We start from the raw sequence: 57,671 nt of genomic DNA, 5'->3' as shown, positions 1-57,671 counted from the left end.
TCATCGCTTTCGAATTAGAAGTGATGAGTGTGGAAAGGCAAGTCGAAACTTTGTTTGGTGGGAGAAAAATGGGAAATAAAAATTTGGATCGTGGAAAGAATTCATCCACAGTCAGAAATCACTTGGGAGATACTGGGTTCGAACCAGTGACCTCTACCATGTCAAGGTAGCGCTCTAACCAACTGAGCTAATCCCCCCAAGGTAAAACCATCTCACCAGAGTCTAGTCCACCGTAAAGTACGATTTCGGATCTTGTTCCAAAGGGAAAAATCCTCACTGAGGACGTCGCAAAGCCTTGAGGGATCGGATACGTCGTTGATGAGGACAAACAAGTTGTCCTTTGCACGAGAGAGTGCCACATACAAAATCCTTCTTTCTTCTTCTAGGTCAACAGAAGAGAGCTCCTCACTCCAACCTAGGCAAAGGTCCACAACAACGGTCGTGAATTCTAAACCTTTTGCACTGTGAATGGTCATCACCTGTGTTTCGGGAACACCAGATTGAATCCATTCGTTTTTACGAAAATTGCTTCGAGAAAGGAGAATTGAATTTGGGTCTTTTGTTTGGATTTGACCCCAAAGAGACTCGAGTGTGGAGACTTCCTTTTTGCATCGTATCAGTGAAAAGGATCCTTTCTCCTTTCTCTTTGGGATTGTATTTTTAGGAATTTTCTCTCGGTTTTGTTTGATTGGTAACAAACTTTTTTGGATGATGGATTGAGTAGAACGGTAGTTAGTGGAGAGTTTGAATTGGACTGCCTTTGGAAAATGTTTGGTAAATTCTAAAAATGGTTTTGGTGTGGCACCGCGAAACCCATAAATTGCCTGCCAATCGTCCCCCACAACGGTAACCGTTTCAAACTCCATTTGTTTAATGATCTCCAGCTGAATTTTATCGGTGTCTTGGAATTCATCGATAATGAGTGACTTCCATCTGGCTTTGGGTTCATGAGCGAACTCAGATTGTAAAAAAAATAAAAAGGAATCGATGAGGTCATCAAATTCAAAGTATCGATTGGTTTCTTTCCAAGTTTGAAAGGAAGTTGTATATTCATGATAGAATGTTTCCGATAGGGAACGTAAAACTGTACCGTTATGTTTCCATAAAATCGAAAAAGGAATCCCTCCAATTTCCCACTGGTAAGGCTCTAATAATGTTTTGGTTATCTGATACTTCTTTGATTCTGATAATAACTTTAACTTCGACCAATCTTTCGTTCGATCATATTGTTTCAGTGCATGGTAACAAAACGAATGGAAGGTGGAAATGTGATACTTGTGAGAAAGATTCTTTTTTAAACACCGTTCTTTGAATTCGTTTGTGGCTTTTTTTGTAAAAGTGACAACTAATGTTTTTTCAGGAGGGATTTTGTTTTGTTTTTCCCTTTCTTCCAGTAAACCAATCATGGTTGCAGTTTTTCCAGAACCAGCTCCTGCAATCACTTGCATGATGGCGTCTTTCGATTGGATGATTTTGTTTTGTTCTTCACTCCACATACACTGTGGGGTTTCTTTTGAATGATTTGGGTCTTTATATTTCTAGCACAAAACGGAAAATAGAAATGGGGCTCATTTGTTTTTGTTCCAGTTCATTGGCGACACCCAGTCCAAAATGGAAGTTTGTTTTTTCCGTGATGTGGTACTTAATATTGGGTAGAATCAGAAATTCATTTTCCTTTTTAAAATTGGTTCGGAGATTGATTTCTAATCCATAAATCCAAGTTTCACTGTGATCATAAAAGAAATTAAAATTTCCTAAATACCGATCAGAACGTATTTTCTCTGGTGCCCAAATATTGATGGAAGCATCATGTGAACTATCGAAATTTCCTGTTTCTAAATATTTTACACCTACATACCTTTGGAATCCGTTCATGAGTAAAACTCCAAAGGATTGATTGAATCTAAAGGCAGATAAATATAATGCAGAAACTGTGTGACTTGAATCAGAGATTGATTGTTCTGAAATAAACTGAAGACCGTGTTTGTAAACTTCCAAATTAAGATCGGGTAGAGTGTATTGATATGCAAATTTTAGATCGGTGACTTTTCCTTCTGTCATAGGAAGTTCAAGTTCAAGAGCATGGTTATTTTCAAACGTATATTCTATTTCATGAGCATATTTTGTTTGCTTTTGATTTGGAAATTTAGCAAGAGAGTTCACTTCGAATTCTCCTTTTTTTGATCCTAAGTTTCGCACCAAATCAAAGTATAATGGCTCTGGAACAAAAAAATCTCTTTGATACGACTTAGCTACGAGATTTGTAGTGATGCTCAGAAAAACAATGCAGAAAACAAAATTACATCTTAAAAACAGCAGTATCCTCATCTTCCTCTTCTTTTAAGTCATAGTATCCATAAATGAAATGTTCACTGGCTCGCACTTCCATTCCATAAAAATGCTCAGAGATTCTACCTGATTTTACAACTTCTAGTTTGTATTCTTCTGCGAGGAATTTCATTTTATCCATGGAGATTTTTTCATTGATTTTCGGACCAAATCCAGACTCTGTCTTTGACCAATCTACTATGAAAAGTCGACCTCCTGACTTCATTGATCGAATGAGTCCATCCATCGCCAAACCAGGGTTTGGGAATGTTGAGAGCGATAGGGAAGCAAAAATAATCTCTGGAACAGGCACCCATTCTGGTAAAAGAGGATGGTCTGATTGGTCCATATAGAAGGGTGTGAGTTGTTCGATGCCTTCCATGAGTTTCCGACGCAAGATTCGATCGATGATTTCCTGTTGGCATTCCGCTGCCCAAATCCAAGCATTTGGAAACCATTTTCGAAAATCATGAAAATAGAATCCTAGTCCACTCCCAAAATCGACTAAATTCGTCAGTCCCTTCCAATTGAAAAAAGCATACACATCTTCGGGAGGACAGACCTCTCTTCTGTGATTCGATAGCAAATATTCTTGGTAGGTTTGAGAACGGTAGTATTCCGTTTCGGACATAATGACAATTCTTCCAGAAAAGAGACGAAAGTACAAACGAAAAATTCAATTCGGGGCAAAGTTCCACCGAAAATCTAAGTATGAAGTTCTCGATTCACCTCTGGACGGTTGTACTGCTATTCTCTCAATTCCCGGTATGGGCAGACTCCGGATTTGAGGAAAGTCGTTATCCCACGATTGCCAAAGCAATCCATGCGAGCATATTACCTGATAAAAAATCCATTCGCATTGATTGGGACTCTCCCAAACAAGAGGGAGAAATCATCGTGGCAAGATCGAATGTCATGATTGATAGTCCAGACAAACTCTACATCGCGGATTCCCTAGGAAGATACAAAGCGAGTGGCCCAAATGCAACACGTGTTTATTTTGATTATAATTTAAAACCCGGAACTTATTACTATTCGGTCGTGATGGTAACAGATGTTCGTAGACGTGAAGTAAAACTATTTCCCAATCAAAACTATACAACGATTCCTGTTACCATTGCGGAAGAAAATGGGACACCCATTGTCGGTCAAAACCCTGATTTCCCAGCTTTCCCTGAAGACACGAACATCCAATCCATGGTGGGTGGAGTTTCGGGTATCTCGGCTAACATTGAAAAACGTTTTATCCGTCTGAATTGGACTCCTCCCGCAGGTGCGATTGCTGGAAGAACCATTTACACAGTATATCGTTCGAGCTCTCCTATGACAAGTTTGCCCCTCATGCAAAAAGCGGAGAAATTAACAGAACTCACTCATCCAACAGTTACCTTTTTAGACCAAGACCTAAGTAAATCTCAAACTTTATATTATGGTGTGTCCGTAAAACAACTCGGAGGAGAAGAGTCACTTCCTTTAGAAGATAAAAAATCGACATTACGTGTTTTTTATATCAAACAGTCTGACAAGTCTAATGCGGAAGTCATCGTTGAAGAAACTCCGAAAAAACAAAACTTGGAAGTTGCTTCTAATGATCCTACTCCCAATTTGTCAGGTGCATTACATGTTCGAGGACTTGGTTATGAACGAGTGGGAAAGGGTGCAGTGATCAGTTGGCTTAGTCCAGAAGCTGCTGATGAAACAACAATTTATACCTTATACGCATCCATCAAACCGTTGAACCAAGGTGCTTCTTCCTTTAACCAAGGAACCGTTGTGAAAGTGGCAACAGTAGTCCATCCGAAAACGAACTTCTTTATCAAAGAACTAAAAGAAATTGATGAACTCTATTTTGGAGTGACTGCAAAATCAAGTGCTGTTCCAGAAGATTATAATTTAAAAGAAAATGTTTCTTATTTTAAATATGATTTCTCGAAAGACAATCTTCCTAAGGAAGAAACAGATATTGTCGCAGAATCAAAGCCAAAAAAAGAACCAGAAAAACCAGAAATTTATAAAAATGAACATGTGGTAACTCCAACAGAAATTGCCCCTCCAAAAGAAAACATTGAACCAGTGAATGATTTTAAAGAAGAACATTCTGCCACTGTAACTTATGATTTGGGACAAACTGAACTCAATCGTATCATTAGAGAAACGGTGATCCAAAAGAAATTCGAAACTGCCGTGTATCGATTGGAAGAATATTTGAAATTTGAAACGAGCTCGTACTTAAGAGGAAAGGCTTTGTTTTTTTTAGGAGTGAGTGCACTCAAAACAGGTGATACGAAAAAAGCCTTAAAATGTTTTTTGAAAAAGGAAACCAAATCCTATTCTCCTTCCAGAGTTGAATTTTGGACGAATCAAACCCTAAATCAAGTGGGTCGAGGTAATTTATGAGTCGAGTGATCGTATCGTTAGCTGGTTTGTTATTTATTGTAGCTGGTCTCTCCACTGCTTATTACCAAACCAATATTTCTGCAAAAGAAGACCAATCCCAATTGGTTTTAGAAAGAATTGCAGAAGGGGAAGAGTATTTAAAACAAACCAATCCACATAGCAAAGAAAAGGCAATTGCCATCTTTTCTGAGTTAGCTGGAAAACGTGGTTTAGAAAAATATGAATTTCAAATTAAATACAACCAAGCAAGAGCTCTTGAAAAAAATTCAGATTTTTACCCCGCACTTGATATTTACAAAGACTTAAAGAAAAATTCCAATTGGAAACCAGAGGAAAAAGACAAACTAGGTTATTCTCTCGGAAATTTGCTTCTAAAAATAGGAAATGAATCCGAAGGGAAGGCCCATTTAGAATCGGTATTACAGTCGAGTTCCGATAACAAACTTAGATCTAAGGCTTTTATGGCATTTGGTGATCATTTTTATAAAATTGGCCAATACGAAACAGCACGTAAAAACTACGTGTTAGCACTCCAAGAAGATCCAAATCATACAGAATCCAGAATTGGTTGGGGTAGGTCGTTACGCAAACTGGGGAAAGACTGGGCATCCTTTGATGTATTTGATGAATACATTGAAACCCAAGATGGACTTGCTGGTGCGGATGAAAAAGTAGTTGGTGAGTATAAAGATTCAGTCTTTAAAGATGCGAAAGAAAGTTATACGAAAAAACAATACTTTCGTTCAATAGAGCTTTTCCAAAAGTCTTTATCCGTGAATCCTTCTCCTAAAAAAGAAGAAGAAGCATTGTATTACATCGCATTGGCATATGATGCTTTAGGAAAACAAACAGAATCACTTACTTATATCAATAAAGTATTAAATAACAGTGATTATTCGCTCGATCAAGCGTCCCTTTATAAAAAAGGAACCATTTATTTCAGACAGGGTAAATTTGAAAAAGCAGCAGGTATCTTTCAAACAATAGTAGATAAATACCCTAAAAACCAGATTACCGACAAGGCGATTGCATGGAAAAAAGAATCTCTGGATCAGTTTACTGACCACAATGATTTAGAAGATTCGGATGTATCGTCAGATTCTAATGTCAATAAACCGAATTCATCTGGGAAACCAGATTCGGGGAATGATTTAGAGTTTTAGTTGGTTTCCATTAGAAACTCATTCGTGTGGGTATTGTAAAGAGCCTCCTCTAACCCAAAAGTTTTATAAATTTCGGGTACAATATCAGCTAACGAGTGTATATTTTCTGCGAAGCGGTCAGCATCCTTCCCATACAGGATGGTGGCCGCTGGGTTTTCCGTATGATTTTTTTGGCTTAAGTCTTCCATATTGCCATGATCACTCGAAACAATCAGTAAATCTTTGGTTGGATCCATTGCAGAGAGAAGTCCTTTGAAAAATAATTCTAAATTGTGAATCACTTTCTCCGCTTTTTCCCAATCCATGGCATGACCCACTTTATCTGTTAAAAAATATTCATACAAACCGAGTTTATAGTGTGAAAACTTTTGAAAACATTGGCTTCCCAGTAAGTAAGGATCCCTTTTTTCAAGTAGAGGATCTCCCGATTTTAACATATCAATTCCGAGGGTTCCCATGATTTCATGGGTGATATCCATATAAAGTCCCTGTTCTTTACGAAGGTCCTCAAAGTTTTTCAGTGGTCGACCACTTGCCAGTTGCACAAGAGTGGATGCAGAAACTAGTTTTGGTTTTTCTTCCACATGTTTTAAGTAAGGTGGGGAAAAACAGTTTAAAAAATCACTTTCATACCCGTTTTCATTTAACACTTTAATCATCGAATACTTGGCGATGATTTTGCGTAGGGTGATCGTGGGAAAACCACTCACATGGCGACCAAGAACTTTGGGACCAGGAATCCCTGTCCAAAGAGCTGTTTGGCCCGTGGCGGATTGAGGGAGGCCTGGCACACCCATATGGGCATCTGTTTTTAGGTAATGGATACTTGTGGCACTGATCGGTAAGTCCAAATCATTTTTGGAAATCCCACCTACAGGTGCTAAAAACCCTTTGGCAAATCGGCTGAACGGATTGATTTTGGGGTCATAATCTTTGATCCCAACCCCATCCAAAAATACATAAAAAATCATTCCTTTCCTTAGACCGATTGGTTTTTGCCTTACGGTTACCCGATAATAATTATGATGAAACGAAATTTCGGAAACCTGTCTATTCTTTTTGGTCTCTTTTTCGTTTCCTTACTTGTCACCTTTGTTTTGTTTAGTTATTTCCAGTGGATCCGCCCTGAAAAACGAAAATCCAATTTGATCACGGCCTTAGAACGTTATGATGAAAACAGAACCAAAGAGTATTTGAATACAATTGAATTTTATTTACGTAACTCTTCTTTGCCATTTCGAGCCAATCAAGTTTCTACCCAAATCCAAAAAACTCTCCAACTAGACTATGTAAGATTGTATGATGATTCCCTTCGACTCATCCATAGTACAAATGAGAAGGCTGAAGTCTTTCACGAAGAATTGAGGCAAGACCCTACGGGACTTCTCGCAGGTAAAATCAAAGTGTTGGCCAATGGAGATTTTGTGTACCGAGATCTCACTGGGAAATTCTTTGTGATTTTCCCAAAATACACAAATCAACTGAGTTCCATCCAAAATCCAAATTTAGAATACGGATATTTGTATTGGGTATTTAAACCTAGTATCCAGAAGATTTTATATACGAATGACGAATCGATTTTGTCGGGTGATCGGGAGAGTGGTGAGTTACTTGGATTTTTCCAAGGGAAAGAAGGAAAGGAACTCACTTGGCAATTGGATGGTGAGTTTTCCAAACTTCAGTTAGAAACAAGAGATGGTTTTTCGATTTATTTACTCAAACAAACGGATTCCGAAGTCGAGGAAATTCGATTTGGTTGTTTTTTGTTATTTCTTTTTACGTTTTCAGGACTTTTTTATATCCGATTTGTTTGGATGATCCTTCATCATGATGGATTCCATTTTAAAAGACGAATTGTATTTCCTATCATCGTTTATTTGTTATTACTTTTCTTTTATCAAAAAACATGGGATCTGTTTCCCGATTATCGTTATTACCAACCTTGGACCGAACATCGATTAAACCAAGTTGAAGCAAATTTGAATGTATTAGAGGGAAATCTGAAATTCTTTTACCGTGAAAATGGAAAAGAGATGGGAACAGATGAAAATTTGATCACCGAATTTTATGAGTGGAAACAAGGAAGTAATGATAAAACCATTCAGAATCGATTTGGTGCAGAGATACTCAATGTTCTGGAAAAATTAAAAGAAAATCCGAAATCGATTTTGATTGAATCGGAATTGGATTTGGTATATCTCTTACCCATTCAAAATTCTAACTTGGTTTTTGATACAATTCTACTGACTGTCATCAATCCAAATTTATTATATGCGAAAAAAGAAAAGGATAAGGATGAGTTCTATTTTCCTTATGTCGCAAAAAAACTTTCAGATAATAAAAGTAAAGAACAAGTATTGTTTAACCCACGCCATTGGAATGAATCTCATCTTACCAAATTACGCCACACCAACGCAAAAAAAGAATCTGTTGGGTTTTTGCATCACAAATTTCATTCCTATTATTTAGAAAAAGAAAAAGGAAAACCAGGAACACTTGCCGGTTTGACTGTGTATCGGTATTCTTCGTTTCCTCCATACCTATTCAGTTTTGGTCTTTGTTTTATTGGTCCTTGGGTATTCTTTGTGTTTTGGGTGAAACTCAAACGCAAATGGGCCACTACGCCTGTGTTAGGGGAATCCCTTTTCATCCACTCGGAGAAACACGAACCGGAAGTTGTGATAAAAAAATTAGAAAATACAAAAGAAGGAATTGAAACTAAATCGGAACCCGTTATAAAGATGCAGAGTCCAGTGAAAAAAACCAGTTTTAAAATTTTACCTCCTGCTGCTTGGAAACGTGTGGCCATTTTGGATGCTGTCCAGAAAAAACGAGAAACGATTTTTAATCCTGAATTGGAAAAATTAGTTTCTACTGTTACCAAACGTGGAGAATCTGTACCGACTAACAAACTTGCGGTGACAGAGAATGTATTCACATCTGTACCCGAAGAAAAGCGCTTTGAATACAGTTTGCTCGATAAAATTTATCGGGAAAATGAAATCTCCTATGATGGGATCGTTGGTTATACAAAAAACTTTATTTCTCGTTTGGGCTCTCCTCGGTTCTCCTATTTATTTTTAAATGACTCCCTTGGTTCTTTTCATAATCAAATCTCATCTGGTCTTGACTACAATACTCGTTCGAATCTAATTTTTTTACACCACGATCCGTATTTACAATTTGATGAATTTGGATTTGCTTCTTTGGAAGTGGATGAAACGGTTCGATTGGACCGTTTCATCGCAAAAAAATTCTCTTGGGAGATTTTATTACAAACAGAGACCATCATTGCCTTTCATATGGAAACACTTGGTTTCCCAGGTATATTTTTGGTTCTTTTGACTAAGGAAGAGAGAAGTAAATTTCTGGAATCCCACAAACGGATGATCCAAGAAAAATTAAAACAAGTGATACCCGCCTTGCACGTACTAGTTGATAAAGAAGAACGAAAACCTGAGTTTTTAAAGGATAGTTTGTCTTGGATGATTCGCTCGTTTATGCAAGCAACTTTTGGTGGTAAACGTTCCGCTTCTGTTTTACGGATCCATTGGCCAGAATACCACCCATCTCCAGAATGGGAACGCAGTAAAAAACATTTTGTAGATTCTATTCAAACCTATTTGGAAAGTAAAGATCGTCTGATTGAAACTTCGCCCAATTCGATGATGGTAGTTTCAGCAAAAGATTTATATCTGACAGTTGTACAAAAACTGCAAGAACTTCCTTTTTCGCATGAACTCAAATCCATGAAATTTCCAGAAGATGGACAAAATTATTATTTGTATTTCTAAATTTTTGATCCTCTTTCTTGTTTGCACCTTCTCGGTGTTTGCTGGTGGGAGTAAAAAAAAAGAAGAAACCACTGCGTTAAAAAAACAAATTTATGGTTTACATAAGGTAGATGATGAAACGAGTTCCATTCCCTATTTGGAACGTTATTTAGAACTAAGCCAAAACGAATTGTATTTTAAACTTTTGTATGCAAAATCTCTTTTGTATCGAAATGATTTATCGGTTCCAAAACCAGATGAACCCGCAGAAGATCGAATCAACAAAGCAAAAATCATCCAAAAAAATTATAATTTAGCATCCAAACTTTTCCAAGAAAATGTATTACACTTGGAAAAAGTAAGGCCAAGGGATCCCAATTTGGGTCGATGGTATTACCTTTGGGCATTTAGCGAATGGTTTTCGGATAATAAAGAAAAATCGATCAAACTCTTTTTAAAAGCAGTGAAACTAGATTATCGATTAACAGAGTCGTATTATAATGTAGCCTCTTTATATGAATCACTCGGTCAATGGAAGGATGCGAGTTTGTATTGGCGTAAATTCGAAAAAGCCGAAAAGGAATTGGAAGAAGAAGATTAATGGCAAAGATTGATAAACGATTTCAAATTTTACTCTCTGAAGAAGAACAAATTTTATTAAAAAATGAAGCGACTAGAAGAGGAATCTCGCAAGGAGAACTCATTCGATTGGCATTGAAAAATGAAATCATCCAAAAATCAGAACTTCTGCGAAGAAGAGCGGTGCAGAATCTAACGGAGATTCTGCATTGAAAGTTTTTTTATCGACTTCTTTTTTAGAAGCTCTCATTCAGTCGGATAAAAAAGAAATTCTAAAAGAAAATTTATTCACAGGCATTACTTCGCATATAAGGTATTTTAGTTCCGCGTATTCTTTACACATGTTATTTCTTTCACTTGGATCACTGAGTTTAGAGCAGAAACGAATGGTCCTACGAAACATAGAAGATCTTACTGATTCGATCTTTTCGGTTTCTATGGATGAAATTCGGTCAGAGTTATTGTTAGTGGAAGGCCTTGGTTTAGAACAGGTGATTGCTTTAAACCAAGGGATGGATGAATTTTATGAATTTTCGAAACTAGAAAAACCAACTCACCCCTTACTGAAGATGAGAAACTTCTTTGGGGAAACTAAATGAAATTGGTGCAGAAAGTGGACTTCTTTGGTCTTTGGAGTCCCATTCATTCAAATAACGGTTGTAAGCTGAAATTCTAAAGTAATAAGTGAGTCCAGGTTGGAACAAATGGCCTCGTTTCTCCTTTCTAGAAATATCCACTTGGTCACTGATGGATCTGAATTCGTCTGTTTCTAGTTGTCCCTCTGGAATATAAATATTGGATACTAACGTATCTTCATCGATACAAAATCGTTTGTTTCGAAATCCACTATTTTCTTCGTTCCCATCGATTTTGGATAGTTTGTCTCCCTTTTCTTTTTTGACAAAAACGGAACCAACCATCCTGTTCGGAACCAGGCCAAAATGAATGATATAACCACCACCGTTTTGAACTTCTTTTTCATGATTGGAATTCCATAAAAAACAGACGGCATTGTTTGGTAGTTTGGTTGGGTTTGGATCCAAACGGAAGAGGGTTGGTACATCAGGAGGAGACTGTTCCGTATAATCGAAGCTAAGTGATTGTAGGTTAGGAACTGTTTTACCCAGTGGATCTGGTCGAAACCAAATTTTCCATTGGTAATACTTGAATTTTTGTTTTGGCAAGTCCATTGTCAAAGAACGAATCCTTGTCCAATCCAAAGAACTGGTTTCGTTAAACTTTTGATTGGAACCACGAAAATACAATTCTAACATTGTATCTTGCGGTTTGTCGATTTTCCATTGGATTTGTTGTAAACTGGAGTTACTATATTTGGTTTCTAAAATGGGGGAGATGGCAATACTTCCTTCCATAAAACCAATTTTCGTATCATCATCATAACGAACAGACTCAAATTTCGTATAACTTACTTCTGGTTCTCCTTTGTGGATATGAAACCCATCCAAATTTCCATAAAATGATTTCCCTAAGATAAGAGGCGTGGAGTCATTTTCAGGAAATCCAAATCCAATGGTATCCGAAGCTTTGTTTTCGTATTCAGCTGTTTCGATTCCGTTTTGGTACAACACATAACGATGGTTTAGCGTATCAAAATAGATTGAAATCACTTCCCAAGTATGGCGTTTCAGTTTACTTGACGATTCCAAAACAAAACTGATCGTTCTTGATTCCGTTTTTTGTAATAAGTTGTTCACATAAAGTGTGGGCCTTCCCTCGTTTAACTCGAGTGAGATGCCATATTTTTTACCTTTTACATAAACTGTTCGGTCAAGGATGACTGACCCTGTTCCTTGTTCTCCCATGCGGAGTGGAATGGAGATACTAAAGGGATCTGGATGAGTTCCAAAATATGGGTTACCGGAAACGGAGAGATGGATTTGGTTTCTTCTTCCGGAAAAGTAGGCTGACTTTCTTCCAAAAAAATGAGTGTTTTTGTCTTCGAGATAAGAAGAAGAAGTTACGGAGATGGATTTGGATGGAAACAAAAATCCAGATTCGGTGAGACTCGGTTCGTTTGTGTCACCTTCAAAATCGAAAAACAATTCGCCACGTTTGGGAATGTTTTCTTTGGGTTTCAGTGTATTTTTTTTGCCTGGTTCTTTGTGTTCAACAACACCAATCTTTTTCCAAAGGCTAAGGTTCAGAGTTTCCTTTTTGGGGACTTCCCAAGAAAATAGGGAGGATCCTCCAAAAAGGAAAATAAGGAAAATTAAGACTGCTCTTCGATGAGCCCCAATCGTTTTTGGTGCCTTCCACCTTCGAAATCTGTTTCGATCCATTTTTTCACAATCCTCAGAGCTAAATCTGTTCCGAGAACTCTTCCCCCTAAAACGAGTACATTGGCATTATTATGGCGTTTGGACATTTCCGCCGTAAACTCATCATGACAAAGGGCAGCTCGAATGCCTTTCAGGCGGTTCGCAGCAATGGATGCTCCAATGCCCGTACCACAAAGGGCGATAAGTCTTGGGACTTCATTGGAAAGAACCTTTCGGCAGGCATCCCCAATGATGGTTGGGTAGTCAACGGACTCTTCGCTCTTAGTACCGTAATCGACCATTTCATACGTTTCCTCGAGACTTTTCCTGAGGAATTCTTTGAGAGCAAATCCTCCATGATCAGAGGCGATTCCAATTTTTTCTTTCATTCGGATGTTTCCTTTCTTTGTTTTAGGGCTTCGGTGTATGATGTATACGATTCTATGCTGAGGGAGAGATAAAACTTATCTTTTTCTCGGAGCATACTTCCATAATATCCTGTAAAAAGATCCAAAAACCGATCCCTTTTGGATTTTGGATTTTTTAGGGAAAGATATTCGATGGTAAGATTCAAAATTTCTCGTTTGATTTCATTGTGAGACTCTAACCACTGTTTGGCAAGAGAAAGTTCACTTGGTGTCAAAGGGTAAGGTCTACTTTCAGATAAAAGGATTCTCCATTCCGCTTGGAAAAAATGTTCTTCGAGTTGAAATCCAGATTCTAAAGAGGGGGATAAAACTTCCCCAATCGGTAATTCTGATTCCGGTAGTTTTAGGTTGTCTAAGATACAGTCCAAAGAGTTTAATCTTAGTTCCGCAGACTCTTTGGCATAAATGGCCATCTTCGCCCGATCCAAATTTTGAATGTTGGGACTAATTGCTTTGGTGAGAGTTTCCTTGGAGAGTGGAATGTAACATTTGTTTGCTGCTTCCCATCCCAAGTTTCCTTTTGGGATCCATACAGAATGGGAATGGATACCAGATGCCCCTAAACTAACTAAAAAAAGGAGATAAAGTTGGAATCTACCCATGAGTCCTTTCAAATTCTTTGATAAAGGAAATTAGAGCGTCCACTCCTTCTTCTGGCATGGCATTGTAGATACTGGCTCTAAATCCACCGACATCACGGTATCCTTTAAGACCAGCAAACCCTTGTTCTTCGGCTAGCGCCAAAAATTTGGAATCCAAACTTTCATTTCTACTTCTAAAGACAACATTCATCGCAGATCGGAACGCTTCTGGAACTGGAGCATCAAATAAGGAAGAGGCATCGATGGCATCATACAATTTTTTTGCTTTTCGTTCGTTTATTTCTTCCATGACAGAAAGTCCACCTTTCCGTTTCAGATACTTAAATACAAGACCCGCAATGTAAATGGAGTAAGTCGGAGGTGTATTGTATAACGATCCATTTTTTTCCATCAGAGCAAAATTCATAAGATTGGGAATGGGATGAGATACTTGCGGAAGTTTTTCTTTATCATAAATCACAAGGGTGAGTCCAGATGGCCCAATGTTTTTTTGTGCTCCAGCAAAAATGACAGAAAAATCTTCGATCGGAAGTTTGCGACTGAGTAACTCACTTGTCATGTCCGCAAAGAGAGGTGCTTTTTTCAATTTCGGAAACGTTTTGTAACGCGTTCCATAAATGGTATTATTCGATGTGATGTAGACGTATTTTGCACCGTCATTGACGGAAGCATCTGTAATGGTGGGAAGTTCCATATACTTGGAATCTAGTCCATTGAAGATGGATTTAACGTTAGGATAGAATTTTTTTGCTTCTTCAAAGGCTTTTTTAGCCCAAACGCCCGTTAGTGCGAAGTCTGCAGAATCACCCGCTTGTAAATAATTAAACGGAATCGCTGAAAATTGTAAAGTGGCACCACCTGGAAAGTAAACAACTGCATAACGGGACGGTAAATTCAAAAGTTCCCGTAAATCGGCGATGGATTCGTCTAAAATCGATTGGAAATGTTTTTCCCTGTGGCTCATTTCCATAACCGACATTCCGGTTCCCTTAAAATTGAGGAACTCACTCTTTGCCTCTTCCATGACCTCTGTGGGCAGCATGGCGGGACCTGCATTAAAATTGAAGACTCTGTGTGTAAATGTAGGCATTCTCCCACAGAATTTTGAATGTCCACCCCTTGGTAAATAGATTTTTATTCTAAAACTTGCTTTGCAGAATCGGAAAGGTTGTTAATCTTGTGGGCATCTGAAACCTAATTTCGTGAGGAAACAATGAGAATCTCTCGTTCCATCATCATTTGTCTAATTGTTGTCGGTTTTTCCCTGACAGCCCAATCCAAAGCCCCACTCGGAGAATCCGAAATCAAGGGTTCCAAAAAAATTGAATTCATCAACCGTTCCTTACGTAAGGCTTCTGATGACATCATACAAGAAAACACAGAAACGGGTAAAAAACTCGCAGAAACGTTAGCGAAAGAAAACACAGCCGATTCTGATGGAGTGAAAATCCAACGCATCCTTCCTGGTGCCGATGGAAAACTCGGAGCAGACATTCTTTCTATTTCCGAAAACCAAAGTTTTGATCATGTCAATTCCATTGCGAGGATTCTTGCATCTTACATCGAAAAGTCTTTCCAATACAAAGCAGGAAATGCGGAAACACTCGCTCAGTACATTTTGTATTACAATGCCACTCACAGGAAGGATGCCAAATTCTTTGGAAAAAAATACACCGCTGGTGTCATGGAAGTAACATCTCCTGATAAACTAGGGATTGATACCGTTTATAAAAATTGGCCAGGCAAAACACAAATCATCATTCCGATTGAAGGAAACATCTTAAAAGACAGTGGGAAAGATGTCACCACTGATGAATTAGAAAAAGATGTAAATAAAACGGTGAAGGACAAAGAAAAAGATCCTGCCACCAAACAAAAGATGGAAGACGAAGCCAAAAAAATGGACAAGTTGCAAACCGATAAACTGAAAGATGAAAAGAAGGTATTGCAAGATAAAAAAGAAGAAGTGGCAAAAGAAGGAAAGAATCTCCAAGACAAAAAAGATTCTCTCAAAAAACAAGAAGCGGAAGCTGTGGCAAGCCTCAATGAACTGAAAAAAGATCCGGTAAAAAACAAAACGGAAATTGAGAAAAAAACAGAAGAAATCAAAAAGATTGAACAAGAAAAAAAAGACACTGAGCAAAAGACACAAGCAGTAGAAGCTAAAAAAGAAGAGTTAAGTAAAAAAGAAGAACAAATCGCTAAAAAAGAAGAAGCACGAACAGGAACTACCACTTCAGGTGATGGTGCTAAAAAAGAAGATGCGGTTCAAAAAGTAGAAGCCAAAGTCGAAGAATTAAAAAATGAACTCGCACAAACAAAAGAAGAACTGAAGAAAAAGGAAGAACAAAGTGATAATGTTGTGAACAACAAAATCCTTTTTATGAAGTTCATCAAGTATGATACAGATGGACATTATTCCAATGAACTTTGGGCCATTGATCCTGCCAAAGACGATGCGCTATTTAAAAGTTCTTACAATAATATTTGTTCTAAGGAATTTAAAGAAATCGCAAACCAAGGTGTGCTTGTCTTAGGTTACGACGGAGAAAAAGTCGAAACTCGTAAACACAAACTCGTATTACTTGACCCTGATAAATTGGGTGTAAAAAAAACAAGTGAGTCTGCCGATATTTTCTGGCGAACACCGATGATCAATCGCGATGATAAAATTTACGTGATTGAAAAGGTAAAAGATAAATACCATGTATCTCGTTTTAAATCGGATCTAACCTTCGAAAAACGAACAGAAGAACCGGTAGAAGAAAACTCAGAACTCACCTTCTTTGGTGATAAAATCTATGTAACGGGTAAACCAAAAGAAGGGGACAAAACCACCATCAAAGTGTTCAAAAAAGAAGACTTAAGTTTACTCAAAACCATTGCGCCGTAAGGGGTGTGGTTTCATCCCAAACCATCGCTCCGTAAGGGGGATGGTTTTCTTCCAACCACGACTGACCACGTAAGGTGGTCTTTTTCAAACCATCGTTCCCTGGGGACGGTGGTGGTGGAAACAAACCATTTTTATTTCTATTGAAGAAACGTGGTTTCTAAAAACCAAATTTGCATTTCCGTTCAACTTTGAGTATCCCTTCTATATGCAAACAATTTCCAAAACAGTTTTGGTTCTTTCTCTTGTCAGTTTGTTTACGGACATCGCCAGTGAGATGTTATACCCCATTTTACCCATTTATCTGAGGTCCATTGGGTATTCGATTCTCTACATCGGTTTTTTAGAAGGTGTTGCGGAAGTAGTTGCCGGATATAGCAAAGGGTATTTTGGAAATCTTTCAGATCTGAAAGGGAAACGTGTTCCTTTTGTGCAAATGGGGTATGCTTTAAGTGCCTTTTCGAAACCTTTACTGGCGATCAGCCAAATTCCAATTGTTGTTTTTTTTGCTCGCACCTTGGACCGATTGGGCAAAGGAGTCCGAACAGGAGCAAGGGATGCCATTTTAGCAAACGAAGCAACCGCTACTTCAAAAGCACAAGTGTTCGGTTTCCATCGATCTTTGGATACATTGGGTGCAGTTCTCGGACCAAGTGTTGCATTGATTTACTTATATTTGTATCCAAACCAATACATTGTTTTGTTTTACTTAGCTTTTTTGCCAGGGCTTGTATCGATTGGTCTAACTTTTTTATTGCGAGAAAAAGAATTTCAAATCATAAAAAATGAGAAAAAACCAAGTGTTCTTTCCTTTGTTTCGATTTGGAAAGATGCCAGTCTCGATTATCGTAAGTTAGTTGTTGGATTACTTGTGTTTGCTTTTTGGAATAGTTCCGATGTATTTTTGATTCTCAAAGCAAAAGAATTGGGGTTAAATGATCCTTCTGTCATCGGGATTTATATCTTTTACAATTTAGTGTATGCTATCTTTGCATATCCATTAGGAATCGTTGCAGACAAAATTGGGCTTAAAACTATGTTTCTATTGGGACTGACTTTGTTTGCGTTGGTATACATAATGATGGGTTGGATGGATGATACCAATTATCTATGGGTTGCCTTCTTTTTCTATGGAATTTACGCGAGTGCCACCGAAGGGATCTCCAAAGCTTGGATTAGTAATCTTGTTCATAAAAACCAAGTTGGATCTGCCATTGGATTTTACACCGCGTTACAAAGTGTAGCAACATTTTTTGCCAGTTTGGTGGCAGGTTGGATTTGGTTTCAGTTTGGAGCTCCTGTTACCTTTTTTGTCACAGGAGCTTTTGCCATTCTCGTATTAGTTTACTTTTTGGTTGTGCCGATTAGCGAAGCACCGAACACCTAATCCTTTAAGTATTCGATCCGTTCGCGAATGGCTTCATTGGAAGGATTTTTCTTTGCCAAATCTTCTAACAGTTTGATGGCTTGTGGTTTTTTTCCCATTATATCCCAAAGATCTGAAAGCTCAAGTGCAGGTCTTGGATCGTTTGGAGATTTGGAGAGTAGTCCCAAATAAATTTCTTCTGCTTTTTCTAAGTCACCAATGAGTCGTAATGCGGCCGCTTTTCCGAGAAGTGCGAAATAATCATCACCACTTGCCAGGATTTTATTAAAACATTCGAGGGCTTTGTCATAATTGCCAAGACCTCTGAGTGAGTCCGCATAACGGTTGATAATGAGTTTGTTGTCTGGATCTGATTCGAGGATTTTTTCCCAATATGTGATCGCAGTTTTAAAATCTTTTTTCCCACGGTAAGATTCAGCGAGACCATAAAGAGCAAAAAAGTTTTTGGGATCGAGATCTTTGGCTCGTTCGTAATAAAGAATCGCTTTGTCAAAATCTTTGATTTTGCGATAACTATTTCCAATTTCAGTTAGGATTTTGATATTGTTTGGTTGGCTACCGAGGAGTTTTTCCCACCAAAGAATCGCATCAGCATATCGTTGGCAGGCAAAATACAAATGCCCTAGACCCACGATGACATATTGGTCATTGGGGTTGATTTGCAGAGCTTCCATATAATATACTTCTGACTCTTTGAAGTTTTTTAATTTTCTATGAGCATCAGCTACTCGAGATAAGATACTTGCATCTGTGATTGTTATGTGGTGAAATTCTTCAGCTACTTCGATGATTCTTTTTAAGCTGTTGAGATCCCGATAGGCATTCATAAGTCCCATCAGGGAAAACTTATTTGTATTATCACCACTCAAACATTTGCGATAGTATTGGATGGCTTGTTCAGGTTGTTTTGTTTTAGCATAATAATCACCAAGTCCAACAAGCCCATATGTATTGGAAGGATCTTCGTCTAGTAATATGTCTAATCGTTCTTTTGCTTCTTTGAAGCGGCCTTGGTCGAGAAAACGATACGCTTCTTTTGCAAGAGCTTTTATTTTTGTGAACTTTTCATCTTCTAGAGTTTTTTCGATTTCGGCGTTTTCCATATTAGGGTCCAATTTTCAGCATTCCTTTTTAGACAGTAAAAATCGACTCAAAAACGTGAGAACATTGACAACAGGCTCTTTTTTGCAGAAATGACAATAGGGGGGAAACGAATGACATCTACAACCGAAGCGATTACTGGCGGCCGGCTTATGGTCGAATTATTGGAAGAAGCGGGTGTGGAAATTGTCTTTGGATACCCTGGTGGTGCCATTCTCCCTTTCTACGACGAACTCTATCATAGCAAAAAAATCAAACACATCCTGGTTCGCCATGAACAAGGTGCCATTCACATGGCAGAAGGGTATGCACGTTCCACAGGGAAGTTAGGTGTCTGTATTGCCACTTCTGGTCCAGGGGCAACCAACTTAATCACTGGTCTTACGGATGCTAAAATGGATTCGGTTCCCATCCTTGCGATCACAGGCCAGGTCGCCACTGATGCCATTGGAACTGATGCCTTCCAAGAAGCAGATATTTTTGGAATCACAATTCCCATCACCAAATACAATGCCCTCATCAAAAAGGCAGATGACCTGGCTCGTCATTTTGAAGAAGCCATCAAAATTGCAATGGGAGGAAGGCCGGGTCCGGTCCTACTCGATTTTCCCAAAGATGTACAATTGGGTAAAACAACTGTTCGGAAAGCATCTTCTTTAAAAATTGCTCCTCATCATTATGAAAGACCAAAGGTGAAAGGGGATCCACAAGAATTTGCGGATGCACTTAATCAAGCCAAACGCCCGTTACTCTATGTGGGTGGTGGTGCGATCAATTCCTTTGCCTCTGCTGAAATCAAAGCTCTTGCTGAAAAAGCAAATGCCCCTGTCACCACAACTCTCATGGGACTCGGTGCCTTTCCTGGAACCCACCCTTTGTCTGTGGGAATGCTTGGCATGCACGGAACTGCTTATGCCAACAAAGCAGTGTTAGAATGTGATTATATCCTCAATTTGGGAGCCCGCTTTGATGACCGTGTTGCCAAATACCAAGACTTTGCACCGAATGCGGTGCGTGCCCATGTGGACATCGATGCTGCTGAATTTAACAAACGCATCAATGTAGATCACATCTTACATGGGGATCTGAAAGATGCCATTCGTGAAATCCTTCCTTTTGTGAAGGGTGGGGACCGTGCGGAGTGGATCCAAAACATCCAAACACTCAAAAAAAATCACCCACTTGATTTTGATAATAGCGGTGATACAATCAAACCCCAAGATTTTTTAAACAAGGTGTATACAAAAACCAAAGGGGAAGCAATTGTTTCAACGGATGTAGGCCAACACCAAATGTGGGCGGCTCAGTATTATTTATTTGATAAACCAAATACTTGGCTTACCTCCGGTGGGCTTGGCACTATGGGATATGGACTTCCAGCAGCCATTGGTGCGAAGTTTGGAAACCCAGACAAAACTGTGATTTGTGTAACAGGAGACGGTTCTTTTCAAATGTGTATCCAAGAACTTGCCACAATCGCGCAATCGAAGTTAGGTGTAAAAATTTTACTTTTTAATAATAACTTTCTTGGAATGGTCCGCCAATGGCAGGAACTATTTTATGAAGAACGATTTAGTGAATCCCAATGGACTTACAATCCAAACTTTGTCAAACTTGCCGAGGCCTATGATATCCCTGCCATGAGGATTGAAAAAAAATCAGACATCGACAAAGGGGTAGAGTTTTTCTTAAAAGATAGTGGTTCGGCCCTCATTGAAGTGATGATCCCTGCAGAAGAAAAAGTATTCCCAATGATTCCTGCTGGGAAATCACAACAAGACCTCATCGAATTCAAAGACTTGGGGAAATTGAAAAAATGAAACATACACTGAGTATTTTAGTCAATAACCATCCAGGTGTGATGAGCCACGTGTCTGGACTTTTTACCAGACGTGGATATAACATCGATTCCATTGCCGTAGGTGTTACGGATAACCCTGAAGTGTCTTCGATGACAATTGTCCTGAATGGAGATGACTTTGTTGTGGGTCAGGTGAAAAACCAACTCCTGAAACTGCCTGATGTGTTAAGAGTACAAGATATGGCATATGCGAGTTCCGTACAAAGGGAACTCGTTTTAGTTTCGTTTTCCATAAGCGAAAGCAATCGGAGTGAAGCCCTCACCATTTGTAATGGGTTCGATGTGAAAATTTTAGAAATGACGGAAGATTCCCTTCTCATCGAATTTTCAGGAAATTCTCGTCAGGTGAGTAATATCATCGCTGTGTTAAAACCTTTTGGAATTCGTGAAATTTCCCGTACGGGACAAATTGCGATCGCCTATCGAAACCAAAACGCTGTTTAGAATCCTCTTGACAGCGTCCTAAAAACGGGCGAAACTTGGGGGCAAAAAAGTTTGGCTCCCATGAAACGTCTTATTCCACTATCCCTCTTATTTTTCATCGCTTCTTTTCTCTATTCTGATTCGGAACGAAAACCAGTTCCCTTGAAACGGGGGAGCACAGCGGAAGTTTTGTATTTTGATTTTGGAGAAACTGCTCCCACCAGTTTTTTCCAGTCCGAAAAACTCCAAGAACCCAAACTCGAAGATTTGAAATTGGGTTTTTTGGATGCAGCCCCTGGGTATTATTCGGGGCCTGATGGGGGAGAAGTTTACCAATGGGCCAAAAACCATTACCAATGGAAACGTGCCGATGGAAGTGTATTTACCGAATGGCCCACAGGAATTTTTAAATTAGATTTTCCTACAGGGATAGGATTTGTGTTTGCTCCTGCACCTGGTTCGTGTAATGGATGTTCACCGACACTCGTTTGGAATTATCCAGACAATACCAAAATCACAAAGTATTGGATTTCTCACAGAAAAGAATACGATACCATCTACCAAAAACCACTCGAGTTCCAAAATTATCTACTCGTGAATGAAACCCAATTGGGAAAACCAAAGTTGGAAGTAGGAAATCTAGTTTTTTATGGTTCTGATAAGTGGAACGAGTATTTACGCGTGTTTGGTGAGGAAGTCAAAACCAAATCACTCTTTTTATATTTAAAAAATGAATTTGGATTTGAAAATCGGGGAAAAATTCCAGTCCTACTTTTTGATGAATACGCAACTGCAAAAGACTATATCGGTTTTGATCTGCTTGGAGCACATTCGGAAGAGTTGGGTTTTGGTGGCAAAGATGCGATTGTCCTCTGTTGTGGCGACCAGATGCCAGAAAAAACGGGCAATGCAAACTTTGATGCCGATTCACTTCGTCGGGTAAATTTTAGTACGGTTCTCCAAAAGCTGACAAGAAACGCAGAACAAGTCTCGTGTTTAAAAACGATTGCAGAAACAGGCAAAGCACCTAACCAAGAAATTTTGGATCCATGGTTTGAGGAAGGACTCGCATCTTACATCGAATCCCGCTTCAGTGACAGGAAACGTGTTTGGTTGTATGCAGAAACTGAAAAATTAATCCGTGAAAATAAAGTTCCCAAAACTTACAAATCCTTGTTAGATGCTAAATACAAAGATAACATTCCTTATCTGATTGGTGTCATCTTAGTCAAACATATCCAGGATCGATATGGAAAAGAGGCGATCACTTCCTACCAAAAGGAAACTTGTTTAGGACTTGATTCAACCATTGCGATACAAAAAGTTACAGGTGTGAGTGCCGATACTTTACTGAAAGACAGTATCAAACAATTTGAGACTGATAAATTGGATGTTTTGAAGAATGCGAAACCACTTTCCCTTTTTGGATTTACCATCATGTCTCCTAAAAATCCAAAGGAATTTGAAAGCTTTTTGGAAAAGGGATTTTCGATCAAAGAATCTGCAAAAGAGATTCAGTCCTATGATGAAATTCCTTCTTTGATGAGTGTCTTTTTAGCCAATGTGGAAGACTTTTCAGGAAAACGAGAAGGGGAGTTTTTAGGACCAAAAGGATCTTATTTTTTCCTTTGGAAAAAAGGAAATTACCGTTGGTATGGAGATGGTTGGGAAGCCAATGTATTCCCTGGAAATCAAATCGTGTTTCGTGGATCCAATTACACGATTGTGGAATGGGAGAATGGGAAAAAACAATATGTAGCTCCGAATGGAACTTCGGTTGTATTTTCCAATAGAGAGTCTGTGTTGTATTCGGACTAAATCAAAAAAAACCGATTTGGCGTTTGATACCAAATCGGTTTCTCTTCCCTTTGAAAAATGGTAACGAGTTGGTCTAATGACCTTCTAACCAGCGTTCAGCTTCAAGTGCGGCCATACAACCACTACCGGCCGCTGTGATCGCTTGCCTATACACTTTGTCCTGAACATCACCTGCGGCAAACACACCTTCTACATTGGTTTGTGTGGTTCCTGGTTTTGTGATGATATAACCTGTTTCATCTAAATTCAATTGGCCCTTGAAAATTTCCGTATTAGGAACGTGGCCGATTGCATAAAAAAGACCACCCACTTCTAAATCTTTTTGGGATTTGTCTTTTGTGTTTTCGAGGACGATGGAAGTAAGTCCACCAGCGCCACCTTTTGCTTCCACAACGGTTTGGTTCCAAAGAATTTCAATTTTTGGGTGTTCCATTGCGCGTTTTTGCATGATTTGAGAAGCGCGGAGTTGGTCCCGTCGTACCACAAGATACACTTTGGAGGCAAATTTAGTGAGGTGATTTGCTTCTTCGACTGCGGAGTCTCCTCCACCAACCACGGCAAGAGCTTTGTTTCGGTAAATGGGAAGGGCTCCGTCACAAACCGCACAAGCAGAAATCCCTCGTTGCCAAAATACATCTTCCCCTTTCACAAACATACGTTTGGCGGTTGCACCTGTTGCTATGATAATGGATTCTGCTTTGATTTCTTCGTCATCAGACCAAATGGTAAAAGGGCGTTTTGATAAATCCACTTTTGTGATGGTTTGGGTGTGGATGGTGGTTCCGTATTTTGCCGATTGTTCTCGGAAAAGTTGGGTGAGTTTGGTTCCATCGATTCCTTCTGGAAAACCAGGGAAATTTTCCACTTCCGTTGTGGTTGTGAGTTGTCCGCCTGCGGCAACACCACCTGCCATAAATCCTTCATACATCACTGGGTTTAAATTAGCTCTCGCTGCGTAAATGGCTGCTGTGTGTCCAGCAGGTCCTGATCCAATGATGACAACTTTGTGGTTCATAATCTCTCCTAATCTATATCTAGTTCGTTATTCTTTAGACTCGGTCTAAACGGTAATTGCCTATTTTGTTTCACAAGCCCGCACCCACGGTGCGTAGTACGGGTCCGAAGAAAGTGGGCTTTTTTCTAAGGTGAGGAGGTAGTCCTTTTGTTTTACCCCTCTCGTAAGACAGAGATAGGTGGCTTCAAAAAATTCCAAGGTTTCTTTTTTCCCTTGGAAACGAATTTCCTCTAAAATTTCCAATGCTTCTTTTTCATACCCTGTGGTAAGATAGAGGCGGAAGAGTTCTCTTTGTACTTCCGTGTCGTCTTTTTTGATTCTGTGGTATTTTTCCAAATAAAAGATGGCCGTGGCAATGGATTCTACACTGTCAGCAAGGAGAAGTCCCATCCGTTTGAGGACGGGATCATATTCAGGGTTCTCTCGGAGCGAAAGTTCGTAATAATAAAGGGCTTTTGTTTTTTCTCCAACGAGTTCCCATTTTTTCCCTTCTTCAAAAAGAGTTCGTTCTTTTCGCCCGCAATTAACGACTAACAGGAAAGAAAGGATGAGTAAAAAAAAGGGAGTGATTCGGTAAGTCACATCTCCTTTTTTCCTGACATAGCCATTTGTGGCAAAAAAATAATAAGTCTCTTTAAGCTTTTTGTCCGACTCTTTAAGTAACATAAGAGAGTAAAGATGGGTTCCAAATTGCCAGTTTCTCAAAATCAGCTTTTACAAACATTCCAAGAGTACCTTTCCGTAGAAAAAGGACTGAGCGATAATTCGATTTATTCCTACGGATACGATCTCAACAAGTTCGCCATCTTTTTGGAAAAAGAACATATCAACTTCTTAGAAGTAAAAGCAAACGACATCATGCGTTTTCTCGAAGAAGAAAGGGAACGTAAAATCTCTGCAAAAACCCTTGCAAGAGAAGTTGTGGCAATCCGTCAGTTTTACAAATACCTAAGAGATGAAAAACGTCTCGATTCCAATCCAACGGAAAAAATTGAAACACCGGAAGTAGCAAGGACCATCCCTGACTACCTCACTCAAACAGAAATCGAAGAATTATTTCGCAACATCAAAGAAGACAATTTGTACGAACTTCGTGACAAATGTATCTTTGAACTTCTGTATTCATCTGGCCTTCGGATTTCAGAAGCATGTAATTTAAAAATGACTGATATTGATATGGAAAATATGACAATCACAGTGGAAGGAAAAGGGGGAAGACAACGCCTCGTTCCTTTTGGTGAAAAGTCATTGGAAATCCTGAAACGTTACCTTTCAGAAAGCCGTACAGAAATTTTGAAAAAAAGAACTTGTGACTTTGTGTTTGTTTCGAAAAAAGGTTCGTATATCAATCGTAAGTCGGTATGGAGACTTCTCAACCACTACATCAAACGTACAAAAATCAAGAAAAAAGTCACTCCGCACACTTTGCGTCACTCGTTTGCAACACATCTTCTCGAAAACCACGCGGACCTCAAATCTGTGCAAGAGTTACTTGGTCATATCGATATTTCTACCACACAGATTTATACACATATGGCAAATAAAACTCTGAAGGAAGTTCATAAGAAATTCCATCCGAGAGGATAATGTCGAACCCCACGAAACATGCGGACTACGGAAAAGTAGTCCGTATCCAAATTCCTTCCAACCCCCGTTTTGTTTCCCACACACGTAATTATTTTTTTCATCTATGTTTAGAACATGGATTTTCTCTTTTTGATTCCATGGATTTAAAATTGGTGATCGGGGAAGCCATCACCAATATCATTCGTCACGCATATTCCGGTCGCACAGACAAACCCATCTTTATCGAAATCCAATTTGATAAAGACCGAGTGGAAATCAAACTCCGCGATTATGGAAAAAAAGTAGAACCCAAAGATTTACGGAGTTTTGACGTAAGTGATTACAGAGAACACGGCATTGGACTTTTTATGATTCGCGAACTCACCGATTATTATTTTTTAGACCAATCCTTTGAGATTGGAAACCAGATGGTTCTCATCAAAAGAAAGTAACCTCCATTTTTCTCGACAACGGTTTCCCATTTGGAATTTTATCCGTATGGAAACAATTCACGCAACCACCATCCTCTCTGTTCGTAAAAATGGAAAAATTGCAGTCGGAGGAGATGGCCAAGTTTCGATGGGAAATACCGTTATGAAACATACAGCAAAAAAAGTACGTCGCCTTTACAATGGTAAGGTGATTGCTGGCTTTGCGGGAAGTGCTGCTGATGCCTTCACACTCTTTGAACTCTTTGAAAAAAAATTAATTGAACATGGTGGTTCTGTTTCTCGTGCCGCGGTAGAACTGGCACGGGAATGGCGGATGGACCGCATGTTACGTAGGCTTGAAGCACTCCTCATTGTCTGTGATGCGAACGAATCTTTTCTCATTTCAGGAACAGGGGATGTGATCTCCCCAGATGATGGAGTACTTGCTATTGGATCTGGCGGTAATTTTGCGCTCAGTGCTGCCAGAGCCCTTGTAGAAAACACAGACTTAGACCCAAAAGAAATCATCACAAGAGCGATGAAGATCACCGCTGACATTTGTATTTATACGAACCACAATTTAGTGATCGAGGAATTATAATATGACACTCAAAACCATTTTAGCAGAAGTGGCAAACGATCCAAACAAAACTGAGGATCTCACACCGCGCCAAATTGTAGAACGTTTGGATGAACACATCATCGGACAAATAAAAGCAAAACGTGCTGTCGCAGTAGCCCTTCGCAATCGTTCCAGACGACGTAAACTGGAAGAATCCTTACGGGAAGAAATTTACCCAAAAAACATCATTATGATTGGGCCAACGGGTGTTGGAAAAACAGAAATTGCACGTCGTCTGTCGAAGTTATGTGGTGCTCCTTTTTTGAAAGTAGAAGCCACCAAATACACAGAAGTTGGGTATGTAGGTCGGGATGTGGAATCCATGGTGCGTGATTTGGCCATGGGTGCGTTAAATCTTGTGAAAGCGGAATTTAGAGACAGTGTAAAAGACAAAGCCGCCGAAAAAGCAGAAGAAATCATTTTAGATGCCATCCTTCCACCAATCTTTCATAAAAAAGAATCGGAGTTAAATCCGGAAGAAAAAGAACGTTTTGAAAGTTATAAGGAATCCAGAGAAAAATTTCGAGAGAAACTACGAAAAGGAATTCTAAACGAACAAGAAATCGAAATTGATATTCCAAAACAATCTCCTCAATCAGGGATGCCCATGTTGCAAGTGTTTGGTGCTGGGAATATGGAAGAGATGGACAACCAAATCCAAAACCTACTTGGGGATTTGATGCCAAAAAAATCAGGCAAACGAAAGGTAAAAGTTTCGGATGCACAGAAAATTTTACTTGAATCGGAAGCAGAGAAACTCATTGATTCGGATAAAATCCAATCCGAAGCAGTGCGCCGAGTGGAAGAGATGGGGATTATCTTTCTGGATGAAATTGATAAAATTGCAGGAAGAGAAGGGCGCCAAGGTGCCGACGTTTCGAGAGAAGGGGTACAACGTGACTTACTTCCGATTGTCGAAGGATCGACGGTAAATACAAAACTTGGTCCTATCAAAACAGATCATATTTTGTTTATCGCCGCTGGTGCCTTTCATATGACAAAACCTTCGGACTTAATTCCTGAGTTACAAGGGAGATTCCCGATTCGTGTAGAATTGGAAACACTAACAGAAGGTGATTTTATTAAAATTCTCACAACGCCTAAGTCTTCGCTCACCAAACAATACGAAGCCCTTCTTGCCACAGAAGGTGTGAAGATTGAATACACGGAAGATGGAATTGCTGAAATTGCGAAACTTGCCTTTCAAATGAATGAAAAAAACGAAAACATTGGAGCAAGAAGGCTCAATACCATCATGGAAAAATTATTGGAAGACACAAGTTTTGAAGCTCCCGATTTACCAGAGGACAAAAAACATGTGGTCATCAATGAAGAATATGTTTCCAACAAACTCAAAGGAATCATTGAGGACAAAGACCTCAGTCGATTTATTTTGTAACAAGTGTTACCCGTTCGAATCCTCGAACGGAATTCCCTACAAGGATGGCCTCTGCTTTTAGTAAGTCATCTTTGGTTGTGGGTTTTACCTGCACCCAATTTTTTTGGAGAAGCCATTCTCGAAAGACTCCAGGAAGGCCACCTGTGTCTAAGGACGGTGTGTACCACTTTCCCTTTTCTTTGAAAAAGAGATTGCGGATTGTCGTTTCTAAGATATTCCCTTCTTTGTCCGATAAGAGGCAATCATCAAACCCTAATTCCTTACAAATGGCAGTAAACTTGTTGTATACACTTCTGTTCGTTGTTTTGTGATATAAAAAAAGATCATCCGAATCAATGGGTTCTTTAGCAAAACCCAAACGTATGGTGGGTCGTACCGTTCGTTTTGCGAGAGCAATTGTTTCGTAATGGAATTCTCCCGTTTCCTTAAGCAACAATCGAACCCTGGCTTTTCCTTCCGTTTTGGTTTCGATTTCTTGTAAGGTTTCTTCTAGTTTCGTTTCTGAAAAAGAAAATCCAAATCGGTTTGCAGTGGATTCCATACGCTCCCTATGAAATTTTTTTAAAAATACTCTTCCTCGCGCGACTTTTAAGGTTTCTAAAATTTCAAATTGAGGGGGAAAGGGGTTTGTCAAAACCTTTAGTTTGGAAAGACATTCGTTATATTCCTCTTGGGGTTTGGATAAAATGGTGACTCCACTTCCAATTCCATAAATGGCAACCTGTTTTGTGTCTTGCGATTGGATTTCTAACGTACGAATCGTAACACTGGCACGGATTTTCGGTATTTGATTTGTTTCTTCCGAAGTGAAAAAAGCACCTGTATACACTCCTCGTTCCTTCCCTTCCAAAGAACTCAAAAGTTCGTAAGATCTACGTTTAGGAGCACCGATCACCGAACCCGAAGGAAAAAGTGCAGAAAGGACTGAGTTCCACGAAAAGGTTTGTTTTAAGGTAGCCTTCACTTTCGACACCATTTGCCATACGGTATTTAGACCTCGAATGGTAAAAAGTTCTTCCACGGCAACTGTTCCCTGTTTTGCGATCCTTCCCAAATCATTTCGATAAAGGTCAGTGATCATTACGTTTTCTGCTTTTTCTTTTTCCGAAGTTTGTAAGTACAAAAAGTTTTTTTGGTCTTCTTGTTTTGTTTTTCCTCGTAAGATGGTTCCCTTCATGGGTTCTGTGGTAATTTCATCCCCATTCACTTCAAAAAATAGTTCGGGGGAAAGGGATATTACTGTTTTGGAATTTTCTTCCATAGGATAATAAACAGAGTATTTCGTTTTTTGTTTCGTTTTTAAGTTTTGGTAGAAAGAAAAGAGATCTCCACCAAATTGTAGTTCTACGGGAAAACATAAATTCATTTCATAACTTTCCCCTAGAGTCAAAAATTCCTTAATTTGTTCCCATTTCTCTATGTAGGTGCCCTCCGACCACTTTGGTTCTAGGTGAGTCAGGTGGTTTGTTTGCAACAGGGTTGGATCTGGGTTTCTGTATTTTACCCTTCTTTTTTTTTGGAAGATTGTGATATGAAGTAGGGGGCAATTTTCTTTTAAGGTGGCATTGAATAAATCCAATCCTTCTATAAAATGAAAACCTAACTCATAATAGAGGATGCCACATGGATAAAAACCTTTTTTTCGTTCCTCATCCAGTTTGTCAAAGATGGTTTGGATTTGGTTTTTTAAAGATTGGTTTTTATGGTATCTAAGTTCGATCACTTCTTTCGGATCAAAATAATGATCCGAAAGAGTAAATCCAGGTTCAGAAAGTGTATCTTCGAAAAGAAGTCCCTTTAAGGTTCGGTAGTTCTCTTCAAAGGATGCAAAAGGAATCGATTCGATAAGAATCAAAACTCCATTTTCTGAAGGGCATCGAGAGGATAGTTCAAATAAACAGTGGTGGTTTTTTTACTCGTTTGGATATCAAAACACTCTAAAGGATCAAGACCCAAATTATAAAATCCTTCATCAATCATCGCAATGCCAAAACCAGCACTTTCTTTTTCATCCAAAAAGTCAGGGCGAAAAAACTCAGCACTGTTTCCTTGTTTCGCAAGTTCCGCATGGCGTTCTCTACTTTTTCGAATTCGATTTAAATCCATTCCCATAATCGGAGAATCGTTCCGAATCCGAATGTAAACAGATGTAGGACGAATTTCAATTTTCATCGAAATTTTTAGATCATACTTTTTTACTTTTTCTCTAACAATTGTTAGGAAGTCTCTTTCGTCTTCAGACAGATTGTGTTTTTTGGTTCTCTTTTTGTCTGAGAGAGTGAGGATCTTTTGTACCACTTTTTTGATTTTATCGGGTACAATGTAACGTTGCATTGCATCCCTGAGTGGTTCTGTTTCTAAAATGATATCCAGTAACTCTTCTGCCTCTTCTTCTGGTGTTTGGCCTTGGGCTTTCAGTTTGGTTAAGAGTTCATCTTGGAAAATGACAAATCTTGTATTGGCTTTTACCGCATTGAGAAGGGCTTCCATGAGTCCGCTAAAGAGGTGAAAGGAAGTGAGAGGGTTTGCACCCACACGGTTTAGAATTCCTTGTACGACTTCATTGACGATGTCACGGGTTGATTTTGTTAGGCCTTTTAATTCAAAATGGAAATAATCCTTTTCGATAAGTTGGTCTAAGTTTTGAAGGATTTCTGAGCCTTTGTATTTGATTTTCTCGTTTGCCATTGAGGTTCGCTAAACTTTTATGTTAAAAAAACGGGAAAACAAGGTTTTGTAAACCAGTTTTCCGACCGAGGAAGCAGGTTTGTTTGTATATGAAAGAATTCCTTCTGAAAACTCCTGATTTGGGTGATACCGAAAAAATTGAACTCGTCCGTTGGTTATGCAAAGAAGGCCAAACTGTGAAAGAAGGGGACGAAGTGATCGAACTAGTCACGGATAAAGCAGCATTTCCTGTCGAATCCCCTTATTCTGGCACTTTAAAAAAAATCATCATGGAACAAGGATCGGTAGTGAAAAAAGGAGATATCCTCGGAATCATGGATATTAACGAATGAAAATCCTTCATATCTCCGATTTACATTTCCCGAAAAAACTCTCTTTGTTTTCACTTCGTGGAAAAGCCATTGTCGGATACCTCAATTACCATGTGAGGAGAAGGTCAAAACACCCAGTGGTTCTCATTGCCGCCATGGTGGACACAATCAAGAGTTTAGAATATGATGCACTTGTCATTTCTGGTGACCTAACAAACGTTTCACATCCAAGTGAATTCCAAAACGCAAAAGACATTTTAAAACCGATCCTTACGGACAAAACGTTCTTAATTCCAGGAAACCATGACCGTTACCAAAAAAGAGCCATGGATCCAAATCCATTATTTGAAAAGGCTTTTGCAGAATGGATGGGAGAGTCTGTAAGTTCCCATCATTACTTACGCACGAAACGGATTGCAGGAAAACTTTTTGTTGGTTGGGATTCCAATTTAGCCATTCCCAGGATCACAGCAAATGGATATGTGGCAAAAGAAGTGGTTGATACAACAGTGAACTTGGCAAAAGAACCCTATGTACTCGTAGGCCACCATCCACTTTGGAATCCCAATTCAGAAATTGAATCCTCTTCCCATCGTATGTCAAACCGTAAGGAAGTGGTGGAAGGTTTACAAACCAATCCTCCTGAGTTGTACTTACATGGACATACTCATACCAATTGGGTGAAACTTCCAGGAAAAGAAACTCCCTTCACTATTGTGAACTCAGCATCGAGTACACGGCTTTCCGATTCCAAACATGAGTGTGGATTCCACTTGATTGAACTGGGAAAACAAACTCACTACCGTCGTTTCATTTATTCAGAAAACAAATTTACAGAGACAAATCCCATTCTTTACGAAGAAACAGAGGGAGTCGTCTAAAGGACATACCATGGCGAATTCTAAAATTGATTTAACAACCATCCAACGGCAACTCATGCAAGTGAAACACCCGGAACTGAAAAAAGACATCGTGAGTCTTGGAATGGTGGCAGGTGTCACTCCAACGGATGATGGAATCGAAATCCTCATCAAAACTCCGAATGCAGACCGCCGTTTGCAAATTGGTCTCGAAGCACAAACAAGACAGTTGATTTCAAAAATTGAAGGTGCTGGAAAAGTTAAAATTAAGTTTGAAGTCGACCAAAACCTAAAGATGGAAGACGGAAACAGAATCTTCGGAGTCAAAAAAGTCATCGCTGTAGGTTCTGGAAAAGGGGGAGTGGGAAAATCCACTGTCACTGCAAACTTGGCAAGTACACTTTCACGTAACGGGAAGAAGGTGGGAATCATGGATGCTGATATCTATGGTCCATCTCTTGGAAAGATGTTTGGAATCAATGGCCGAGTGGCATTAAAATCCGAAGAAGATAAAATTTATCCCATTGAAAAACACGGAATCAAACTCATTTCCTTTTCCTTTCTTGTCACAGAAGACCAACCAGTCGTTTGGCGTGGACCTATGCTTGGAAAGGCCATTGAACAGTTCTTATACGATGTCGTATGGGGAGAATTAGATTACCTCTTCATTGATTTACCTCCAGGCACAGGAGATGTGCAGTTGTCCCTTGCCCAACTCATTGACCTAGACGGAGCAGTGATTGTCACCACTCCACAAGAAGTGGCAGTGTTAGACGCAGGTCGGGCAGCAGCCATGTTCAAACAGGTAAAAGTACCAATCCTTGGGATCGTGGAAAACATGTCTGGGTTTGCTTGTCCCAAATGTGGCCATGTGACGGATGTATTTTCCAAAGGGGGAGGGGAGAAACTTTCCAAACAAGTGGGGGTTCCCGAACTGGGTGCAGTTCCTCTGACACTGGATGTGATGAGTTCTGGTGAATCAGGAAAACCGGCTCTACTTGACGCAAAAGACTCTCCTTTGCAAAAGGCGTATTTCCAAATTGCAAAGAATTTAGAGGAACAAATTGCGAATTGGGAAGATTAAAAATCACTTGTTTCTTCCTATGCTTTTCTTAGTCTAAAGGATACACTATGAATTTTGAACGCGGTTCCAAACCAAATCCAACCGGGAATTTAATCGCATACTGCCATGTATTCGGAGAAAATCCGATTGCACCAGGTGGGAAAATCATAGCCTCCAATGTGGTGGTGAGTTTCTTAAAAATAGGGGACAACTACCCTGTGGTGACGTTTCCACCTGTAGCTCTTCCTTCCAAAGAGGAGCTCATGAAGATCCTCTCGGACAACATCCATTTGTATGATGTGGTGCAACTTCCAGACTTCCAAATGCCAGAAAACAAAGAGCAGGCGAACCAATACATCCAAGAACGAATGGAACAATTCAATTCCATGGTGATGCGGTATGTGGAATTCTGTAAGGCAAAAGAAAAGAAAACACAAACCACAAATCTTAGCGACCAACTGGATCCTGCAAGTGAACCACTGGAAACCTTAGCCAATTTATCCATTGAGTTTCGCAATACTTCGGGCATTGCCAGAGAAGCCACAAGGCTTAAGATGGAACGAATTGTGGACTACTTCCATACGAACCATCCAACACTAGACATTGATAATTTCAAAAAAGCACTTTCGGTTCCAGGAAAGGTAGGGGATGAATTGGTTGGTCTTTACATCCAAAAGTTCAATGCCATCCAAATCGAAAATTATGAAACGGCTTCTGATCTGAGAAAACGCATTTTAGAAATCGAAGAATCTACGGCCACGTAAGACAAGGCTTAGGTTCCAATTGAGGCCTATGGAACGAAACCCCTTCCTCAAACGAAGGGATTCTTCCAAGGAATACCGATTTTAAATCCAATTCATTCACGAAGATACAAAAAAGGCATTCAACCAATCCAATTAGGTTCTACTTGAGCTTCCAGCCAAACACCATTCCAAATTCTGACCAAAGATAAACTCGATCATGTCCCTTTCGTTCCCAGTATCCCCTGAAAAAAATGCCTCTCTGAAACAGAAGATGGAGACTCTTGGCATACGCGAATCTGATTTAAAAGAACAGTTTGTGAAGGCGAGTGGGAAAGGGGGACAAAACGTCAATAAGGTGGCAACAGCCGTTGTGTTACTTCATGTTCCTACAGGCAAACAAGTGAAGTGTTCGATCTACCGCACCCAAGGACTCAATCGTTACAAAGCACGTGATCTACTTTGTTTGGAAGTAGAGAAGGAACGTACTCCAGAAACATTTCGTGAGAAACATGATGCCATCCGCAAACAAAAATCGAAACAAAAGAAACGAGCAGAGGAAAAGTATAAACGAAACAGTTTAGAAAATAGCGAAAACGAAGATTGAAACCGCAGGAAGCCTCGAAGTAGGATGATTCATTCGAATGTTTTCTATTGAAACGCTGAGATTTTCGATATTCACATTTACCTGAAAGTCGTAAACTCCCTACTCATAAAAAAAGGCCTCGGATGTGACTCACAAGGCCTTCTTCAGGTTTGGCCTGCTTGTGTAACCAAACAGACCAAAGGTGAAATGTGCGAATGATTTACATCATGCCGCCCATTCCTCCCATACCACCCATTCCTCCCATGCCGCCCATTCCAGCACCAGCAGCATCTTTCGGCTCAGGTTTGTCTGTAATGGTCACTTCAGTGGTGAGGATCATCGCACCAATGGAAGCTGCATTTTGAAGGGCAGAACGAACTACTTTCGCAGGGTCAACAACACCAGCTTTGATCAGGTCTTCCCAAACCATAGTGAGTGCGTTGAATCCTTCGTTTCCTTTTTTCGCACGAGCTTGCTCCACAATCACAGATCCTTCAAGACCTGCATTGGAAGTGATCATACGAATAGGCTCTTCTAATGCGCGTAAGATGATGTTTGCACCTGTTTGCTCGTCGCCAGAAAGTTTTAATCCTTTCACTGCGTCTTGTGCGCGTAGTAGTGTGAGTCCACCACCAGGAACAATTCCTTCTTCCACAGCAGCGCGAGTGGCAGAAAGAGCATCCTCTACACGAGCTTTTTTCTCTTTCATTTCTACTTCAGTCGCAGCACCAACGTGAATCACAGCAACACCACCAGCAAGTTTTGCAAGGCGTTCTTGGAGTTTTTCACGATCGTAATCAGAAGTTGTGTCTTCGATTTGTTTTTTGATTTGGTTCACGCGGCCTTGGATGTCTTTAGAAGCACCAGCACCTTCGATGATGGTTGTGTTTTCTTTGTCCACGACCACTTTTTTAGCGCGACCGAGCATCTTCACATCAGCGTTTTCAAGTTTCATTCCTAGGTCTTCAGAAATCACTTGTCCACCAGTGAGGATTGCGATGTCTTCGAGCATTGCTTTTCTTCTATCACCAAACCCTGGAGCTTTTACAGCCACACATTGGATGGTTTTACGAAGTGTGTTTACCACGATTGTAGCAAGAGCTTCGCCTTCTACTTCTTCAGCGATGATGACAAGAGGTCTTCCCGCTTGTGCAATTTTTTCAAGCACAGGGAGAAGGTCTTTCATCGAAGCAATTTTTTTGTCGTAAATTAAGATGAATGGATCGTTAAAAGTAGCGATCATTGCTTCTGGATCAGTCACCATGTATGGAGACACGTATCCACGATCAAATTGCATACCCTCTACGATATCAAGAGTGGTTTCAATTGATTTTGCTTCATCAACAGTGATCACACCTTCTTTACCCACTTTGTCAAAAGCTTGCGCAATGAGGTTACCGATTTCTGGATCATTGTTTGCAGAGATAGTCGCAACGTTTGCGTATTCTGCTTTGCTATTGATTTTAATTGCGTGTTTTTTGATTTCTTCTACAGCAGCAACAACAGCTTTGTCGATCCCGTGTTTAAGAGCCATTGGGTTTGCACCCGCAGTTACGTTTTTCAAACCTTCATTGATGATGGCTTGTGCAAGAATGGTTGCAGTAGTGGTTCCGTCTCCAGCAATGTCGTTCGTTTTGGTAGAAACTTCTTTTACCATTTGAGCGCCCATGTTTTCGATTGCATCTTCTAGTTCGATTTCTTTAGCAACCGTTACACCGTCTTTTGTGATGGTAGGAGATCCAAATTTTTTGTCGATGACTACGTTACGACCTTTTGGTCCAAGAGTCACCTTGACTGCGTTAGCTAGTTTGTTCACTCCGCTAAGAAGTTTTCTACGAGCTGATTCATCAAATTCTATTGTTTTAGCCATGATTGATTCTTTCCTTTTAGATTTAGTTTGTCACAACACCGAGGATGTCGATTTCACGGATGATGAGTAAATCTTTTCCGCCTTGTTTGATTTCTGTTCCGGAATACTTTCCGTAGAGAACTGTGTCTCCGACCTTTACTTCTAAAGGAACGAGTTTTCCGTCTTCATAACGGCCTTGTCCCACAGCGATGACTTTACCTTCTTGTGGTTTTTCTTTCGCAGTGTCCGGTACGATGATGGATCCGATTTTTTCTTCCGACTCATTCTTTGGCTCTACGACTACTCGGTCGCCTAAAGGTTTGATTGATGCCATGAGTGACTCCTTGTATGCAATCTACTTATTAATACTAAGTTTAGCACCTTTATAAAAAGAGTGCTAAACTCCAGTACCATAGAATGTTTGTAGGAGAAAGAGGTCAAGCACTTTCAAGTGAAGAGTGCTAAAAAAGGTTTAAAATCCAAATAACCCAGTTTTTTTCCGTTTGGAACCTCGTTTGGGAGTGACCCCGAGCATTCCAAGGAGACCCCTCGTGACTTCTTTGGCGACAGTCCTTCCCACTTCTCTGGCGAGAGGGTTTTTCGAGAGGGTTTCGACAAAACTAGGGTCTTCCTTTTCCTGTGCTCGTTTGGATTTGGGTTTCTTCGTTCCCGATTCTTCTTCTGCACCTTCGGTTTCTTCGGCGATGGTTTCCATTTTTTTGGTCAGCATCTCGTGGGCACTTTCCCGATCGAGAGTGGTTTCGTATTTTTTCACTAGATCCGACCCACCAATCAATTTCTCCAGTTCTTTCTCAGTGAGAGTTCCCATCCGTGACTTAGGTGGGGAGAGAAGGGTATGCACCAGGGGAGTGGGGGCACCTTTTGTACTCAGCGCTGTGATAAACGCCTCTCCAATGCCGAGTTCCGTAATCACTTCTTTTGTATCATAAAAATCTGTTTCGGGATAATTTTCAGAAGCAGTTTTGATCGCTTTACGGTCGTTTGCTGTAAACGCGCGAAGGGCATGTTGGACTTTGAGACCCAGTTGGCCCAAAATTTCTTTTGGTAGGTCCGTAGGAAATTGTGTACAGAAAATAATCCCTACACCTTTGGAGCGGATGAGGCGCACCATGGTTTCCAATTGTTTTAATAAATCACTTGAGGCTTCATCAAACACCAAATGTGCTTCATCAATAAAGAGAACCAGTTTTGGTTTTTCCAAATCTCCTTCTTCGGGGAAGTTTGCATAAATTTCTGTGAGAAGGGACAACATAAACGTCGAAAACAGGCGAGGTTTGGTTTGGATGTCAGTGAGTCGAACAATGGAAATTTTTCCTTTTTTAGAGTCAGTTTTCAAAAGGTCTTCCACATCAAACGAGGGTTCTCCAAAAAAATCTTCTCCCCCTTGGCTTTCCAGATCCATTAACTTTCGTAAGATGATCGAAACACTTTGGGAAGAAACAGTGCCATATTCTTTTTCTAATTCTTTTTTCCCTTCGTCATTGATGTATTGTAAGGCTTTTTTGAAATCTTTAAGGTCAAGAACAGGTAAACCCAAATCATCACAGTATTTGAATACTAAAGAGACCACACTACTTTGTGTTTCATTCAGTTCTAAAATGCGAGAAAGTAAAATAGGACCAAATTCTGCCACCGTTGCCCGAAGTCTCACTCCCGGTTCTTTGGAGATGGATAAAAATTCCACAGGGTAGGAGGTTGGTTTCCAACTGACACCTAACAGTTTACTTCGTTCTTCAATTTTGTCATTGGATTCTCCCTCAGCACCAAGACCAGAAAGGTCACCTTTGATGTCCATCAGGACGACAGGAACACCTTCATCGGAGAGGGCTTCTGTGAGTAGTTGTAAGGTTTTGGTTTTTCCTGTTCCTGTGGCACCGGCAATGAGGCCATGTCTGTTGAGGGTAGAAAGTGGGATTTGCACTTTGGCCTCTGGGAACGTATCCCCATCAAATTTCCCACATCCTAGGAAAAGAGAACCCTCACTTGGGTATCCTTCCTTCATTTTTTTGGTAAAAGCATCAGATTGTTTGGCCATTTATTCCCTCGAAAATCCACTAGTTCGTCTCATTTCCCAACCAAGTCAATGTTTTCTAAGTGGGGAGAGACGTACCGATGGGAAAAGGGAAACTTTAGTTTGTCACAAAATTCTCGTAGAACTCCTAATAAGATTTGAGTTTTTCCAAATTCCTTTTAGATTTTGGATGTGGAACGGATTCGCACTTCGCAGTTATTTTTTTTCCTCTTTGTTTTATCACTTTGTTTCCCTTTTGCCCATTGTAACCGAGGCATTCCCACCTTAGGACCTGCCAAATCGATCCAAAACGGAATTTTAGATCTGACTAAGGAAAACTTAAATACCTTAGAGCCTTTCCCACTTGCTGGGGAGTGGGATGCTTATCCTGGCGAACTTCCCGAATCAGAAATAGAATTCAAAGCTCTAGACCAGAAAACACCTGTTCGCTTGGCAGTTCCGGCGTATTGGGTGAACCAAAATCTTCCCGCCCATGGTGTTGTTACTTACCGTTTGAAATTACAGGTAACAGAACCGATGAACTTGATGTTGTATTTACGAGAAGCATCCTCTGCCTATCGCTTGTATTTTCACAACGAGGAAAGAGGCCTAGTATTACTTGGGTCTGCAGGTAAAGTTTCCAAATCCAAAGAAGATTCCATTGGATATTATTTAGAAACTGGTCGTTCCTTTCGAGCCACTCCTTCCACTGTGATTTATTTACAGATTTCTAATTATCTTTATTCGAGAGGTGGTCCTTACTATTCACCAATCCTTGGTGAGGTGGGAAAAATGGGTTTATACCTACGTTTCAAAGAACGGAAAAAATCATTTTTCTTCGGTGTCTTTTTGATTCTTTTTGTCAGTCATTTGTTTTTATACATCCATCGAAGTAAAAATAAGTCTACACTTTGGTTTTCATTACTTTGTTTTTCCTGGATGATTCGAATCCTACTCTTTGAACGGGTATCCCGGGATTGGTTTGTCGGAAGTGACTTTCTTGAAATGTTGCAAATTCGATTGGAATATTTGGCGTTTTGTGGAATCCAAATATTTAGTTTACTTTTCTTTTATCAAATCCAACTTCACTTTGTTCCAAACAAATTCAAACGATATTTACTTCTTCCCATCGTCATTCAAATCCTCATCATCCTAACAACACCGTACGCTGTGTATACAAAACTTCTTGTGTTTAGCCAAGTGTATATGACCATCATTTTGATTTTTGCCTTGGTTGCGGCGATCCGTTCCACATTGATTCGGGAATCTCGGTACATTGGCATTTATATTACTGTGGGAACATTTGTGATTTTATCTGCCACCATTTATGATTCCATTGTGTTTTTTAAACGTTGGGACTTACCACTTGTCACAGATCTTGGATTTGCCTTTTTTTGTGTCTGCCTTGCCATCGTGATTTCCAAACAAAATGCTTATACTTGGGAAACAGCGGAATACCTAACCCTCAATCTACGAAAAGAAGTAGAATGGAAAACCCTCGAACTCAAAAAAGAAAAGGAAAAAGCGGAAAAAACTGGGGAATTAAAGGATAAATTTATCTCCATTGTTTCTCACGATATCCGTTCTCCCCTTTTTGGAATCTCTTCGGTTGTCAATTTACTTACAGAAACTCCACCTTCCCTATCCCCTGAAAGAGCAAAACAGGTACTTGGTGAGGCATCTACGGGTCTTAAAAATATTTTGAGTATGGTGGAAGAACTCATCAAATACTCGCGGTTTCAAAATGCTGCTGTATTTCCTGACTACCAACTCTTTGACTTTCGTCAAATCACAGACCAACTTTTGGAACGAATCCAAGAGATGGCAAAACCAAAAAATATCACTGTCATCGCTCATATGGAAGAGTCGTCCATTGGAATCGGGGATCCGAACCTCATAGAACATTTGGTTTGGAACTTACTCACAAATGCAGTGAAGTTTACCAAGGAATCTGGTTCGGTTGAGATTTCTCTTACGGAAGCAAATAAACATTGGAGCCTCAAAGTCACAGACACAGGGATTGGAATGCCGAGTTATTGGGCAGAACATGTGTTAGAAGAAGGATTTTTATTTGTTCGCAAAGGCACCGCTGATGAAATGGGTGCAGGGGTTGGTCTTGCCTTTTGTTTTGAAGTGGCAGAACGCCACGGTGCCAGTTTAGTTGTTACGTCCGAAGTAGACAAAGGCACTTCCGTTGAGCTGTTACTCCCCAATTTCGAAAAAATAGTCCTGATTTTAGACGATAACCCAGGTTACCGCAAACAAGTCCGAAAAGTTTTAAATGACTTACCTTGTATCCTTTGGGAAGAAGAGTATCCCGATCATGCTTTGTATTCGGTTTCTCGCCTGAAACCTGACCTCATCATCGTGGACTATTCCATGCCAGAAAAAACGGGGCTCGATTTTTTAAGAGATTTGTATGCGAATTCAGAAATGGAAGAAATCAGGTCCCTTTTGGTTTCGAGTTCTCACACAGATCCAAACACAGGTACTAAATTAGAAACAGAAGTGATTGAAATTGGGGGAGATGCTTTTTTAACCAAAACATCTCCCGATGAAAAAATGGTCGAGATTGTCAAACGACTGCTCAATCTCTAACAGTTTCCATTAGATTAACATTTGTTCTTTGGCACGCCCAATGAGTTCGGCAACGGTTTTGGCGTTGAAGCGGTCTTTCAAGCGACCCACATGGTATTCCACGGTTCGTTTAGAAAGACCAATTTCCGTTCCGATTTCTTGGTAGGTTTTTCCTTGCCCAAGTAAGGTGAGGATTTGTTTTTCTTTTTTATTGGCGACTTTCCCATCTTGCGGTTTGCGATTGAAACTGAGTTTTAAGTTTTTACTATAAACCGTTTTTCCCGCCGCGATTTCATTTAGGTTTTTGGTGAGGCTGCTTAGGTCATCACTTTTGAGTAAATAACCATCCACACCTGCTTCAATGGCCGAATGGACAATCGGTTGTTCATCGAGCATGGTCAAGGTGACAACCTTCAATTGGGGAAGGTCTTTTTTCCAATCCTTCACCATATTCAGCACATTTTCGCCAGGAATCCGCAAGTCGAGTAAGACAAAATCGGGTTTTGTTTCTTGTAGGAGGCCTGTGATTTGAGAGGAATGTTCCGCTTCACCGACCACTTCAAAATCATTTGAAGCATTCACGACATGTTTTACGCCGACCCGAGTCACCGCGTGGTCTTCAACGAGTAATACCTTTTTTTTAGGTGTCATAAATTTCCCTTTTTTTTGGATCTAGGTTTCTGTTTTCTTCCTAGCGTTTCCCCCTAGTAGACGAGGAGAACTGCGAATATTAGTACTATTCCGTTTGATTTGTCCAGAAAAAATCATGCGTCATTCTACTTAATTTTCTCTTGCAAAATCAGAAATTTCCCCCATGTTCAGAAAGATCCTAGGAGAATGAATGAATACTAAAGTAGAGAGTCTCAAAAAAATATATCTCTTCCAAAAGTTAAACCAAGATGAACTATTACATATAGCAGAGAAGATTCGGGAAGTCCACCTACCTCCTAGAAACGTTTTGTACGACATGGGCGAAGATGCGGAATCCATGTTCATTGTGAAGTATGGAACCCTCCAAATCTCCACTTCCACAAGTCACGGGGACGATGTGAACCTCATCACCCTTGGAGAAGGGGATCACTTTGGGGAATTGCCTTTTTTTGATGATGAAAAACGTTCCGCCAAAGTCGAAGCCAAAGAAAATTCCGAACTTTACGAACTTCGATACGCTGATTTACATGATATGTTTTCTAAAAACAAAGAAATGGAACTCAAATTCTACAAAGAAGTGACCCATTACTACATTCGAAGACTGCGAAAACTAACTCATGATTTAGCTTACGCAAGGGAACTTCGCAAACGATTCGCATAAACCTTCTGTAAGAGACAAAAATTTGACAATTTAGGATTTTTTATCGAACAGATCCGAAAAAACCTTTTCCATTCCTCAGTTTCTTCCTATTACAGCTAAGGAATGGGTTTCGGAAACCGATACTATTACCGTAGGCAGGGAGAAGGAATGCATGGTGGACCCCGAAATCCTAACCGAGAAGATCGTAACACAAAATAAGACTTTCTTGGTGGATTTGAAGAAAAACCAGGCTGGATTTTACCTGAAAGTATCGGAATGGTCGAATAGCAAAAAATCCTCGATCTTTCTTCCGGCGGAAGGAATCGATCGAATGATCGAAATCTTGCATCAATTTAAAAGCCGGATAGCCGATAATGAGAATACGAAAGACCCGGAGTTAGGAGCCTTTTAGGAGTGAGTTTCATGGGGAAATTAGGAATGACCAAACTGTTGTTAGGCCTCTTCCTTTCAATAGGAATGTTGTACGCACAGGCAGATACTGGCGGACAAAATACAGCTAACACTGCAAATGATGAGGATAGCCCTCTTAGAAAAATCGTTTTAGATGATTTTGAAGAGGCTGAGGATTGGAGAGTGAAAGCTACCACTCCACTCGGAGAAACAAGAACTTTGAAACTCGTTCAACGCGGGCTCATCAAAGATGTATTCGATGAAAAAACCGTACCAGAAGATGGTGGTGATAAACTCGAAAAAAACCATATCTTAGGAGTGAAAACACATTTTGCTGCTAAGGGTCTAGATCGTGTGGAACTTTATCCTCCACATGAATACATCATCAAAGGGAAAGTAAGACAAATCTCTGTATGGGTTCTTGGAAGAAAATACAGACACACCTTATTTGCAAAATTCAGAGATTATAAAGACGTAACACATAATATCCGTTTGGGTCGATTGGATTTTTTTGGATGGAGAAAGTTGACAGCAACTGTTCCTGGATTCATCCCACAAAGCTCACGATTTGCACTTTTGGATAAAAACCTTCACTTTGTTTCCCTATTTGTGACATCTGATGTTCACGAAGTAGCAGGGGACTTCTACTTTTATGTAGACGACTTACAAGTGAGAACAGACAGATCCGAAGCGAAATACCCTGGATCCGAAATTAAGGACAATTGGTAAGCGGGAGAAAGGAACAATGGAAAACAAAAAAACAAAAATCCTAACTTTATTAGCGCTAAGCTCGGTTGCACTTATCGGTTTTGCACAAGCACAATACAAAGTATCCAATGGAGTGGCAACACCGGTTGGAAACGATATTGGTGCTTTTGAATTAAAAGCCATTACAATTGAATCATGGGACAATCCTGTTTCTTCTGCACCATATGGTTGGGAAGTATTCACTGACAAAGACGGTGTGAACAAAGATGGTTCTGGAGACATGAAGTTTGATGAAAACAACAAGTATTCACCAGTCCTCAATGACCCAGCGAAGTCACCACTTGTCATGAGAGAAGTGAAATTGGTTCCAGGAAAACCTGGTGACGTGAAAAACGTAGATGCAGGCAATGCAAAAGTTTTAGCAGTCAAATTCCAATTCACTTTCCCAGGAAACAACGTGGTAACGGTTCGTCCTCCACGTGCTCCTGAATATGAAATCACAAGAGCTCGTCCTTACATCGATGCAGACAACAAAAAGAAATTGGAAAAAGTGTATGGTATTGAAGCACCTGGTAACGTGAAAGCCATTTCCGTTTGGGTTCTTGGTCGTGGAAACGAGTATGACTTAGAAGGTTGGTTAGAAGACCATAATGGCAATAGCCATATCTTCCCTTTTGGATCCCTTGACTTTGTGGGTTGGAGACCTCTTCATATCACAATCCCTCCAGGAATTCCACAGGAAGCGAATGCTTTCCCTGCGACTCGGAACTTGATTTTCAAACAATTCAAAATTCGTTCTCGCACAAATACTGGACCTGAGACTGTATATCTTTTCTTCGATGAACTTCGTGTCCTTGCGGATACATTTGAAGTTCACTTTGATGGAGCAAACCTTGACTTTGATGAAGAGGATTGCAAAAACAAAGTGAAATTGGAGCAAATGCTTCAAAAATCGGGAGCGATCTCCACAGGCGCAAAAGTGCGTGATTGTGGGGGAAGTAACGGTTCTTCTCAAAACAAATAGATCCCTTTTCACTCCAAGGGAATCTACTTGGACCAGGAAAACCCAGCTAATCGGCTGGGTTTTTTGGCTTTACAGAATCGAACGGACCTGGAAAATGAACCCTAGGACTGTTCTTTTCGCGGATTCATCGCTAAATTTACCGTAACAACTTTATAGGAACTATGAACACCCTTTATTGGAAATACGAAGAGGGAGATTCTTTTCATGCCTGAGACTATTACCGAAGACAAATCAAACAAAATTGCCGAAAACGACAAACTAACACCTCTATTTAATGAGGAAATTTATGTTCGTGCTGATGCAGGAACGGTGCCCGTTTCTAAATTCAAAATCTATGACGATGTCATTGATGCATACAAGGCAGAAAATCGTTTAGCGGAAGCTAAACAAAAAATCGAAGATCATTTCAAAGAACACCCTGAATCAATCTCCGCCAAATACATGTTAATGATCATATCCTTCATGGAAGATTCCATGGGAGATGCGAATTTGGTGAAAAATATTTTGGATGCGTTTAAAGCTCATGCAAAATGGACGATCATCGAATATATCACTGACTCTATTTTACGTTTTGGCGACCATAGACTTGCTCTACGAGTCAAAGCAGAAGCTCTTGATAAACTCAAAAAAAATAAAGAACTCAAAGTTGTTTTAGAAAAGTTAGCCAAACAAGACCGCAAAAACCCTGAGATCGCTAAGAAGTATGGATTCTCCATTATGGAAGAAGACAAACCAAAAGCGATGTCTTATCTCAAACTCGCAGTTGAGATGTACGCGAAAAACAAAGAATACGTTCCGATGGAAGAAATTTGGCCTACCATCGTTCAAAATAATTATGAAGACGTTTCTTTCTTTGATAAAATCGAAAGGATTTTACTCGGCCAAAGAGAGAAAACTCGGTTAGTTGGTCTTCTTTACCCAATCGTTGAGCCATTTAAGGCGATGGAAGATTGGGATCATGTGATCTACTTCCTCAAAAAAATCTTAGAACACGAACCTGCTTCTCAAAAAGCACGTAACGAACTCATTCGTTCTTACAAACAAAAATACGTAGCACACTCGTTACTCGAAGATTTCCTTAAAATGAGTGAACTCGGGAACAACCGTAAACCAGTAAAACTTTGTATCACAAACTTTGAACGTAACATTGTTTTTGATACAGGTAACTATGTCATGCATAGAAACTGGGGTGTTGGTAAAATCACATCCATCTCTCAAACGGGAGATTCAATCTTTGTTGATTTTGAAGAAAAGAAAGATCATAAACTTTCCATTCAAATGGCGATCACTTCTTTGAAACCTCTCAAGAAAGATCATATTTGGGTGCAACACTTCGAAGATAGAAAAGCAATCACAACCATGTTCCAAGAAAACTTGGCAGAGTTTTTAAAACAACTGCTCAAGTCTTACGAAAACAAAATGTTAATCTCTGACATGAAGAATGAACTCATAGGTACATTCTTAAAAGCAGATGAGTGGTCAAAATGGTGGGCGAAGGTGAAATCGGTTCTTAAAAAAGAAGCGAACATCGGAATGAATCCGAAGAAAAAAGATGAAGTGGTTTATCATGAGAAACCAATCACTCACTCGGAAACCCTCACTCAAAAATTCCAAGCCACTACTGATGTGAATAAAAAGTTAGAAATTGCCATGGAAGCAGTGCGAGATTCAGATGAAGCTGCAGAAGCTGGTGAATTTTTTATCTCCCATTATGTGGAAGAAGAATCAGCGAGAGATATCATTCGTAAAATTTCTGCTTACCTTTATTTGGAAGAAGCTGGGAAGGCTTGGCCAACGGAAGAGTTTTCTCATAAAATCCGTGAGCCTGAGTTAAAAACGCTGATTCAAACATTAACAAAAGATGATGCTCTTAAGATTTCCAAAGCTTTGGAAAACACGGATATTAAAAAAGGATTTAAAGATCTGATCCGTGATCACCATCTGGAAGCAATCAATATCCTCATTGGTCTCCTTTTCGAAGTTCCTGTAAAGGTAAACCGTTCGGTTTTCCAAAACTTGGTAGCGGACGAAAAGTATGCAGAACTCAATTTGTTTGTTGAGACTGTGAGTAACAAATCCAAAGAAAATCCTGAAGTCTTCCTTTGGGTCGCAAAATCGATTTTATCTCATACTTGGAAATTTGATTGGTTAAAGGTGAGTGAAGAAGACTTGGTTCTCCGAGTTTTCCGTATCTTAAAACCTCTTGCTAAAATTGAAGACAAGGGAACCAAACTCAAAAACCAAGCGATGGACATTTTGTTCGGAAAAGACAATAGCCTTCTCCGTGACATCTTAACCAACGCTGACGATGAGTATGTTCGAAAACTATTTGCTCTTTTCAAAGAAGTGCCATATGTCACTGATTTAGAAAAAGACCAATTGTATGCTCTTATCAATGAAGTGAAACCAAACATTGTTTGGGATGAGTATGACTCTGAAGAAGATGCAGATGATGATCCATTAGCAAACCTACCTCACGATGTGGTGCTTGTGACAAGACGAGCTTTCAATGCGAAAAAACTCGAGTTTGAACACCTTGTGAATGTGGAAATGGCTGAAAACTCTCGTGATATCGGAGAGGCCCAAGAAAAAGGGGACTTACGAGAAAACGCAGAATACAAAGCTGCTATGGAAAAACAAGCACAGCTCCAAGCAGCCATCAAACGTTTGGAAGCAGAACTCAAAAGTGCTCGTATCTTAGATCTAAGTGATGTCAAAGCAGAAAAAGTAGGGATCGGAACCACTGTTCGTTTGAAAAACAAACAAACAGGAGAAGTCGTCACTTACTCCATCTTAGGTGCTTGGGATGCTGATACTGAAAAAAATATCATCTCCTACCAATCACCACTTGCGAAGTCTTTACTTGGTAAACACACTGGAAATGAAGCAACACTCGTTTTCGGTGCAACAGAAACTGTTTACGAAGTTTTGGATATCGCTCGTTACTCGATGACTGGACAGGAAGCCTGAAGGTCTTCCTTCCAACCATTCGTAGAAATTAGATCCACAAACGGTTCGGAAACATTTCCGGCAAAATCAGAGGCCTTAACTTCCAAAAGAAGATAAGGCCTTTCTTTTTGTAGGCTCTTCGGAATCAAAACTCGGATGGCACTTCGGTCTGGATCATATTCATAAGGAAAACTTTGTCCATCTAACAAAAGTTCTACATTCGTTTTAAATCCACTTCCCGTATCCGATAATCCGTAATATTTTTCTTCCATACAATGATTTCTCACTTCTGGAAGTTCGATGTATCGGGCAATAGATGTCATTGGGAAAACAGTAGGGGGAGTTTCATCAGACAACACCATTAGATAACCTAACTTAGTGAGTTTATAACTAAACCCACCTGGTTTTCGTTTTGGTTGAACACCTTGGAATTTTCCGATGGATACATCATAAAAATATAAGGAATCTTTGATGGAAGGTGTGTAACCTAAATTCATTTCACCCAGTCCTTCTCCTTTCCAACTCATTCGTTTTGTTTCAACTTGGTAAATTTTTCCTTTGAGGGGAAGACCTTTCGGAATTTTGAAAGATATGTCTTTTTCTTGGATCTCTGTGATGAGTAAATTTCCATCCCCAGATACTTCTGCTTTTGTTAAATCGAGAGTGATCACTCCGTCGGAGGATTTGTATTTGTTTCCAGTTCGTTTCGAAACTTGTTTGGTACTAAGGTCTTTGTGTGGTTCTTCGTGGAGAATGGTAAAGTATACAGAGGATTTGTTTCCCGTGGCATCACGTAGGGATGCTTGGATTTGGATTTTTTCATTTTTGGGGAATTGGTTTAAATCAAGTGAGTTTCCTTCCTCTTTAAAGAGTTTTGGTTGCTCATACATATGATAAAAATAAACGGGAGGTGATAAAGAGGATCGATTGATGTCGTAAAATTGGTGTTTTTGTGATTTTTCTTCAAAGGATAAAAAATCAAAATTTCTTGTGAAAACCGTTTTCCCATTCACTTCCAAATCCATTCCATACACATTGTTTTTGTTCCGAGAACGAATTTTGTCATATCCACTCAATCGAATTCGCACTTTTCCTGTTAGTTGGATGGAAGTAAAACTTTCGCCAGTTTCAGTAACGAGTTCAAACTTTCCTTTCCCGATTTCTTTTGCGGAGAGAAACATTGGTTTTTCTAAACTATCCCCTTCGAGAAACATAGAAAGAATCGTCGGAGGAGTTACATCCTTTTGGTGAATCTCAGAAAAGTAGAGTGGATTGATGGTCCCTTTTTCCGAACGGAATTCCAAATGTAAGTGAGGTGGGCCAGAACCTGTTTCCCCTGTTTTTCCAATGGCGTTTCCTTTTTTAGTAGAAAACATTCCGGCGGGGAGTTTCAGTTGGAAGCCAGTGGGATCTCCCATAAGTAATAAAGCTCGTCTCAAAAGTTCTAATTCGACAAGAGTTCCGCCAAAGGAATGTAAGTGGGCATACTTAGATTTGATTTTATATTTTGGATTGTATAAATTTAAAGAAAGTCCGTATCCCGTTTTGGAATAACTGATTTCTTCGACATACCCATCAAAGGTGGCTAAGATATTATGACCATTTAATCCATAGGATTTAAAGTCTGATCCTAAATGTAAGTTGTGATTTCTAATTTCAGCAAAAGTTCCCGAAACAGGTGAAAAATAGGGCAAAGGAAAACCTACATCGCGATGAGGGATGTCTGGAATTTTGGAATCCGAAAGTAGGATGTTTGGAAAAAAGAGTAGGGAAAGGAGAGGAAAACATAACTTTGCCAACTGCATGGGAAAAGTAGAAACCGCCCACTTGCTTTGTCATGCCTTTCCTTGGCGAAAGAAGAAAATCCTAACCCATCGATTCCCTTGACAATCTAGACTTGGGACCTAGTATGACAGGGAACAATTTCAAATGAAACAAGGTGTTGTTTTAATTTTTATCCTTCTTGTGTCTGGGTGTGCTTTTTTTTCAAAAGAACCAGGCCGGCCTCCGAAGATTGACGGAGTCCCCATCCCCGATTCCAAACGTTTGATTTACATTCAAAATGTGAGAAACAATACCTATTCCCCAGGAATGCATACACGACTCACCCAAATGATTATGGAAGAAATCGACCGTAGGGGAAGGTTCATCACCACTCGGGAAAAAACTCTCGCGAAATACCGATTGTATGCAGAGATTGTCCACTACCAACAGGTAGGGGATTTAATGGATTTGGCTGACCAACAAATCACCTCCGAATTGTTCGTTGTGACTCGGGTGGAGATCATCGAAGCCGATACAGGAGTCAAAATTCCAATGGAACGGAGTGAGATTCCAGGAAGAGTGCACTTTTCCACTCAAATTGGATTTCGAGAATCGGAACTCGAAGCACAAAACCGTTTGTTACGGGTGATGGCGCTTCGAATCGCTGAAGAAGCAGAAAGAGCTTGGTATTATTCGCTTTCTGGTGTATTGAATTAAGATAGTAATTAGGAGATAACCCTTGCAAAACGATCCTATTTCCCATGAAGACACAAAAAAAGAGATGCTCGCGTTTGAAGAGTATCTCAAAGAAAAAGGTTTAAAAATAACCAACCAACGTCTGTTAGTTGCACAAAAGATCTTTTCTAGTCATAATCATTTTACAGCAGAAGGATTACTCGACGAATTAAAAGACAATAAGGATCGAATCTCCAAAGCGACTATCTACCGAATTTTAGCAATTATGGTGGAAGCGGGCCTACTGGAAGAACATGATTTTGGTAAAGATTACAAATACTACGAACACATCATTGGTCATGAACACCATGATCATATCATCTGTATGCAATGTGGGCGGATTGTCGAATTCATCGATGAACGCATTGAAGAATTACAAAACAAAGCAGCTTCTGAAAATGGGTTCACCATCACTGGGCATAGTTTGAATATTTTTGGGAATTGTTTAAACTTTGCAACCTGCGAACACAAAAACAAAAAATAGTGACTTCTATTTTTAAAGAAGGAACACATGATACTGGTTCTTATGCAAGGACTGGTACGTTAATTCTAAATGGCATCGAAATCCAAACTCCGATTTTTATGCCTGTGGGAACCCGTGGTAGCATCAAATCACTTACCTCGGAAGATATTGATGAGCTAGGTTACAATTTAATCCTTGCCAATACGTATCACCTCTATTTAAAACCAGGCAAAGAGGTTTTTGATCATTTCCATGGTTTAAAAAACTTCATGTCCTATAAAAAGGCTCTTCTTACCGACTCAGGTGGTTTTCAGGTGTTTAGCCTTGCCAGTTTGTTTAAGTTTGAGGAAGACGGCGTTCGTTTCCAATCTCATATCGATGGGAGTTACCATAAATTCACTCCAACATCTGTGATTGATATGCAAAGGTCCATTGGATCGGACATCATGATGGTCCTTGATGATTGTGCCCCGTATGGAAGTGATACGAAACGGCTGGAACTTGCATTAGATCGGACTCACAGGTGGGCCAAGGAGTCCTATGCCTATTGGATGGAGAATCCAAATGGGCAAAATGTATTCCCCATTGTCCAAGGTGGGGTGAATGAAACCCTCCGCCTTCGGAGTTTAGAAACCTTACAAAAAATCAATTTTCCGGGAATTGCCATCGGCGGTTTGAGTGTGGGGGAACCAAGGCCTGAATACATTCGGATTTTAGAATGTATGGCCCCTCATTTGGACAAGGCGAGGCCTAGATACCTGATGGGTGTGGGAACCGTGGTAGACATCCTAGAGGGCGTGAAAAACGGGATTGATATGTTTGATTGTGTACTTCCCACAAGGAATGCTCGGAATGGGCAAGTATTCACCTCCAATGGCAAACTCAATTTACGAAATGAATCCCATAGGCTCAGTGATGCACCCATTGATCCCGAATGTGGCTGTAAGGTTTGCAAAACATATAGTCTTGGTTACATTCGCCACTTACATAAGGTAAAGGAATTAACCGCCTTTTCCTTATCTACCTACCATAATTTATTTTTTATGCAAAGCTTCATGGAAAAGATGCGAAAGTCCATAGAAATAGGCAATTTTCGAGACTTTTATGCGCATTGGAAAAATTTGTTTGGTAGCTAAAATTATTAGGTTGACGTACCCATTTTTTTTGAATGTGATTGTACCGTCATTTCTACATTGATTGTAGCTTCATTGAGGAGTCTCTAGACACACATGGAAATCACCAGAAGGGAAAAAGATAAAATCGTAGTACTCGATATTAACGGGGAAATCGACCTTTATAACGCGCCTGAGATCAAGGATGTAATCGCCAAATTGATCGAAGAACAAAAGGTATTGCATCGTCATCAATCTCGAGAAGGTATCTTACATCGACTCTTCCGGAATTGGAGCTTTAATTTCAAGTTTGTCCAACCTGAAAAAATACCAAGGTGGATTAAAAATCATCAACGTAGCAGGTTCTGTTCGAAAAGTATTTGAACTCACTAAGTTGACTTCATTTTTTGAAATTTTCGACAGCGAAGACGAAGCAGTTACTGCTTTCAAATAATAGGGGAAGCGTATTTGCGCTTCTCTCTTACAATCCCCCCTACCAAACATTAAGGAGTTTGTTATGTTAAAAAAGAAAAAGACATCAGTCTTTCTCTCCGCTTTGGTATTGTTCTCAGCAGGATTTGTAAACTGCGCACAAGAACTACCACTCAAAGAACTCGCGTTAGCGAAATCACAAGTGGAACGAGCAGAAAGACTTTCCGCCGAAGAATTTGCCCCTGAAGAATTCAGCGAAGCTAAAAAAAGTTTAGTTTCTGCCAATGAATTTGCCGCTGAAGAAAAAGCATCTGACTCCAAAAAGAGTGCAGATTATGCAATTTCAAAAGCATACGATGCTCTTGAGAAAACATTACCTAAGTTAGCTGCAAAATCTCGTGAAGAAGCAGTGGCGGCCATTGATGCTGCAGACGAAGCCTATGCTTCTGAATACACTCCTGAAGAATACAAAAAAGCAGTAGCTGCAAGAGATGCAGGGGAAACTAAATTAGCGCAAGCTGATGCAAGCCTTGCTTCTTATTTACGTGAAGACAAAGATGAAACAGCAAAAGAAGTAAAACGAACTGTTGCTTTGCAAGAATATGAAGATGCTCATAACCAATTCCAAGAAGCATCTAAAATCAGTTCTGACGCAAAAAAAGTAGCACTTGAAAAATCAGGTGGATCACTTGTGAAGTCAGCTGATGAAGTAGACGCACTCCTAGATAAAGCAGCATCGTATTCAAAAGCGGGAAACCCAGCCATTGATGAAGAAAAAGCTAGAATCGCTTCTGCAAGAGAAGACATCCAAGCAGGAAAACTAAAATCCGCTGATGAAAAAATCAAAGCAGCAAGACTTGCTTCTGCCGCTTTATTACAAGACTCCATCAAAGATCACGCGAAGAACCGAAATACACAAGCAAGAGAAGTGGTAGAAGATGCCAACCTTCGATTTGGTGAATTGAATGCTGAGTCTTACCTCAAGTCTAATGCAAAAGAATCATATGCAAGCACACAAGAAAACTTAGGTGCTTCTAACGAATCTTTACAAGCATCCGGAAACCTTTTAGAACAAGACAAATTTGAAGACTCGATTGCTCAATCCGAAGAAGCGATTCGTTTGGCTGAGATTTCCATTGACCAAATTGAAACTTTGAAAGGAAAAAACAACGTAGCGAAAACAGATCGTAACGCTGTAGATGCAGATTCTGACAAAACAACAGAAAACAAAGATTCTAACCAAACATCTTCTTCTCAAATCGAAGAATTATCTGGTGGTTGGAAACGATACACTGTTGAAAAATCAAATCCTGCTGATTGCCTTTGGAGAATTGCGGACAGAGAAGACGTTTATAACGATGCAAAACTTTGGCCACGTATTTTTGAAGCGAACCGTAAGAGCATTCGTAACAAAAACCTCATTTATCCAAAACAAAAATTGAACATCCCACCAAAAACGGGAAAAATCGGAAAAGCTCCTAAACAATAAACATTGTTTAGGTGAAAGAAATAAAGCTGTCGTAAAGACAGCTTTTTTTTTGTCTAAATCATAGGACCCATATGAACCGAGGATACACAACTCCCGTTACCACAATTACAGAAAAAGACTTTGAAATCTTGGTCCAATTGGCTTTGGATGAGGATTTACCTGCTGGGGACATCACAACAGACACTCTTTTCTCCCAAAAGGAAACTTGCACCGCCATTCTTTTGGCAAAAGAAGAAGGGATCCTCTGTGGACTTGCCGTGATCCCATGCCTCATTCAGAAAACAAAAGCATCGATTACTTGGACGAAGGCTCTAGACGATGGTGCCTTTCTTTCCAAAGGCACAATCATTGGAGAACTGAAAGGTTCCCTCGTAGATCTTTTGAAGATGGAACGAATTTTACTGAACTTCATCCAATACCTTTCAGGCATTGCAACGAATGCGAACCGAGTGGCAAAAGAATTTCCGAACCTCCTCATCCTCGATACACGTAAAACACTTCCTGGTTATCGAAAATTGGCGAAATATGCGGTATATACTGGTGGTGGTGCCAACCATAGATTGAATTTATCTGAGATGGCCATGTTAAAGGACAATCACATTGCCAAAGCTGGATCTATTCAGTCTGCCGTACAAATGGTACGAGAAAAAAATCCCGGGAAAAAAATTGAGTTGGAAATTGATGAGATTGCACAATTAAATGATGCAATTGCATCGAAGCCAGATATCATTTTACTCGATAATTTTTCAGATGTAGATACTGAAAAAGCGATTCAGATCCTAAAAGAAACGGCACCAGGGATTCAAATCGAATGTTCTGGTGGAATTACCCCTGATAAACTAAGGTTTTTATCCAAGTTTGATGGAATTGGTGTGAGTATGGGGTATTTAACGCATACGGTTAAGTTTTTAGACATTAGTTTGGATATCAAATAATGGGACTCTATCAGGACATAAAAGACAAACAAGAGTTATTTGACGCTGTCCAAAAACGACTTGGTCCTGAAAAAGCTGGGTTGGTCGAAAAGGCATATAACATTGCTGATAAAATGCATGAGGGCCAAAAAAGACTTTCTGGGGAACCATATATCATTCATCCCATGAATGTTGCCTCAGTCTTAGATGATTTGGGACTCGACGAAAGGGCAATCGCAGCGGGTTTGTTACACGATGTCGTTGAAGATACAAGTTATTCGAAAGAAGATATGGCTCGCGAATTCGGAGAAGACATTGCGGCACTTGTGGAAGGTGTTACTAAAATTTCCGAAATCAAATCGCAGTCCAAAGAAACAGAAGCTGCAGAAAACATCCGTAAGATGTTACTTGCCACGATCAAAGATGTGCGAGTGATGCTCATTAAACTTGCCGATAAGACTCATAACGTAAGAACACTGAAATTCCAACCGGAAGAAAAACAAAAAAGAATTGCAAAAGAAGTTTTATCACTCTATGCCCCGATTGCAGGTCGACTTGGGGTGTATAAAGTAAAATTTGAATTGGAAGACTTGGCCTTCCAATCACTTCATCCTGAAGAATACCAAGAAATCAAAAAAAGGGTTTCTGCCAAAAAATCAGAACGTGATGAATACATTGAAAAGATAAAAATTATCCTCAAACAAAGGTTAGCTGAAATTAATATTGATGCTAGAATTGATGGAAGGGCAAAACATTTTTATTCCATATATCGTAAAATGGTGACTAAGGAAAAATCCTTTTCCGAAATTTTTGACTTACGAGCTGTTCGTATCATCGCCAATGAAATCAAAGATTGTTATGGAGTGCTTGGAATCGTACACACTCTTTGGACACCCATCCCTGGAAGATTTAAAGATTATATAGCCACTCCCAAAACAAATTTATACCAATCTTTGCATACAACGGTATTTGGTCCCGATGGTCGTCCTATGGAAGTGCAAATTCGGACCAAAGAGATGAATGCCATTGCTGAAAATGGGGTGGCAGCTCACTGGGCTTATAAAGAATCCACAAACTTATCTCGTTCCTCTGTGATTTTGCAAAACGGAGTGGAAAATGCCTTCCGGATGAAGTGGCTCGAAATTTTGAAATCCTGGCAAGACCCAAGCCTTGATTCCAAAGAGTTTATGGAAGAACTCCAATATGATCTTCACGAAGATGAAGTCTTTGTGTTCACTCCGAAGGGTGAGATCATTGAAATGCCAAAAGGCGCAACTGTTTTAGACTATGCTTTCCGTATCCATACAGATGTGGGAATCCATGCTCGTGGTGGAAAAGTAAATGGTCGAATGGTTACACTTCGTACGGAATTGAAATCTGGTGACCAAGTCGAAATCATCACCGAAAAAAATTCCAAACCATCTCCGATTTGGCTTCGGATTGTTAAAACATCTGGCGCCAGACAGAAGTTACGTGCCTATTTCCGTAAACTCCAAGAAGATTCTCAAAAAGAAACCATTGGTTCTGTCTTAGAAGCGACAAATCCAAACTTTGATGAAAACACCATCAAAGAAATTAAAAAAGTTAAAATCAAAAAACAAACAAAACCAAATCCCAACCAAGAAGAATCCAAGGAGTTTGGAATCTCTGTTGCGGGATGGAATGATGTTCCTGTGCGAGTTGCTTCTTGTTGTACTCCGATCCCTGGGGATGAAATCATTGGTTTTATCACAAGAGGTAGGGGAGTGAGTGTACACAAAAAAGACTGCACAACTGCTACAAAACAATTGGAATGGATGAAAACAATTCCAGTGCGTTGGGAAGGACCTGGGGAACCAATCCCCATTCAAATTGAAGTCCGTGCCAAGGATGTACAGGGAATTTATTTGTCCATGGTGGAATCCATTTCCAGTACAGAAACCAATATCTTGGAAGCAGGTGCCTCATCACATCCTAATGGAACTCTTACTGCCAAATTTATGTTAGAAGTGGATCACTTGGACCAACTCAAGGAAATTTTAGAGAATTTAAGAATGATCCAAGGTGTTGTTTTTGCGGAACGAGTTAAAAAATAAACCATTGCAATTGGTTTGGTTTCAATTGGTAATAGATACCTTCTTTATTTTTTTCTTGAGGAAAAATATTTCCACTCACTAAATCTTTCAGTTCCTTTTGGTAGAAGATTCCTTCTTGGTAAGGAATCCATCCGGAAACAGTTGTGTTTTGGTAATTCCACAGAAACAATTCGGTTTGGCTTTCCGAATGAATCAATCGTGTGAATATTGGGAATTGATTGAACTCGGAATAGTTTGTTTCTTCGTAATGAATCGTTTTTCCTCTTTTTTTGACCACGGAAAAAACTCTTTGGTAAAATTCTAAAGTTTCCAGATTCGGAGTTTCCTCATCGGCTCGGATCATTTGTACGGGAATTTTTTTTCTGTAACCAAGCTCTTGGCCATCATGGAATAAAATGATGTTTGGATTTGCTTGGAGTAAACTGAAATAGATTTTGTTTTGTTCACCAAAACTTTGTTTGGCTCTCCTTTCATCGTGATTTTCTAAAAATTGAATCTGATTTTTCTTTGATGGGTGTTTGAGTATTTCATTTATTTTTGGTAATTCCTTATGATACATGGCATCATATAAGTCTTTGTCGTAAGTGGCATCAAAACCAAGAGATAAGAGTGTTTCCTCTAAACCCCAATACACTTCGGCATAAAATTTAAACTCTGGAAATTCTGTTTTGATCGTTTGGATCACAGTTTGCCAATTGTATACAGACCTTTTTCCGTGAGTTTTTTCAAATACATCAGGCAGAGGTAACATTGCCATATCACAACGCACGCCATCACACTGTTTGGCGATATGTCGAAGGATTTGGACATGAAAAACTTCTACTTCTGGATTGGAAAAATCCCATTGGATGGTATCCGTCCAACCATCGAAGTAGGGATCCCTTCCGTGGAAATACATTTGTCCATTGGGATGTAGGAAAGTGTTTTTGAGATCATTTGATTCTTCGGCTTTTAGAAACAAATGAGGATATGTTTTTACGAGAGGTGAATCAATGGCCAAATGATTGGGAACAAAATCTAAAATTAGTTTTTTGTTTTTAGAATGGAACCATTCATAGATTTCTGTTAGGTCATTTGTTTCAGTGATCAGTGGATCTGGAACATAGTCATAAATGGCGTAAGGTGATCCATATACATCGTCTGGTTCTAAATTGGATTTCACGTGATGGAAATCTGGTTGTAATTCAGGCATGGTCTGTGCGATTTTCCTAGAACTGGGACTATTTTTCCACACTCCCATGAGCCAAATTTCATCTGCCCAAACAAAGGGTGCTTTTTTTTCTATTTCGTCGAAGAGAGCTGGAATCGGTTTCCCTTTTTTTCCACAAAAAAGCCTTGAGCCTATCTCGTACAAATGGATTTGATGGAAGGGATGTTTCATAAATTAGTTCAATACCATATGGTTCGTTTCCAAGTAATCAAGTTTGTTTTGGTTGGTATCACTTGTCTTTTACCAATTCTTTTTACCCAAAACTGTACCGAAGAAGATACGAAGGATACCCTCAGTCGAGTGGTAGACCAATCTTGGGAAGGTGA

At 39.7% G+C, this 57,671-nt stretch carries 53 protein-coding genes, 1 tRNA gene and 1 pseudogene (2 of these 55 only partly in view); 34 read left to right on the top strand and 21 right to left on the bottom strand.

The genetic code is table 11. The annotated features are described in order from the left end of the window. The 5 genes from EHQ59_RS09100 to EHQ59_RS09080 form a co-directional block, all read right to left on the bottom strand. A protein-coding gene (locus tag EHQ59_RS09100; RefSeq protein WP_135619352.1) for a DUF6989 domain-containing protein crosses the window boundary here: on the bottom strand, nucleotides 1-4 show its beginning. Its footprint begins 677 nt before the window's first position; the window shows 4 of its 681 coding nt (coding positions 1-4); the start codon lies at nucleotides 2-4; its stop codon lies off the left edge, out of view. 119 nt (nucleotides 5-123) lie between these two features. Further along, nucleotides 124-197: transfer RNA gene (locus EHQ59_RS09095), tRNA-Val, on the bottom strand. Nucleotides 198-212: 15 nt separating this feature from the next. Continuing rightward, nucleotides 213-1,496: a UvrD-helicase domain-containing protein gene (locus EHQ59_RS09090; RefSeq protein ID WP_135619351.1), complete on the bottom strand. Its 1,284-nt coding sequence runs from the start codon at nucleotides 1,494-1,496 to the stop codon at nucleotides 213-215. 34 nt (nucleotides 1,497-1,530) lie between these two features. Beyond that, entirely contained in the window at nucleotides 1,531-2,163 is a 633-nt protein-coding gene (locus EHQ59_RS09085) for a hypothetical protein (RefSeq protein WP_135619350.1), read from the bottom strand. A gap of 136 nt (nucleotides 2,164-2,299) precedes the next feature. After that, complete coding sequence (locus tag EHQ59_RS09080) at nucleotides 2,300-2,959, bottom strand: class I SAM-dependent methyltransferase (RefSeq protein WP_135619349.1); 660 nt, start codon at nucleotides 2,957-2,959, stop codon at nucleotides 2,300-2,302. Between the two features lie 80 nt (nucleotides 2,960-3,039). Here EHQ59_RS09080 and EHQ59_RS09075 point away from each other — a divergent pair, with 80 nt between their 5' ends. Then, the gene (locus tag EHQ59_RS09075; RefSeq protein ID WP_135619348.1) at nucleotides 3,040-4,725 is read left to right on the top strand and encodes a tetratricopeptide repeat protein; all 1,686 of its coding nucleotides are present in this window, start codon (nucleotides 3,040-3,042) and stop codon (nucleotides 4,723-4,725) included. Then, on the top strand, nucleotides 4,722-5,888 hold the full coding sequence (locus EHQ59_RS09070) for a tetratricopeptide repeat protein (protein ID WP_135619347.1): 1,167 nt from the start codon (nucleotides 4,722-4,724) through the stop codon (nucleotides 5,886-5,888). Before EHQ59_RS09075 ends, EHQ59_RS09070 begins: the two co-directional genes overlap by 4 nt. On the opposite strand, the gene EHQ59_RS09065 is transcribed toward EHQ59_RS09070, so the two are convergent. After that, nucleotides 5,885-6,859 carry an alkaline phosphatase family protein gene (locus EHQ59_RS09065; RefSeq protein WP_135619346.1) on the bottom strand — a complete coding sequence of 325 codons (975 nt, stop codon included), beginning with the start codon at nucleotides 6,857-6,859 and terminating at the stop codon, nucleotides 5,885-5,887. The genes EHQ59_RS09070 and EHQ59_RS09065 overlap by 4 nt on opposite strands. Nucleotides 6,860-6,910: 51 nt before the next feature. On the opposite strand from EHQ59_RS09065, the gene EHQ59_RS09060 reads away from it, so the two are divergent. Genes EHQ59_RS09060 through EHQ59_RS09045 form a run of 4 tightly spaced genes read left to right on the top strand, consistent with a single transcriptional unit; the run spans nucleotide 6,911 to nucleotide 10,839 of the window. Continuing rightward, complete coding sequence (locus EHQ59_RS09060) at nucleotides 6,911-9,682, top strand: hypothetical protein (protein ID WP_135619345.1); 2,772 nt, start codon at nucleotides 6,911-6,913, stop codon at nucleotides 9,680-9,682. Continuing rightward, a complete protein-coding gene (locus tag EHQ59_RS09055; protein WP_135619344.1) occupies nucleotides 9,654-10,262 on the top strand; it encodes a tetratricopeptide repeat protein in 609 nt (202 codons plus the stop codon). Before EHQ59_RS09060 ends, EHQ59_RS09055 begins: the two co-directional genes overlap by 29 nt. After that, a complete protein-coding gene (locus EHQ59_RS09050) occupies nucleotides 10,262-10,453 on the top strand; it encodes a CopG family transcriptional regulator (protein ID WP_135619343.1) in 192 nt (63 codons plus the stop codon). The genes EHQ59_RS09055 and EHQ59_RS09050 overlap by 1 nt, the downstream gene beginning before the upstream one ends. Continuing rightward, nucleotides 10,450-10,839 (top strand): hypothetical protein, encoded by a 390-nt coding sequence (locus EHQ59_RS09045; protein WP_135619342.1) that lies wholly within the window; start codon nucleotides 10,450-10,452, stop codon nucleotides 10,837-10,839. Before EHQ59_RS09050 ends, EHQ59_RS09045 begins: the two co-directional genes overlap by 4 nt. On the opposite strand, the gene EHQ59_RS09040 is transcribed toward EHQ59_RS09045, so the two are convergent. The 4 genes from EHQ59_RS09040 to serC are packed head-to-tail and all read right to left on the bottom strand — an operon-like array spanning nucleotide 10,801 to nucleotide 14,639. Further along, nucleotides 10,801-12,540: a concanavalin A-like lectin/glucanase gene (locus tag EHQ59_RS09040; RefSeq protein WP_244245456.1), complete on the bottom strand. Its 1,740-nt coding sequence runs from the start codon at nucleotides 12,538-12,540 to the stop codon at nucleotides 10,801-10,803. The genes EHQ59_RS09045 and EHQ59_RS09040 overlap by 39 nt on opposite strands. After that, entirely contained in the window at nucleotides 12,471-12,908 is a 438-nt protein-coding gene (gene rpiB / locus EHQ59_RS09035; RefSeq protein ID WP_135619341.1) for a ribose 5-phosphate isomerase B, read from the bottom strand. The genes EHQ59_RS09040 and rpiB overlap by 70 nt, the downstream gene beginning before the upstream one ends. Then, on the bottom strand, nucleotides 12,905-13,549 hold the full coding sequence (locus EHQ59_RS09030; protein WP_135619340.1) for a hypothetical protein: 645 nt from the start codon (nucleotides 13,547-13,549) through the stop codon (nucleotides 12,905-12,907). Before EHQ59_RS09030 ends, rpiB begins: the two co-directional genes overlap by 4 nt. Continuing rightward, a complete protein-coding gene (serC, locus tag EHQ59_RS09025) occupies nucleotides 13,542-14,639 on the bottom strand; it encodes a 3-phosphoserine/phosphohydroxythreonine transaminase (RefSeq protein ID WP_135619339.1) in 1,098 nt (365 codons plus the stop codon). Before serC ends, EHQ59_RS09030 begins: the two co-directional genes overlap by 8 nt. Nucleotides 14,640-14,762: 123 nt before the next feature. Between serC and EHQ59_RS09020 the strand changes: the two genes are divergently transcribed. Together EHQ59_RS09020 and EHQ59_RS09015 are read left to right on the top strand one after the other, a co-directional pair. Continuing rightward, nucleotides 14,763-16,442, top strand: coding sequence for a P83/100 family protein (locus EHQ59_RS09020; protein WP_135619338.1), 1,680 nt, complete (start codon nucleotides 14,763-14,765; stop codon nucleotides 16,440-16,442). A 205-nt stretch (nucleotides 16,443-16,647) separates the two neighbouring features. After that, nucleotides 16,648-17,826, top strand: coding sequence for an MFS transporter (locus tag EHQ59_RS09015; RefSeq protein WP_135619337.1), 1,179 nt, complete (start codon nucleotides 16,648-16,650; stop codon nucleotides 17,824-17,826). Here EHQ59_RS09015 and EHQ59_RS09010 read toward each other — a convergent pair. Beyond that, a complete protein-coding gene (locus tag EHQ59_RS09010; RefSeq protein ID WP_135619336.1) occupies nucleotides 17,823-18,929 on the bottom strand; it encodes a tetratricopeptide repeat protein in 1,107 nt (368 codons plus the stop codon). The two genes, EHQ59_RS09015 and EHQ59_RS09010, sit on opposite strands and share 4 nt — an antisense overlap. A gap of 111 nt (nucleotides 18,930-19,040) precedes the next feature. Between EHQ59_RS09010 and ilvB the strand changes: the two genes are divergently transcribed. From ilvB to EHQ59_RS08995, 3 genes are read left to right on the top strand one after another with little or no spacing between them, the layout of a single operon-like run. Continuing rightward, nucleotides 19,041-20,747 carry a biosynthetic-type acetolactate synthase large subunit gene (gene ilvB, locus EHQ59_RS09005; RefSeq protein WP_135619335.1) on the top strand — a complete coding sequence of 569 codons (1,707 nt, stop codon included), beginning with the start codon at nucleotides 19,041-19,043 and terminating at the stop codon, nucleotides 20,745-20,747. After that, on the top strand, nucleotides 20,744-21,232 hold the full coding sequence (ilvN, locus tag EHQ59_RS09000) for an acetolactate synthase small subunit (protein WP_135619334.1): 489 nt from the start codon (nucleotides 20,744-20,746) through the stop codon (nucleotides 21,230-21,232). Before ilvB ends, ilvN begins: the two co-directional genes overlap by 4 nt. Before the next feature lie 60 nt (nucleotides 21,233-21,292). After that, entirely contained in the window at nucleotides 21,293-23,029 is a 1,737-nt protein-coding gene (locus EHQ59_RS08995) for a peptidase MA family protein (RefSeq protein ID WP_135619333.1), read from the top strand. 73 nt (nucleotides 23,030-23,102) lie between these two features. On the opposite strand, the gene trxB is transcribed toward EHQ59_RS08995, so the two are convergent. Together trxB and EHQ59_RS08985 are read right to left on the bottom strand one after the other, a co-directional pair. Beyond that, nucleotides 23,103-24,044 (bottom strand): thioredoxin-disulfide reductase, encoded by a 942-nt coding sequence (trxB, locus tag EHQ59_RS08990; protein ID WP_135619332.1) that lies wholly within the window; start codon nucleotides 24,042-24,044, stop codon nucleotides 23,103-23,105. A 60-nt stretch (nucleotides 24,045-24,104) separates the two neighbouring features. Further along, on the bottom strand, nucleotides 24,105-24,710 hold the full coding sequence (locus EHQ59_RS08985; protein ID WP_244245455.1) for a tetratricopeptide repeat protein: 606 nt from the start codon (nucleotides 24,708-24,710) through the stop codon (nucleotides 24,105-24,107). A 12-nt stretch (nucleotides 24,711-24,722) separates the two neighbouring features. Between EHQ59_RS08985 and xerD the strand changes: the two genes are divergently transcribed. From xerD to hslU, 4 genes are read left to right on the top strand one after another with little or no spacing between them, the layout of a single operon-like run. Beyond that, nucleotides 24,723-25,631 carry a site-specific tyrosine recombinase XerD gene (xerD, locus tag EHQ59_RS08980; protein WP_135619331.1) on the top strand — a complete coding sequence of 303 codons (909 nt, stop codon included), beginning with the start codon at nucleotides 24,723-24,725 and terminating at the stop codon, nucleotides 25,629-25,631. Further along, on the top strand, nucleotides 25,631-26,062 hold the full coding sequence (locus EHQ59_RS08975; RefSeq protein ID WP_135619330.1) for an ATP-binding protein: 432 nt from the start codon (nucleotides 25,631-25,633) through the stop codon (nucleotides 26,060-26,062). The genes xerD and EHQ59_RS08975 overlap by 1 nt, the downstream gene beginning before the upstream one ends. Nucleotides 26,063-26,108: 46 nt before the next feature. Further along, nucleotides 26,109-26,642 carry an ATP-dependent protease subunit HslV gene (gene hslV, locus EHQ59_RS08970; protein ID WP_100727469.1) on the top strand — a complete coding sequence of 178 codons (534 nt, stop codon included), beginning with the start codon at nucleotides 26,109-26,111 and terminating at the stop codon, nucleotides 26,640-26,642. A 1-nt stretch (nucleotide 26,643) separates the two neighbouring features. Further along, nucleotides 26,644-28,062, top strand: a complete 1,419-nt coding sequence (gene hslU, locus EHQ59_RS08965) for an ATP-dependent protease ATPase subunit HslU (protein WP_135619329.1) — start codon at nucleotides 26,644-26,646, stop codon at nucleotides 28,060-28,062. Here hslU and EHQ59_RS08960 read toward each other — a convergent pair. Next, nucleotides 28,052-29,917: a chorismate-binding protein gene (locus tag EHQ59_RS08960; RefSeq protein WP_135619328.1), complete on the bottom strand. Its 1,866-nt coding sequence runs from the start codon at nucleotides 29,915-29,917 to the stop codon at nucleotides 28,052-28,054. The genes hslU and EHQ59_RS08960 overlap by 11 nt on opposite strands. Further along, complete coding sequence (locus EHQ59_RS08955; RefSeq protein ID WP_135619327.1) at nucleotides 29,914-30,750, bottom strand: hypothetical protein; 837 nt, start codon at nucleotides 30,748-30,750, stop codon at nucleotides 29,914-29,916. Before EHQ59_RS08955 ends, EHQ59_RS08960 begins: the two co-directional genes overlap by 4 nt. A gap of 89 nt (nucleotides 30,751-30,839) precedes the next feature. Here EHQ59_RS08955 and EHQ59_RS08950 point away from each other — a divergent pair, with 89 nt between their 5' ends. From EHQ59_RS08950 to EHQ59_RS08930, 5 genes are all read left to right on the top strand, one after another. Then, nucleotides 30,840-31,082 carry a biotin/lipoyl-containing protein gene (locus EHQ59_RS08950; protein WP_135619326.1) on the top strand — a complete coding sequence of 81 codons (243 nt, stop codon included), beginning with the start codon at nucleotides 30,840-30,842 and terminating at the stop codon, nucleotides 31,080-31,082. After that, nucleotides 31,079-31,942: a metallophosphoesterase family protein gene (locus tag EHQ59_RS08945; RefSeq protein ID WP_135619325.1), complete on the top strand. Its 864-nt coding sequence runs from the start codon at nucleotides 31,079-31,081 to the stop codon at nucleotides 31,940-31,942. Before EHQ59_RS08950 ends, EHQ59_RS08945 begins: the two co-directional genes overlap by 4 nt. A gap of 10 nt (nucleotides 31,943-31,952) precedes the next feature. Further along, nucleotides 31,953-33,005 carry an Mrp/NBP35 family ATP-binding protein gene (locus tag EHQ59_RS08940; RefSeq protein WP_135619324.1) on the top strand — a complete coding sequence of 351 codons (1,053 nt, stop codon included), beginning with the start codon at nucleotides 31,953-31,955 and terminating at the stop codon, nucleotides 33,003-33,005. A 47-nt stretch (nucleotides 33,006-33,052) separates the two neighbouring features. After that, complete coding sequence (locus EHQ59_RS08935) at nucleotides 33,053-33,748, top strand: hypothetical protein (protein ID WP_135619323.1); 696 nt, start codon at nucleotides 33,053-33,055, stop codon at nucleotides 33,746-33,748. Between the two features lie 196 nt (nucleotides 33,749-33,944). Further along, entirely contained in the window at nucleotides 33,945-34,331 is a 387-nt protein-coding gene (locus tag EHQ59_RS08930) for a peptide chain release factor family protein (RefSeq protein WP_135619322.1), read from the top strand. A gap of 199 nt (nucleotides 34,332-34,530) precedes the next feature. Here EHQ59_RS08930 and groL read toward each other — a convergent pair whose 3' ends face one another. The 3 genes from groL to EHQ59_RS08915 all read right to left on the bottom strand — a co-directional run bounded on the left by groL (nucleotide 34,531) and on the right by EHQ59_RS08915 (nucleotide 38,215). Next, nucleotides 34,531-36,180 (bottom strand): chaperonin GroEL, encoded by a 1,650-nt coding sequence (gene groL, locus EHQ59_RS08925; RefSeq protein WP_100727478.1) that lies wholly within the window; start codon nucleotides 36,178-36,180, stop codon nucleotides 34,531-34,533. Nucleotides 36,181-36,202: 22 nt separating this feature from the next. Continuing rightward, nucleotides 36,203-36,493, bottom strand: coding sequence for a co-chaperone GroES (locus EHQ59_RS08920; RefSeq protein ID WP_135619321.1), 291 nt, complete (start codon nucleotides 36,491-36,493; stop codon nucleotides 36,203-36,205). A 138-nt stretch (nucleotides 36,494-36,631) separates the two neighbouring features. Beyond that, nucleotides 36,632-38,215, bottom strand: coding sequence for a helicase HerA-like domain-containing protein (locus EHQ59_RS08915; protein ID WP_135619320.1), 1,584 nt, complete (start codon nucleotides 38,213-38,215; stop codon nucleotides 36,632-36,634). Nucleotides 38,216-38,392: 177 nt separating this feature from the next. Between EHQ59_RS08915 and EHQ59_RS08910 the strand changes: the two genes are divergently transcribed. After that, nucleotides 38,393-40,789 carry a hybrid sensor histidine kinase/response regulator gene (locus EHQ59_RS08910; RefSeq protein WP_425270139.1) on the top strand — a complete coding sequence of 799 codons (2,397 nt, stop codon included), beginning with the start codon at nucleotides 38,393-38,395 and terminating at the stop codon, nucleotides 40,787-40,789. Nucleotides 40,790-40,798: 9 nt separating this feature from the next. Here EHQ59_RS08910 and EHQ59_RS08905 read toward each other — a convergent pair whose 3' ends face one another. After that, entirely contained in the window at nucleotides 40,799-41,419 is a 621-nt protein-coding gene (locus EHQ59_RS08905; RefSeq protein WP_135619318.1) for a response regulator transcription factor, read from the bottom strand. A 190-nt stretch (nucleotides 41,420-41,609) separates the two neighbouring features. On the opposite strand from EHQ59_RS08905, the gene EHQ59_RS08900 reads away from it, so the two are divergent. From EHQ59_RS08900 to greA, 5 genes are all read left to right on the top strand, one after another. Beyond that, complete coding sequence (locus EHQ59_RS08900) at nucleotides 41,610-42,080, top strand: cyclic nucleotide-binding domain-containing protein (RefSeq protein WP_135619317.1); 471 nt, start codon at nucleotides 41,610-41,612, stop codon at nucleotides 42,078-42,080. 154 nt (nucleotides 42,081-42,234) lie between these two features. Beyond that, nucleotides 42,235-42,471: a PurA ssDNA and RNA-binding domain protein gene (locus EHQ59_RS08895; protein ID WP_015678642.1), complete on the top strand. Its 237-nt coding sequence runs from the start codon at nucleotides 42,235-42,237 to the stop codon at nucleotides 42,469-42,471. 11 nt (nucleotides 42,472-42,482) lie between these two features. Then, entirely contained in the window at nucleotides 42,483-43,199 is a 717-nt protein-coding gene (flaA2, locus tag EHQ59_RS08890) for a flagellar filament outer layer protein FlaA2 (RefSeq protein ID WP_100744622.1), read from the top strand. 16 nt (nucleotides 43,200-43,215) lie between these two features. Then, nucleotides 43,216-44,202: a flagellar filament outer layer protein FlaA1 gene (gene flaA1, locus EHQ59_RS08885; protein ID WP_135619316.1), complete on the top strand. Its 987-nt coding sequence runs from the start codon at nucleotides 43,216-43,218 to the stop codon at nucleotides 44,200-44,202. A gap of 204 nt (nucleotides 44,203-44,406) precedes the next feature. Then, nucleotides 44,407-47,172, top strand: coding sequence for a transcription elongation factor GreA (gene greA, locus EHQ59_RS08880; protein ID WP_135619315.1), 2,766 nt, complete (start codon nucleotides 44,407-44,409; stop codon nucleotides 47,170-47,172). Here greA and EHQ59_RS08875 read toward each other — a convergent pair. Next, the gene (locus tag EHQ59_RS08875) at nucleotides 47,145-48,956 is read right to left on the bottom strand and encodes a M23 family metallopeptidase (RefSeq protein WP_135619314.1); all 1,812 of its coding nucleotides are present in this window, start codon (nucleotides 48,954-48,956) and stop codon (nucleotides 47,145-47,147) included. The two genes, greA and EHQ59_RS08875, sit on opposite strands and share 28 nt — an antisense overlap. A 124-nt stretch (nucleotides 48,957-49,080) precedes the next feature. Here EHQ59_RS08875 and EHQ59_RS08870 point away from each other — a divergent pair, with 124 nt between their 5' ends. The 7 genes and pseudogenes from EHQ59_RS08870 to EHQ59_RS08840 all read left to right on the top strand — a co-directional run bounded on the left by EHQ59_RS08870 (nucleotide 49,081) and on the right by EHQ59_RS08840 (nucleotide 56,135). After that, on the top strand, nucleotides 49,081-49,632 hold the full coding sequence (locus EHQ59_RS08870; protein ID WP_135619313.1) for an LPS assembly lipoprotein LptE: 552 nt from the start codon (nucleotides 49,081-49,083) through the stop codon (nucleotides 49,630-49,632). A 64-nt stretch (nucleotides 49,633-49,696) separates the two neighbouring features. After that, the gene (locus EHQ59_RS08865) at nucleotides 49,697-50,134 is read left to right on the top strand and encodes a Fur family transcriptional regulator (protein ID WP_244242780.1); all 438 of its coding nucleotides are present in this window, start codon (nucleotides 49,697-49,699) and stop codon (nucleotides 50,132-50,134) included. Next, nucleotides 50,134-51,249 (top strand): tRNA guanosine(34) transglycosylase Tgt, encoded by a 1,116-nt coding sequence (gene tgt / locus EHQ59_RS08860; RefSeq protein ID WP_135619311.1) that lies wholly within the window; start codon nucleotides 50,134-50,136, stop codon nucleotides 51,247-51,249. The genes EHQ59_RS08865 and tgt overlap by 1 nt, the downstream gene beginning before the upstream one ends. Before the next feature lie 93 nt (nucleotides 51,250-51,342). Beyond that, nucleotides 51,343-51,679: pseudogene (locus EHQ59_RS08855) on the top strand (STAS domain-containing protein). 63 nt (nucleotides 51,680-51,742) lie between these two features. Further along, the gene (locus tag EHQ59_RS08850) at nucleotides 51,743-53,146 is read left to right on the top strand and encodes a lipoprotein LipL71 (protein WP_135619310.1); all 1,404 of its coding nucleotides are present in this window, start codon (nucleotides 51,743-51,745) and stop codon (nucleotides 53,144-53,146) included. A gap of 71 nt (nucleotides 53,147-53,217) precedes the next feature. Continuing rightward, the gene (gene nadC / locus EHQ59_RS08845; RefSeq protein ID WP_135619309.1) at nucleotides 53,218-54,081 is read left to right on the top strand and encodes a carboxylating nicotinate-nucleotide diphosphorylase; all 864 of its coding nucleotides are present in this window, start codon (nucleotides 53,218-53,220) and stop codon (nucleotides 54,079-54,081) included. Then, nucleotides 54,081-56,135 (top strand): RelA/SpoT family protein, encoded by a 2,055-nt coding sequence (locus EHQ59_RS08840; RefSeq protein WP_135619308.1) that lies wholly within the window; start codon nucleotides 54,081-54,083, stop codon nucleotides 56,133-56,135. The genes nadC and EHQ59_RS08840 overlap by 1 nt, the downstream gene beginning before the upstream one ends. Here EHQ59_RS08840 and EHQ59_RS08835 read toward each other — a convergent pair. Beyond that, complete coding sequence (locus tag EHQ59_RS08835) at nucleotides 56,125-57,516, bottom strand: alpha-amylase family protein (RefSeq protein ID WP_135619307.1); 1,392 nt, start codon at nucleotides 57,514-57,516, stop codon at nucleotides 56,125-56,127. The genes EHQ59_RS08840 and EHQ59_RS08835 overlap by 11 nt on opposite strands. Here EHQ59_RS08835 and EHQ59_RS08830 point away from each other — a divergent pair. Next, a protein-coding gene (locus tag EHQ59_RS08830; RefSeq protein ID WP_244245453.1) for an extracellular solute-binding protein crosses the window boundary here: on the top strand, nucleotides 57,508-57,671 show its start. 1,684 nt of this gene lie beyond the right edge of the window; only the first 164 of its 1,848 coding nucleotides appear in the window; it begins with the start codon at nucleotides 57,508-57,510; the stop codon falls past the right edge of the window. The two genes, EHQ59_RS08835 and EHQ59_RS08830, sit on opposite strands and share 9 nt — an antisense overlap.

Origin of the sequence: Leptospira kemamanensis (genome assembly GCF_004769665.1) — a bacterium.
Classification (GTDB): domain Bacteria; phylum Spirochaetota; class Leptospiria; order Leptospirales; family Leptospiraceae; genus Leptospira_A; species Leptospira_A kemamanensis.
Note: the sequence above shows the minus strand (reverse complement) of the source record. Positions and strands in the feature narration are given on the sequence as shown.

Bases quoted from the DNA above. Each gene is read 5' to 3' on its own strand.
- EHQ59_RS09090 (WP_135619351.1), bottom strand. From the start codon at position 1,496: ATGTGGAGTGAAGAACAAAACAAAATCATCCAATCGAAAGACGCCATC.
- EHQ59_RS09080 (WP_135619349.1), bottom strand. From the start codon at position 2,959: ATGTCCGAAACGGAATACTACCGTTCTCAAACCTACCAAGAATATTTG.
- EHQ59_RS09075 (WP_135619348.1), top strand. From the start codon at position 3,040: ATGAAGTTCTCGATTCACCTCTGGACGGTTGTACTGCTATTCTCTCAA.
- EHQ59_RS09070 (WP_135619347.1), top strand. From the start codon at position 4,722: ATGAGTCGAGTGATCGTATCGTTAGCTGGTTTGTTATTTATTGTAGCT.
- EHQ59_RS09065 (WP_135619346.1), bottom strand. From the start codon at position 6,859: ATGATTTTTTATGTATTTTTGGATGGGGTTGGGATCAAAGATTATGAC.
- EHQ59_RS09060 (WP_135619345.1), top strand. From the start codon at position 6,911: ATGATGAAACGAAATTTCGGAAACCTGTCTATTCTTTTTGGTCTCTTT.
- EHQ59_RS09055 (WP_135619344.1), top strand. From the start codon at position 9,654: ATGGACAAAATTATTATTTGTATTTCTAAATTTTTGATCCTCTTTCTT.
- EHQ59_RS09050 (WP_135619343.1), top strand. From the start codon at position 10,262: ATGGCAAAGATTGATAAACGATTTCAAATTTTACTCTCTGAAGAAGAA.
- EHQ59_RS09040 (WP_244245456.1), bottom strand. From the start codon at position 12,540: ATGGATCGAAACAGATTTCGAAGGTGGAAGGCACCAAAAACGATTGGG.
- rpiB (WP_135619341.1), bottom strand. From the start codon at position 12,908: ATGAAAGAAAAAATTGGAATCGCCTCTGATCATGGAGGATTTGCTCTC.
- EHQ59_RS09030 (WP_135619340.1), bottom strand. From the start codon at position 13,549: ATGGGTAGATTCCAACTTTATCTCCTTTTTTTAGTTAGTTTAGGGGCA.
- serC (WP_135619339.1), bottom strand. From the start codon at position 14,639: ATGCCTACATTTACACACAGAGTCTTCAATTTTAATGCAGGTCCCGCC.
- EHQ59_RS09020 (WP_135619338.1), top strand. From the start codon at position 14,763: ATGAGAATCTCTCGTTCCATCATCATTTGTCTAATTGTTGTCGGTTTT.
- EHQ59_RS09015 (WP_135619337.1), top strand. From the start codon at position 16,648: ATGCAAACAATTTCCAAAACAGTTTTGGTTCTTTCTCTTGTCAGTTTG.
- EHQ59_RS09010 (WP_135619336.1), bottom strand. From the start codon at position 18,929: ATGGAAAACGCCGAAATCGAAAAAACTCTAGAAGATGAAAAGTTCACA.
- ilvB (WP_135619335.1), top strand. From the start codon at position 19,041: ATGACATCTACAACCGAAGCGATTACTGGCGGCCGGCTTATGGTCGAA.
- ilvN (WP_135619334.1), top strand. From the start codon at position 20,744: ATGAAACATACACTGAGTATTTTAGTCAATAACCATCCAGGTGTGATG.
- EHQ59_RS08995 (WP_135619333.1), top strand. From the start codon at position 21,293: ATGAAACGTCTTATTCCACTATCCCTCTTATTTTTCATCGCTTCTTTT.
- trxB (WP_135619332.1), bottom strand. From the start codon at position 24,044: ATGAACCACAAAGTTGTCATCATTGGATCAGGACCTGCTGGACACACA.
- EHQ59_RS08985 (WP_244245455.1), bottom strand. From the start codon at position 24,710: ATGTTACTTAAAGAGTCGGACAAAAAGCTTAAAGAGACTTATTATTTT.
- xerD (WP_135619331.1), top strand. From the start codon at position 24,723: ATGGGTTCCAAATTGCCAGTTTCTCAAAATCAGCTTTTACAAACATTC.
- EHQ59_RS08975 (WP_135619330.1), top strand. From the start codon at position 25,631: ATGTCGAACCCCACGAAACATGCGGACTACGGAAAAGTAGTCCGTATC.
- hslV (WP_100727469.1), top strand. From the start codon at position 26,109: ATGGAAACAATTCACGCAACCACCATCCTCTCTGTTCGTAAAAATGGA.
- hslU (WP_135619329.1), top strand. From the start codon at position 26,644: ATGACACTCAAAACCATTTTAGCAGAAGTGGCAAACGATCCAAACAAA.
- EHQ59_RS08955 (WP_135619327.1), bottom strand. From the start codon at position 30,750: ATGGCAAACGAGAAAATCAAATACAAAGGCTCAGAAATCCTTCAAAAC.
- EHQ59_RS08950 (WP_135619326.1), top strand. From the start codon at position 30,840: ATGAAAGAATTCCTTCTGAAAACTCCTGATTTGGGTGATACCGAAAAA.
- EHQ59_RS08945 (WP_135619325.1), top strand. From the start codon at position 31,079: ATGAAAATCCTTCATATCTCCGATTTACATTTCCCGAAAAAACTCTCT.
- EHQ59_RS08940 (WP_135619324.1), top strand. From the start codon at position 31,953: ATGGCGAATTCTAAAATTGATTTAACAACCATCCAACGGCAACTCATG.
- EHQ59_RS08935 (WP_135619323.1), top strand. From the start codon at position 33,053: ATGAATTTTGAACGCGGTTCCAAACCAAATCCAACCGGGAATTTAATC.
- EHQ59_RS08930 (WP_135619322.1), top strand. From the start codon at position 33,945: ATGTCCCTTTCGTTCCCAGTATCCCCTGAAAAAAATGCCTCTCTGAAA.
- groL (WP_100727478.1), bottom strand. From the start codon at position 36,180: ATGGCTAAAACAATAGAATTTGATGAATCAGCTCGTAGAAAACTTCTT.
- EHQ59_RS08920 (WP_135619321.1), bottom strand. From the start codon at position 36,493: ATGGCATCAATCAAACCTTTAGGCGACCGAGTAGTCGTAGAGCCAAAG.
- EHQ59_RS08915 (WP_135619320.1), bottom strand. From the start codon at position 38,215: ATGGCCAAACAATCTGATGCTTTTACCAAAAAAATGAAGGAAGGATAC.
- EHQ59_RS08905 (WP_135619318.1), bottom strand. From the start codon at position 41,419: ATGACACCTAAAAAAAAGGTATTACTCGTTGAAGACCACGCGGTGACT.
- EHQ59_RS08900 (WP_135619317.1), top strand. From the start codon at position 41,610: ATGAATACTAAAGTAGAGAGTCTCAAAAAAATATATCTCTTCCAAAAG.
- flaA2 (WP_100744622.1), top strand. From the start codon at position 42,483: ATGGGGAAATTAGGAATGACCAAACTGTTGTTAGGCCTCTTCCTTTCA.
- flaA1 (WP_135619316.1), top strand. From the start codon at position 43,216: ATGGAAAACAAAAAAACAAAAATCCTAACTTTATTAGCGCTAAGCTCG.
- greA (WP_135619315.1), top strand. From the start codon at position 44,407: ATGCCTGAGACTATTACCGAAGACAAATCAAACAAAATTGCCGAAAAC.
- EHQ59_RS08875 (WP_135619314.1), bottom strand. From the start codon at position 48,956: ATGCAGTTGGCAAAGTTATGTTTTCCTCTCCTTTCCCTACTCTTTTTT.
- EHQ59_RS08870 (WP_135619313.1), top strand. From the start codon at position 49,081: ATGAAACAAGGTGTTGTTTTAATTTTTATCCTTCTTGTGTCTGGGTGT.
- EHQ59_RS08865 (WP_244242780.1), top strand. From the start codon at position 49,697: ATGCTCGCGTTTGAAGAGTATCTCAAAGAAAAAGGTTTAAAAATAACC.
- EHQ59_RS08850 (WP_135619310.1), top strand. From the start codon at position 51,743: ATGTTAAAAAAGAAAAAGACATCAGTCTTTCTCTCCGCTTTGGTATTG.
- nadC (WP_135619309.1), top strand. From the start codon at position 53,218: ATGAACCGAGGATACACAACTCCCGTTACCACAATTACAGAAAAAGAC.
- EHQ59_RS08840 (WP_135619308.1), top strand. From the start codon at position 54,081: ATGGGACTCTATCAGGACATAAAAGACAAACAAGAGTTATTTGACGCT.
- EHQ59_RS08835 (WP_135619307.1), bottom strand. From the start codon at position 57,516: ATGAAACATCCCTTCCATCAAATCCATTTGTACGAGATAGGCTCAAGG.